The organism is Stenotrophomonas sp. Ker107b (assembly GCF_053847245.1).
This window is the reverse complement of the sequence record NZ_JBSPHX010000002.1, coordinates 874,350-931,347: the sequence shown is the minus strand read 5'-3', so window position 1 is coordinate 931,347 and position 56,998 is coordinate 874,350. Positions and strand designations below refer to the sequence as shown.

General features: G+C 66.1%; 51 protein-coding genes, 1 tRNA gene and 1 pseudogene (2 of these 53 only partly in view). 21 read left to right on the top strand and 32 right to left on the bottom strand.

Annotated features, from left to right (window positions below):
• Window positions 1–598, top strand: the 3' portion of a protein-coding gene (locus ACWV8V_RS13990) for a DUF481 domain-containing protein (protein WP_123730094.1). 179 nt of this gene lie to the left of the window's left edge; 598 of the gene's 777 nt are visible here — the last part of the coding sequence; its start codon lies off the left edge, out of view; its stop codon occupies window positions 596–598.
• A 111-nt stretch (window positions 599–709) separates the two neighbouring features.
• Here the strand turns inward: ACWV8V_RS13990 and hemC are convergent, their stop codons facing one another.
• From hemC to ACWV8V_RS13960, 6 genes are all read right to left on the bottom strand, one after another.
• Window positions 710–1,621 (bottom strand): hydroxymethylbilane synthase, encoded by a 912-nt coding sequence (gene hemC, locus ACWV8V_RS13985; protein ID WP_346467795.1) that lies wholly within the window; start codon window positions 1,619–1,621, stop codon window positions 710–712.
• A 55-nt stretch (window positions 1,622–1,676) separates the two neighbouring features.
• Entirely contained in the window at window positions 1,677–2,405 is a 729-nt protein-coding gene (locus tag ACWV8V_RS13980) for a LytR/AlgR family response regulator transcription factor (RefSeq protein ID WP_346467794.1), read from the bottom strand.
• Between the two features lie 10 nt (window positions 2,406–2,415).
• The gene (locus ACWV8V_RS13975) at window positions 2,416–3,462 is read right to left on the bottom strand and encodes a sensor histidine kinase (RefSeq protein ID WP_259258995.1); all 1,047 of its coding nucleotides are present in this window, start codon (window positions 3,460–3,462) and stop codon (window positions 2,416–2,418) included.
• A 4-nt stretch (window positions 3,463–3,466) separates the two neighbouring features.
• Complete coding sequence (locus ACWV8V_RS13970) at window positions 3,467–4,132, bottom strand: alpha/beta hydrolase (RefSeq protein ID WP_259259629.1); 666 nt, start codon at window positions 4,130–4,132, stop codon at window positions 3,467–3,469.
• A gap of 73 nt (window positions 4,133–4,205) precedes the next feature.
• Entirely contained in the window at window positions 4,206–6,113 is a 1,908-nt protein-coding gene (gene mdoH / locus ACWV8V_RS13965) for a glucans biosynthesis glucosyltransferase MdoH (protein ID WP_346467793.1), read from the bottom strand.
• Window positions 6,114–6,629: 516 nt separating this feature from the next.
• Window positions 6,630–6,809, bottom strand: a complete 180-nt coding sequence (locus ACWV8V_RS13960) for a hypothetical protein (RefSeq protein ID WP_346467792.1) — start codon at window positions 6,807–6,809, stop codon at window positions 6,630–6,632.
• A gap of 194 nt (window positions 6,810–7,003) precedes the next feature.
• Here ACWV8V_RS13960 and ACWV8V_RS13955 point away from each other — a divergent pair, with 194 nt between their 5' ends.
• Window positions 7,004–7,393, top strand: coding sequence for a DUF2628 domain-containing protein (locus ACWV8V_RS13955; RefSeq protein ID WP_455900016.1), 390 nt, complete (start codon window positions 7,004–7,006; stop codon window positions 7,391–7,393).
• 71 nt (window positions 7,394–7,464) lie between these two features.
• Here the strand turns inward: ACWV8V_RS13955 and ACWV8V_RS13950 are convergent, their stop codons facing one another.
• From ACWV8V_RS13950 to ACWV8V_RS13940, 3 genes are all read right to left on the bottom strand, one after another.
• Window positions 7,465–10,059 (bottom strand): methyl-accepting chemotaxis protein, encoded by a 2,595-nt coding sequence (locus ACWV8V_RS13950; protein WP_455900015.1) that lies wholly within the window; start codon window positions 10,057–10,059, stop codon window positions 7,465–7,467.
• Between the two features lie 251 nt (window positions 10,060–10,310).
• Window positions 10,311–11,777, bottom strand: coding sequence for a SulP family inorganic anion transporter (locus ACWV8V_RS13945; RefSeq protein WP_455900014.1), 1,467 nt, complete (start codon window positions 11,775–11,777; stop codon window positions 10,311–10,313).
• A gap of 176 nt (window positions 11,778–11,953) precedes the next feature.
• A complete protein-coding gene (locus tag ACWV8V_RS13940) occupies window positions 11,954–12,805 on the bottom strand; it encodes a helix-turn-helix domain-containing protein (protein WP_455900013.1) in 852 nt (283 codons plus the stop codon).
• A 154-nt stretch (window positions 12,806–12,959) separates the two neighbouring features.
• Here ACWV8V_RS13940 and ACWV8V_RS13935 point away from each other — a divergent pair, with 154 nt between their 5' ends.
• On the top strand, window positions 12,960–15,161 hold the full coding sequence (locus ACWV8V_RS13935) for a TonB-dependent receptor (protein ID WP_455900012.1): 2,202 nt from the start codon (window positions 12,960–12,962) through the stop codon (window positions 15,159–15,161).
• 33 nt (window positions 15,162–15,194) lie between these two features.
• Here the strand turns inward: ACWV8V_RS13935 and ACWV8V_RS13930 are convergent, their stop codons facing one another.
• Window positions 15,195–16,250, bottom strand: a complete 1,056-nt coding sequence (locus tag ACWV8V_RS13930) for a DUF5694 domain-containing protein (RefSeq protein WP_346467782.1) — start codon at window positions 16,248–16,250, stop codon at window positions 15,195–15,197.
• Window positions 16,251–16,626: 376 nt separating this feature from the next.
• Between ACWV8V_RS13930 and ACWV8V_RS13925 the strand changes: the two genes are divergently transcribed.
• Window positions 16,627–17,190 (top strand): hypothetical protein, encoded by a 564-nt coding sequence (locus tag ACWV8V_RS13925; protein WP_455900011.1) that lies wholly within the window; start codon window positions 16,627–16,629, stop codon window positions 17,188–17,190.
• Between the two features lie 28 nt (window positions 17,191–17,218).
• On the opposite strand, the gene ACWV8V_RS13920 is transcribed toward ACWV8V_RS13925, so the two are convergent.
• The gene (locus tag ACWV8V_RS13920; protein WP_455900010.1) at window positions 17,219–17,578 is read right to left on the bottom strand and encodes a hypothetical protein; all 360 of its coding nucleotides are present in this window, start codon (window positions 17,576–17,578) and stop codon (window positions 17,219–17,221) included.
• Between the two features lie 2 nt (window positions 17,579–17,580).
• On the bottom strand, window positions 17,581–17,763 hold the full coding sequence (locus ACWV8V_RS13915) for a hypothetical protein (protein ID WP_259258980.1): 183 nt from the start codon (window positions 17,761–17,763) through the stop codon (window positions 17,581–17,583).
• A 293-nt stretch (window positions 17,764–18,056) separates the two neighbouring features.
• On the opposite strand from ACWV8V_RS13915, the pseudogene ACWV8V_RS13910 reads away from it, so the two are divergent.
• Window positions 18,057–19,149, top strand: a pseudogene (locus ACWV8V_RS13910) (IS3 family transposase).
• Window positions 19,150–19,197: 48 nt separating this feature from the next.
• Here the strand turns inward: ACWV8V_RS13910 and ACWV8V_RS13905 are convergent.
• The 9 genes from ACWV8V_RS13905 to dtd form a co-directional block, all read right to left on the bottom strand.
• On the bottom strand, window positions 19,198–19,422 hold the full coding sequence (locus tag ACWV8V_RS13905) for a DUF4224 domain-containing protein (RefSeq protein WP_455900009.1): 225 nt from the start codon (window positions 19,420–19,422) through the stop codon (window positions 19,198–19,200).
• Between the two features lie 366 nt (window positions 19,423–19,788).
• On the bottom strand, window positions 19,789–20,223 hold the full coding sequence (locus ACWV8V_RS13900; RefSeq protein WP_455900008.1) for a type II toxin-antitoxin system HicB family antitoxin: 435 nt from the start codon (window positions 20,221–20,223) through the stop codon (window positions 19,789–19,791).
• A 149-nt stretch (window positions 20,224–20,372) separates the two neighbouring features.
• Window positions 20,373–20,882: a hypothetical protein gene (locus tag ACWV8V_RS13895; protein ID WP_455900007.1), complete on the bottom strand. Its 510-nt coding sequence runs from the start codon at window positions 20,880–20,882 to the stop codon at window positions 20,373–20,375.
• Window positions 20,883–21,169: 287 nt separating this feature from the next.
• A complete protein-coding gene (locus ACWV8V_RS13890; protein WP_455900006.1) occupies window positions 21,170–21,769 on the bottom strand; it encodes a hypothetical protein in 600 nt (199 codons plus the stop codon).
• A 1,091-nt stretch (window positions 21,770–22,860) separates the two neighbouring features.
• Complete coding sequence (locus ACWV8V_RS13885) at window positions 22,861–23,718, bottom strand: hypothetical protein (RefSeq protein WP_455900005.1); 858 nt, start codon at window positions 23,716–23,718, stop codon at window positions 22,861–22,863.
• A gap of 380 nt (window positions 23,719–24,098) precedes the next feature.
• Window positions 24,099–24,174, bottom strand: a tRNA-Ile gene (locus ACWV8V_RS13880).
• Between the two features lie 56 nt (window positions 24,175–24,230).
• On the bottom strand, window positions 24,231–25,631 hold the full coding sequence (yjjJ, locus tag ACWV8V_RS13875) for a type II toxin-antitoxin system HipA family toxin YjjJ (RefSeq protein ID WP_455900004.1): 1,401 nt from the start codon (window positions 25,629–25,631) through the stop codon (window positions 24,231–24,233).
• Between the two features lie 312 nt (window positions 25,632–25,943).
• Window positions 25,944–27,791, bottom strand: coding sequence for an RNA polymerase sigma factor RpoD (rpoD, locus tag ACWV8V_RS13870; RefSeq protein ID WP_121040252.1), 1,848 nt, complete (start codon window positions 27,789–27,791; stop codon window positions 25,944–25,946).
• A 90-nt stretch (window positions 27,792–27,881) separates the two neighbouring features.
• Window positions 27,882–28,322: a D-aminoacyl-tRNA deacylase gene (dtd, locus tag ACWV8V_RS13865; RefSeq protein WP_346467778.1), complete on the bottom strand. Its 441-nt coding sequence runs from the start codon at window positions 28,320–28,322 to the stop codon at window positions 27,882–27,884.
• 85 nt (window positions 28,323–28,407) lie between these two features.
• Between dtd and ACWV8V_RS13860 the strand changes: the two genes are divergently transcribed.
• The 4 genes from ACWV8V_RS13860 (at window position 28,408) to ACWV8V_RS13845 (ending at window position 32,652) form a co-directional block, all read left to right on the top strand.
• The gene (locus ACWV8V_RS13860; RefSeq protein WP_455900003.1) at window positions 28,408–29,325 is read left to right on the top strand and encodes a lauroyl acyltransferase; all 918 of its coding nucleotides are present in this window, start codon (window positions 28,408–28,410) and stop codon (window positions 29,323–29,325) included.
• 89 nt (window positions 29,326–29,414) lie between these two features.
• Window positions 29,415–30,527: a GTP cyclohydrolase II RibA gene (gene ribA / locus ACWV8V_RS13855; RefSeq protein ID WP_455900002.1), complete on the top strand. Its 1,113-nt coding sequence runs from the start codon at window positions 29,415–29,417 to the stop codon at window positions 30,525–30,527.
• Window positions 30,528–30,685: 158 nt separating this feature from the next.
• A complete protein-coding gene (locus ACWV8V_RS13850; protein WP_346467810.1) occupies window positions 30,686–31,138 on the top strand; it encodes a PH domain-containing protein in 453 nt (150 codons plus the stop codon).
• Window positions 31,135–32,652 (top strand): PH domain-containing protein, encoded by a 1,518-nt coding sequence (locus tag ACWV8V_RS13845; RefSeq protein ID WP_455900001.1) that lies wholly within the window; start codon window positions 31,135–31,137, stop codon window positions 32,650–32,652. The genes ACWV8V_RS13850 and ACWV8V_RS13845 overlap by 4 nt, the downstream gene beginning before the upstream one ends.
• Window positions 32,653–32,725: 73 nt before the next feature.
• Here ACWV8V_RS13845 and ACWV8V_RS13840 read toward each other — a convergent pair whose 3' ends face one another.
• A complete protein-coding gene (locus tag ACWV8V_RS13840) occupies window positions 32,726–33,784 on the bottom strand; it encodes a CDP-glycerol glycerophosphotransferase family protein (RefSeq protein WP_455900126.1) in 1,059 nt (352 codons plus the stop codon).
• On the opposite strand from ACWV8V_RS13840, the gene ACWV8V_RS13835 reads away from it, so the two are divergent.
• Window positions 33,783–34,601, top strand: coding sequence for a glycosyltransferase family 2 protein (locus ACWV8V_RS13835; protein ID WP_455900000.1), 819 nt, complete (start codon window positions 33,783–33,785; stop codon window positions 34,599–34,601). The two genes, ACWV8V_RS13840 and ACWV8V_RS13835, sit on opposite strands and share 2 nt — an antisense overlap.
• Here the strand turns inward: ACWV8V_RS13835 and ACWV8V_RS13830 are convergent.
• The 5 genes from ACWV8V_RS13830 to def form a co-directional block, all read right to left on the bottom strand.
• Window positions 34,586–35,887 (bottom strand): O-antigen ligase family protein, encoded by a 1,302-nt coding sequence (locus ACWV8V_RS13830; RefSeq protein ID WP_259258966.1) that lies wholly within the window; start codon window positions 35,885–35,887, stop codon window positions 34,586–34,588. The genes ACWV8V_RS13835 and ACWV8V_RS13830 overlap by 16 nt on opposite strands.
• A gap of 36 nt (window positions 35,888–35,923) precedes the next feature.
• Window positions 35,924–37,645: an ArnT family glycosyltransferase gene (locus ACWV8V_RS13825; RefSeq protein WP_455899999.1), complete on the bottom strand. Its 1,722-nt coding sequence runs from the start codon at window positions 37,643–37,645 to the stop codon at window positions 35,924–35,926.
• A 26-nt stretch (window positions 37,646–37,671) separates the two neighbouring features.
• On the bottom strand, window positions 37,672–39,015 hold the full coding sequence (gene rsmB, locus ACWV8V_RS13820; protein ID WP_259258963.1) for a 16S rRNA (cytosine(967)-C(5))-methyltransferase RsmB: 1,344 nt from the start codon (window positions 39,013–39,015) through the stop codon (window positions 37,672–37,674).
• 1 nt (window position 39,016) lies between these two features.
• The gene (gene fmt, locus ACWV8V_RS13815) at window positions 39,017–39,940 is read right to left on the bottom strand and encodes a methionyl-tRNA formyltransferase (protein ID WP_259258962.1); all 924 of its coding nucleotides are present in this window, start codon (window positions 39,938–39,940) and stop codon (window positions 39,017–39,019) included.
• 99 nt (window positions 39,941–40,039) lie between these two features.
• The gene (gene def, locus ACWV8V_RS13810) at window positions 40,040–40,552 is read right to left on the bottom strand and encodes a peptide deformylase (RefSeq protein ID WP_123730063.1); all 513 of its coding nucleotides are present in this window, start codon (window positions 40,550–40,552) and stop codon (window positions 40,040–40,042) included.
• Between the two features lie 126 nt (window positions 40,553–40,678).
• On the opposite strand from def, the gene ACWV8V_RS13805 reads away from it, so the two are divergent.
• The 9 genes from ACWV8V_RS13805 to ACWV8V_RS13765 all read left to right on the top strand — a co-directional run bounded on the left by ACWV8V_RS13805 (window position 40,679) and on the right by ACWV8V_RS13765 (window position 50,133).
• Window positions 40,679–41,809, top strand: coding sequence for a LysM peptidoglycan-binding domain-containing protein (locus tag ACWV8V_RS13805; protein WP_259258960.1), 1,131 nt, complete (start codon window positions 40,679–40,681; stop codon window positions 41,807–41,809).
• Between the two features lie 74 nt (window positions 41,810–41,883).
• Window positions 41,884–43,023, top strand: a complete 1,140-nt coding sequence (dprA, locus tag ACWV8V_RS13800; RefSeq protein WP_259258959.1) for a DNA-processing protein DprA — start codon at window positions 41,884–41,886, stop codon at window positions 43,021–43,023.
• Window positions 43,024–43,065: 42 nt separating this feature from the next.
• Entirely contained in the window at window positions 43,066–43,539 is a 474-nt protein-coding gene (locus ACWV8V_RS13795; protein ID WP_088433666.1) for a DUF494 family protein, read from the top strand.
• Window positions 43,540–43,577: 38 nt separating this feature from the next.
• Window positions 43,578–44,345, top strand: a complete 768-nt coding sequence (locus tag ACWV8V_RS13790; RefSeq protein ID WP_455899998.1) for a pilin — start codon at window positions 43,578–43,580, stop codon at window positions 44,343–44,345.
• A 45-nt stretch (window positions 44,346–44,390) separates the two neighbouring features.
• On the top strand, window positions 44,391–45,299 hold the full coding sequence (locus ACWV8V_RS13785) for an RDD family protein (RefSeq protein WP_259258955.1): 909 nt from the start codon (window positions 44,391–44,393) through the stop codon (window positions 45,297–45,299).
• 194 nt (window positions 45,300–45,493) lie between these two features.
• Window positions 45,494–47,986 (top strand): DNA topoisomerase I, encoded by a 2,493-nt coding sequence (locus ACWV8V_RS13780; protein ID WP_455899997.1) that lies wholly within the window; start codon window positions 45,494–45,496, stop codon window positions 47,984–47,986.
• 64 nt (window positions 47,987–48,050) lie between these two features.
• Window positions 48,051–48,611: a Sua5/YciO/YrdC/YwlC family protein gene (locus ACWV8V_RS13775; RefSeq protein WP_259258952.1), complete on the top strand. Its 561-nt coding sequence runs from the start codon at window positions 48,051–48,053 to the stop codon at window positions 48,609–48,611.
• 42 nt (window positions 48,612–48,653) lie between these two features.
• The gene (locus ACWV8V_RS13770) at window positions 48,654–49,457 is read left to right on the top strand and encodes a DUF4124 domain-containing protein (RefSeq protein ID WP_455899996.1); all 804 of its coding nucleotides are present in this window, start codon (window positions 48,654–48,656) and stop codon (window positions 49,455–49,457) included.
• A gap of 25 nt (window positions 49,458–49,482) precedes the next feature.
• Window positions 49,483–50,133, top strand: a complete 651-nt coding sequence (locus tag ACWV8V_RS13765) for a DUF4124 domain-containing protein (protein ID WP_455899995.1) — start codon at window positions 49,483–49,485, stop codon at window positions 50,131–50,133.
• Window positions 50,134–50,227: 94 nt separating this feature from the next.
• Here ACWV8V_RS13765 and ACWV8V_RS13760 read toward each other — a convergent pair whose 3' ends face one another.
• Window positions 50,228–51,004, bottom strand: coding sequence for an SDR family oxidoreductase (locus ACWV8V_RS13760; RefSeq protein ID WP_259258949.1), 777 nt, complete (start codon window positions 51,002–51,004; stop codon window positions 50,228–50,230).
• Between the two features lie 154 nt (window positions 51,005–51,158).
• Between ACWV8V_RS13760 and ACWV8V_RS13755 the strand changes: the two genes are divergently transcribed.
• Window positions 51,159–51,395: a hypothetical protein gene (locus ACWV8V_RS13755; protein WP_259258948.1), complete on the top strand. Its 237-nt coding sequence runs from the start codon at window positions 51,159–51,161 to the stop codon at window positions 51,393–51,395.
• 73 nt (window positions 51,396–51,468) lie between these two features.
• On the opposite strand, the gene sppA is transcribed toward ACWV8V_RS13755, so the two are convergent.
• The 4 genes from sppA to ACWV8V_RS13735 form a co-directional block, all read right to left on the bottom strand.
• Window positions 51,469–53,376 (bottom strand): signal peptide peptidase SppA, encoded by a 1,908-nt coding sequence (sppA, locus tag ACWV8V_RS13750; RefSeq protein ID WP_455899994.1) that lies wholly within the window; start codon window positions 53,374–53,376, stop codon window positions 51,469–51,471.
• A 75-nt stretch (window positions 53,377–53,451) separates the two neighbouring features.
• Window positions 53,452–54,816, bottom strand: a complete 1,365-nt coding sequence (locus ACWV8V_RS13745; RefSeq protein WP_259258946.1) for an MATE family efflux transporter — start codon at window positions 54,814–54,816, stop codon at window positions 53,452–53,454.
• 119 nt (window positions 54,817–54,935) lie between these two features.
• The gene (locus ACWV8V_RS13740; protein ID WP_455899993.1) at window positions 54,936–55,499 is read right to left on the bottom strand and encodes a DUF3106 domain-containing protein; all 564 of its coding nucleotides are present in this window, start codon (window positions 55,497–55,499) and stop codon (window positions 54,936–54,938) included.
• Window positions 55,492–56,496, bottom strand: a complete 1,005-nt coding sequence (locus tag ACWV8V_RS13735; RefSeq protein WP_455899992.1) for a hypothetical protein — start codon at window positions 56,494–56,496, stop codon at window positions 55,492–55,494. Before ACWV8V_RS13735 ends, ACWV8V_RS13740 begins: the two co-directional genes overlap by 8 nt.
• Window positions 56,497–56,933: 437 nt before the next feature.
• On the opposite strand from ACWV8V_RS13735, the gene ACWV8V_RS13730 reads away from it, so the two are divergent.
• Window positions 56,934–56,998: the 5' portion of a primosomal protein N' gene (locus tag ACWV8V_RS13730; RefSeq protein WP_455899991.1), read on the top strand. The gene runs 2,116 nt beyond the window's last position; the window shows 65 of its 2,181 coding nt (coding positions 1–65); its start codon is at window positions 56,934–56,936; its stop codon lies beyond the right edge, outside the window.

Below are 56,998 nucleotides of genomic sequence, written 5' to 3'. Positions count from 1 at the left end.
GCGCTACACCGACGATGACTGGGTGCACAGCATGGACCTGTTCGGCCTGCGCTCGCGCTCGGAATACACCGATACCGAAGACGACGGCACCACCATCCGCCGCCGCAACACCACCGCCAACCGCTACACCGGCAGTGCCGGCAGCGCGCTGCAGCTGGGCGAGCATCGCCAGATCACCGCCACGGTGCGTTACGAGCGCGACGATTTCGCCACCTACGACCGCCAGAGCTCGTTCGGTCTGGGTTACGGCACCCGGATCATCGACGGTGAGCGCTTCTACATGGACGCGCAGATCGGTCCCGGTGTGCGCCGCACCCACAACACCGAAGACGACGCGACCCGTACCGGCCTGATCGGCCGCGGCCTGTTCGATCTCAAGTACACGCTGACCCCGAACACCGATCTGGTGAACACGCTGCTGGTCGAGTCGGGCTCGTACAACACCTTCGCGCAGAACGATTTCGGCGTGTCGGTGAGCATGAACGAACATCTGGCGCTGAAGGCCGGCTGGCAGGCACGTCACAACAGCGACGTCGCTGAAGACAAGCGCAAGACCGACACGCTGACCACCATGAACGTGGTCTACAAGTTCAAGTAATCGCTGCGGGCGCCTGTGCGCCCGCCGTCGTGATGTAGTGCCGGCCGCTGGCCGGCTCATCGCGTACCTTGTGCAGCATGGACTGCCGGCCAGCGGCCGGCATTACGCGCCTCAGACCGCGAGCAGTTCCCCGGCACCGGCATCGAGCAGGCCGCGCGCCACGCGCTGGCCCAGCGTCTCCGGATCACTGGCCGGGCCACGCGCCTCCGCGCGCACGATGCGGCCATCGGCGACACCGCCGACCAGGCCCTGCAGGAACAGATTCTCGCCTTCCCATTGCGCAAAGCCGGCGACCGGCACGTGGCAACTGCCATGCAGCGCGCGGTTCATGGCGCGCTCGGCTTCCACGCACGCGCGCGTGTCGGCATCGTCGAGCGCGGCGAACAACGCCATCACACCGGCATCGTCGCCATTGCATTCCACCGTGACCGCGCCCTGCGCCGGTGCCGGCAACCACGCCGGTGCGGCCAGGCGCGCCACGATGCGATTGCCCAGGCCGAGGCGCTCCAGCCCGGCCACGGCCAGCACGATGGCGTCGTAGCCACCGTTGTCGAGCTTGGCCAGGCGTGTGTTGACGTTCCCGCGCAGGTCCGACAGTTCCAGATCCGGACGCAGCGCGCGCAGCTGGGCCTGGCGGCGCAGTGACGAGGTACCCACGCGTGCACCGATCGGCAGCGCGTCCAGCGAGGCATACAGATTGGAGATGAAGCCATCGGCAGGATCATGCCGGGGGAGCATCGCTGGCAGCGCGAACGGCGCATCCAGCTCCATCGGCACATCCTTGAGCGAATGCACGGCGCAATCCGCGTCACCGCGCAGCATCGCCAGCTCCAGTTCCTTGAGGAACAAGCCCTTGCCACCGATCGCCGCCAGCGAGCGGTCCAGCACCTCGTCGCCGCGCGTGCTCATCGGGATCAGCACCACCTCCAGCCCCGGATGCGCCTCACGCAGGCGATCGGCGACGTATTCGCTCTGCCACAGGGCAAGCGGGCTCTTTCGGGTGGCGATGCGCAGGGTCTTCATGGCGCCATTATCGACGCACAGGGGCGTATCGACCAATGGTCCGGCACACCCGCACTCAAAGGTGCTTGAGGTCCTGCTTCAGGCTGGCCACGCAGCGGCGGCTGACTTCCAGCGGCGCATGCCCATGGCGCAGCACCGCCTGGACCTGGCCTGCGCCATTTCGTCGCAGCTCGACCAGTTCATGCCGGGCGACCAGGCAATTGCGGTGGATGCGCACGAAGCGGTTGCCGAACTCCTCTTCCAGCGACTTCAGCGATTCTTCCAGCAGGTCCTCGCCGCGGGCATGGTGCACGACCACGTACTTTTCTTCGGCCTGCAGGTAGTGGATGTCCTCGACCGGGATCAGCCGCAGGCTGCCCCGCAGGCGTGCGCACAGCAGCGTGCGCGCCTGTTGGCTGGCGGCCGTCGGTGGACCGCTGCGGCCGGCGAGGAAGGTACGGGCCCGCTCCAGTGCGGCGGCCAGGCGCTCGGGGCGCACCGGCTTCATCAGGTAATCGATGGCCGCCGCCTCGAACGCGGACAGCGCATGGGCGTCGTAGGCGGTGCAGAACACCACGGCCGGACGCGGCTCGAAGGTCGCCAGGTGGCGGGCCGCCTCCAGTCCATCCAGGCCGGGCATCGCGATATCGAGCAGGACCAGGTCCGGTTGAAGTTCGGCGCAGGCGTGCAGGGCCTGTTCGCCGTTCTCGGCCTCGGCCACCACCTCGATGCCAGCCTGGTCAGCGAGCAGGGAGCGCAGGCGCTCGCGGGCCAGCGGTTCGTCGTCGGCGATCACCACCTTCAAGACAGTTTCCTCACTGGACCGGGACCGTGATTTCGCAAGCATAGTAGCCGTCGGCCCACGCCCCCGTCATCCGCGCGGCCGGGCCGAAGCGCCAGGCCAGGCGATGGGCGATGTTGCGCTGCGCGTGGCCGGCCCCCTGCAGCAGCGGCAACCCGCGCGTGGCCGGATCCGGTGCGGGATTGCGCACGCGGATGCGCAGATTCGTGCCGTCACTGGACAGTGCCAGCACGATCGTGCCGCCCGCGGGTACCCGCGAGATGCCATGCAGCACGGCATTTTCCACCAGCGGCTGCAGCACCAGCCGCGGCATCGGCAGTGACCAGGGCAGCGGTTCGTCGCGCAGCCAGATGACTTTCAGGCGGTCCCCCAGGCGCAGCGACTCGATCGAGAGGTAGCGCTCGGCCAGTTCGCACTCGGCCTGCAGCGTGGAATCGCCATCGCCGGCACCGAGCGCGGCGCGGAACAGGTCGGACAGATCGAGCACCGCGCGCTCGGCCACGTCCGGATCGCGGCGCAGCAGGCTGGCGATGAGGTTCATGCTGTTGAAGAGAAAGTGCGGGCGGATCCGTGCCTGCAGCGCGTCGGCCTGGGCCCGGGCGTTGGCCAGCATCTGCGCGCTGCCGCGGTCACTGACGTAGAAGTAGCGCAGCGCCAGCGCCGTGATCAAGGCCGTCATCGCCGCGCTGCCGAGGGTAAACCGCCAGAAGCCCACCGCCTGGGCGAAGCTGCTGCCACCGAGCACGCCATACAGCGCGTGCACGATCGCCGCACAGGCACCGGCGATCAGCCCGGTCATCACCACCACCAGCACCATGCCCGGCACTTCCGGCAGCCGCGAGAGCACCGCACGCAGACTGCACAGGCTGACCGTCACTGCCAGCGCCAGCCAGAGCGCGAAGCCGCTGGCGGACAGGAAGTCCGACAGCGTCCAGTGGCGGCTGCCGTCGGGTGCCAGCGCCACCACCACCACCACCAGCTCGGCCAACCCCAGCATCGCCGCCAGTCGCGGCAGGCGGCACAGCTCGGGCAACCAGGACTGCTGGCGCGGGTCGTTCATGGCGTCAGGCGGCGAAGCGCGCCTCGAGCCACTCGCCCAGCGCGTGCATTTCTTCCGCACATACCTGGTGGGCCATCGTATAGGTGTGCCACTCCACCGGCAGACCGAGATTTTCCAGGGTCTGCGCGGTGTCCCGGGCGATCGCCACCGGGATCACCGGATCCTGCGTGCCGTGGGCCATGAACACCGGCACGCTGATCGCATCGGCCACCCGGGCAGCCGCCGCCTTGGCCGGGTCCGGCAGATAGGTCGACAACGCGATCAACCCGGCCAACGGACGCGTACGACGCAGCAGTGCGCTGAGGATCACCGCCCCGCCCTGGGAGAAACCGGCCAGCAGGATCCGTTCGGCCGGAATGCCACGGGCGACCTCGCGCTCGATCAGCAGCTCCAGCTCCACGATGGACGCGTCCACACCGGCGCTGTCGGCGCGGGAGCGGAAGTCCGCGCTGACGATGTCGTACCAGGCGCGCATCGGCACACCGTTGTTGATCGTGATCGGCTGCACCGGGGCATGCGGGAACACGAAGCGGATCGCCGGCCAGTGCGGACGCACCAGTTCGGGCACGATCGGGGCGAAGTCATGGCCATCGGCACCCAGGCCATGCAGCCACAGCACCGACCACTGCGGGTCGGCGCCGGTTTCGTTTTCCACGGTATCCAGCATCAGGCGGCTCCAGTACGTTCAAGCCGCATTATGACCGCGCCCCACCGTAATGGGGGCAATGCCTGGAGCGCCATGATCAGCCGGCGGGGTGTGCCTCGGCAGCGGCGCGGCGCAGTTCGGCCGCGCGCACCAGCACCTTGGGCGGCGCCGATTCTTCGGGAATCTCCATCAACCCCAGCCGGTGCATCCAGACGCCGGCGGTACGCGAGGAGGTGAAGCCCACCACCGGAATCGCCAGCACCATGCCGATCACCACCGGGGCCATCCACGCGGCCAGCGAGGGCGAAACCGCGTAGGCCAGCGCGCCCATGAACAAGCCGAACACGCTCAAGCCACCATAACCGCGCGCCAATGCCGACCAGGACACACCGCCATCGTCGCGCTGCTGCGCATCCCAGCCCGAGTCCTTGCCGGCCAGCACTTCGGCCACACCACGGGACTGCACGTACATCACCACCGGGGCCATCAGTGCAGCGAGGATGGTCTCCAGCAGCATCGAGATGAAGGCGCGGATCGTGCCCCCGCAGCCACGGCGCTCGACCGGCTCCAGCAACATCGCCAGATAGCCCAGCACCTTGGGCGAGAGCAGCACCACCATGGTGATCGCGAACATGCGGATCACCTGCGTCTCATCCTGGTGGCGCCAGTAAACGCCCGGCGAGAGATGCAGCACTTCGTTGATGTCGATGCCGCCCTGGAACAGGGGAATGGCGATGCCGATCAGCATCAGCATCGCCCACATCGGCGCGGTGAAGTAATGCCCGATGCCGACCAGCATGTGCATGCGGCTGACCCAGTGCAGGCCCTTTGAGCCGACGATCTTGGCGTGCTGCAGATTGCCCTGGCACCAACGGCGATCGCGGACCAGCAGATCGGTGAGCGTCGGCGGGCCTTCCTCATAGCTGCCTTTGAGATACGGCACCATGTGGGTCGCCCAGCCGCCGCGGCGCATCAGCGCCGCCTCGACGAAGTCGTGGCTGAGCACGTGCCCGCCGAATGGCTCGTGGCCGGGCAGCGACGGCAGACCGGCCTGTTCGGCGAACGCCTGGGTGCGGATGATCGCGTTGTGCCCCCAGTAGTTGCTCTCCGCGCCATGCCACCAGGCTACGCCGCGGCCGATCACCGGGCCGTACACGCGCCCGCCGAACTGCTGCATGCGGGCAAACAGGGTGCGCCCACCGACCACCGCCGGCAGGGTCTGGATCAGCCCGACATCCGGGTTGTGTTCCATGCCCGCGACCAGCCGCACGATGGTGTCGCCGGTCATCAGGCTGTCCGCGTCCAGGATCAGCATCTGCGGGTAGGCGCCGCCGAAACGACGGACCCAATCGGCGATGTTGCCGGCCTTGCGCCCGCTGTTGTCGCCGCGGCGACGGTAGAAGATGCGGTCATGGCCGCCGACCGCATCGCACAGCGCGTGGAAGGCTTCTTCCTCGGCCTGCCCGATGTCGTCGCGGCGGGTGTCGCTGAGCACGTAGAAATCGAAGTTCTCGAGCTGGCCGGTCTCGGCGACCGACTCATAGATCGCCTGCAGGCCGGCCAAGAGCCGACGCGGGTCCTCGTTGTAGGTGGGCATCAGCAGCGCGGTGCGGGTGTGCACGGTCGGCAGCGGCGCGTCCGGATCGATTCCCAGCTTGTAACCACGATCGAACACGGCGGTCAGAAAGCCGGCCACCGCCCCGGCGAAGGACAGCGCAATCCACGCGAACAGGCCCACGAACAACACCAGCAGGCAGGCTTCGAGCACGCTGATGCCGTTGACGGCCAGCACCTTCCACATCATCCGGCTGGCGGCAGCGGTCATCGCGGCGGTGCCACCCAGGATGTAGAAACGGCGCAGGCCGATCATCCGCGGCGACGTGCGCTGCCGCCGGACCTGCAGTTCCCCTTCGCGGAGGGACTGCTCGGGCATCGGCAACGGCGACTCGGCCGGCAGCGTCGCCCGGCCGGCGTCCAGTCGGGCGTGGAGGGTCTGGGTACTCATGCGCGGTGTCCCTGTGCAGGGCGTGCCAGGCCGGAGATGCAAGATGCGGAAAGGGGCGTCCTGAGCCCGGCGCGCTCGATGGCGCGCATTCGTCCTGTCGGTGCGGGCCGATCACCGGCACGTCGCTGTTGTCTGTGACTCCCGAAACCCACGAACTCTCCAACCGACTTGAGACGAAAAATGCGGCTCAGTCTATGGCGCGAAATGTAAGGTGGGTGCGAAGGTTTCACCGGTGATTTCTCCGCATTCAGCTTTTGGATCGAGCCAAGTGTGCAGCCCCGCAGGACCACGGAGGCGCAGGCCCTGTGCCATGGACCTCTCCCCATTCATCTTACAGATGATCGTCATCGGCCACGACAGCCCAGAGAAGGGACGTCTCACGCCTGTCCCGGGCGCAGCAGCTGCCGGCGTTGCGCAGTTCGTCAGTCGGCCGTACATGACCGGGCCGCCCCGCAATCGAGGCAGCAGGTAGGGCAAGCAGGTCGCCGGGCCGAGGGCCTGGCGAGGTCCATCCACTCAGACGGTGGGCGCGGCGACGGCCAGGTCGGCATCAACCGGCAGGCGCGACAGCGCGCGCGCGCTCACCTGCGAGAACTGCAGCTGGGCGAGCAGATGCTGCGCCTGGGTGGCCACCGGACACGGCGCAATCTGCGGTCCTGCCTGGGGGCGCTCGGGGGTCATTACATCAGTGGACATGAAAGGGCATCTCGTTGACGTCGCATTGCCCGCGGGGCTTCCGGCCGCGCGGATTGCGCACCCTATCGGAAAACCGGGACGAATGTGTGACGGTCCGCGCAGTCCCTGACAGGCGGCATGAAGAGCGTCGAAAAATTGGCGCGGATCAAGAGCTTGCGGCTATCATGTAATCGTTTTCAACAAACGATTCGGATATGGATTCCAACACTGCTTCCCCCTACAGCCCCAAGTGGCAGTTCCGCTTCAACTTCTTCGAAGAGCACGGCGCCCCCAATTCGCCAACCTTCAAGGCCGCGTACAAGACGCTGCCGTTCGGCCAGAAGATCAAGGTCAACTTCAACTTCTTCGCCCTGTTCTTCAGCTGGATCTACCTGCTGATCCTGGGCATGTGGCGCAAGGCGCTGACCATCCTGGGCATCACCCTGGTGCTGATGGTCGTCGTGGCCTTCCTGCCGGACGTGGTCGGCCGTGCGATCGGTGTGGCCTGGTCGGTGCTGATCGCGTTGACCACCAACTATTCGTACTACCTTGAAAAGGTAAAGGGCGACACCAGCTGGAACCCCTTCGCGGGCATGCGCTGGTAAGTACTGCGCACGCCTGGATGAACAAGCCCGGTCATTGACCGGGCTTTTTTGTGGACGAGTGAGGGGGTGCCTCAGAACGTCTGCCACTCCTCACTCGCCACCGCCGCCACCGGTACGCGCGAGGCACCGCGCGCAGGCGCACTACGACGCACCGGTGCGGCCGGCGTGCCCGGATGGGCCTGCAGCCGGAAGATCGCCACCGCCGTGCCCAGCTGCTGCGCCTGCTCTTCCATCGCGCGCGCCGCCGCCGTGGCCTCCTCGACCAGTGCGGCATTCTGCTGCGTCGTTTCGTCCATCTGCGTGATGGTCTGGTTGACCTGCTCGATGCCGGCGGACTGCTCCTTCGACGCCGCCGAGATCTCGGCCATGATGTCGTTGACCCGGCGCACGCCGGTCACGATCTCTTCCATGGTGCGGCCGGCGGTGTGGACCAGCGCGGAGCCCGCGCTGACCTGGGTGACCGAATCGTCGATCAGCCCCTTGATCTCCTTCGCCGCGCCCGCCGAGCGCTGCGCCAGTGCGCGCACTTCCGTGGCGACCACCGCGAAACCGCGCCCCTGCTCGCCCGCGCGCGCCGCTTCCACCGCGGCGTTCAAGGCCAGGATGTTGGTCTGGAACGCGATGCCGTCGATCACCGAGATGATCTCGGCGATGCGCTTGGAGGACGCCTCGATCCCGGCCATGGTGGTCACCACCTTGCCGACCACCTCACCGCCCTTCGACGCCACATCGGCTGCGCCCGCGGCAAGCTGGTTCGCCTGCACGGCATGGTCCGCGTTCTGACGCACGGTGGAGGTCAGTTCCTCCATCGAAGCGGCGGTTTCTTCCAGGCTGGCAGCCTGTTGTTCGGTACGGCGCGACAGGTCGCTGTTGCCTGCGGCAATCTCACCGGCAGCGAGGTTGATGCTGCCGGTGGCCTGCTGGATGCGGCCGACGATGTCGGTCAGCTGCACCACGGTGGTGTTGGCATCATCACGCATCCGCGCGAACACGCCGTGGAAATCGCCCTGCATGCGCGCGGTGAGATCGCCGGCGGCGATCGCACGCAGCAGCGCGGAGATCTGCTGCAGGTTGTCATCGCTGACCTGCATCATGGTGTTGAGGTTTTCGACCATCGCGCGGAAGTCGTGATCGAAGCGCACCACGTCGCCGCGCTGGCTGAAATCGCCCATTGCCGCAGCGCCGGCGAGATCGCCGATCTGGGTATTGATCGCGCGCAGGTTGGCCTTGGTGGTATCCATCGCGGCAGTGAACGCGGCCTGCTCGCCGGGCAGGCGATCCATGTCCTGGCTGAGGTCACCGACCGCATAGCGCTGCATCACCTCGACCAGACGACGCGTGACCGCGATGTTGGCGCCGACCAGCTGGTTGGTGTCTTCCACCATCTTGCCGTACTCGCCCGGGAAGGTCTGCGCGTCCATGCGGTAGCTCAGCTCACCCGCCTCGTGTCGCTGGGCCATTTCACCCTGCGCGGCCATCACTGCGCGCAGCTGGCTGCGCATGCGCTGCATCGATTCAAGCAGCCGGCCGACCTCGTCATTGCGCGCGGGCGGCAGCGGCGTATCCAGACGTCCCTCGGCGACGTCGGCCGAGAGCCGGACCGCATCGGCCAGCGGGCGGATCGCCTGTCGGCGCAGCAACACGTACACGCTGCCACTGAGCACCAGTGCCGCGCCCAGGCCAACAGCCAGGATGATCCACAACAGCGCGCGCGCCTGCGCGGTGATCAGCGCATGCGGCACGATCACACCCAGCGCGAAGTGCTCCTGGCTGCCGCCGATGCGCAACGGAACATAGGTCTTCACATTGCCTGCCGCATCCGGCTCGAAGGCATCGAAGGGTTTGTCTGCCTTGACCGCTGCCAGCATCGCCGCGGTCAGGGCGTCATCGCGGCGCTTGCCGATTTCCTGCGGGTCCTGCGCGGCCAGCACGATGCCACCGGGCGAGATCAGTTCGACATGGCCTTCGCCCATCGGGCGCAATGCGGCCAGGTGCTTCTGCAATGCGGCCAGCGCGAAATCCACCGTCACCGCGCCAACGAACGTCCCCTCATCGATCACCGGGGTGGAGAGCGTGGTCATCAGCACCTTCTGCCCGCCGATTTCATAGGTGTACGGTTCGGCCACGGTCTGCCGCTTGAGCGCCTTCGGCTTGAGATACCAGTCGCCATCGCCGGGCACGTCATAGCCGGTGAGCGCATCCTGCATCGGCGCGCCGTCGTGCCAGGCCCAGTAGCTCATGAACCGGCCGGTGTCATCGTGTGCCTCGGCGCCGACGAACTCGGCATCCTTGCCATCGAAGGCGTCGGGTTCCCACAACGTGCCAAAGCCCACCCATTCCGGGTGCACCTGCACCTGCTGGTGGATCACCGCAGACACCGTCGCCCGCGACAGCGTGCCCGCAGCGCGCTGGACGAGCAGATTCTGTGCGAGCGCCTGGCTGGTGGCGAAGGCGTTGGACAGATCACCGCTCACCCGCAGGGCTTCGGCCTGGGCCTCGCTCTGCATGGTGTGGCGGGAGGCATCCACCAGCGACGCGCTGGCTTCCCGGTAGCTGATGGCGGCGGTGACACCGAAGCAGAGCATGGCGATCAACGCCGTACCCAGCATCAGTCGGTTGGCGATGCTGCCAGGGCGCTTGGACGCGGTGGGGCGGGACACGGGCATGGGGGCGGTTCCGGAAAAAGGGCATACCGGCGGACGCAGACATGCGCCGCCACGGAAACACGCAGTCCATTGCGGACCGGCACGCACGCGGTGCAATCACGGCGCGGCCAGCGGAGATCGGGTATCGATGCCACCGTCCCGCCCTGTGAAGATGCCGCCTGCCGGCACCGCGACGGTGCCCGCCCAGAGAGGGGACTCAGTTGGATAACGGCGATAGGCCCGCGATGTTTAGCACGGCTTTATGACCGTGTTCAGTGTCCGCCGGCAGAGGCATTGCCCCGCCCCAGCCGCTCCACCAGTGTCTGGCTGGCCGCGTTGAGTCCGACCACCTCCACCTGCGCTCCGCGTGCGCGCAGTTTGCCGGTCACCCGCTCCAGCGCGCCCACCGCGCTGAGGTCCCAGAAGTGCGCATCGGTCAGATCGATCACCACGCGCGCGGGCACCTGCAGCAGATCGAAGGCCGCCGCGAACTGCCCGGCCGAGGCGAAGAACACCTGCCCGCTGACTGTGTAGACACGGGTACCGTCGGCCGTGTCGGCTTGGGCGATGTCCAGCATCCGGCCCACCTTGCGGGCGAAGAACAGCGCCGACAGCAGCACCCCGGTCAGCACCCCCTTGGCCAGATCGTGCGTGGCCACGGTCACAACCACCGTGCCCAGCATCACCACCGAGGAGCTTTTCGGGTGCAGTCGGAACTCGGCGAACGAGCGCCAGTGGAAGGTGCCGATGCTGACCATGATCATCACCGCGACCAGTGCGGCCATCGGAATCTGCCGGACCCAGTCCGCACCGTAGACCACCAGCAGCAGCAACAGCACGCCCGCGACCAGGCAGGACAACCGGCCACGTCCGCCGGAGGACACGTTGATCACCGACTGCCCGATCATCGCGCAGCCACCCATGCCGCCGAACAGCCCGGCGGTGATGTTGGCCAGGCCCTGCCCGGCGCACTCGCGATTGCGCTGGCTGGGGGTGTCGGTCATGTCTTCCACGATCTGCGCGGTCATCATCGACTCGAGCAAACCGACGACCGCCAGCGTGGCCGACACGGGCAGCAGGATGCGCAGCGTCTCCCAGGTGAGCGGCACGTCCGGCAGCAGGAAGGTGGGCAGGCTGTCCGGCAGCGCGCCCATGTCGCCGACGGTGCGGATGTCCAGGCCCAGCCAGATCGACAGCCCGGTGAGCACTACGATCGCCACCAGCGGTGAGGGTACCGCCCGGGTCAGCAGCGGCAGCAGATAGATGATCGCCAGGCCGGCCGCGCACACGGCGTACACCGTCCATGGCATCCCGATCAGCTCGGGCAACTGCGCCAGGAAAATCAGGATGGCCAGTGCGTTGACGAAGCCGGTGATCACCGAGCGCGAAACGAAGCGCATGAGTGCACCGAGCTTGAGCGCGCCGGCGACGATCTGCAGCAGTCCGGCCAGGATCGTCGCAGCCAACAGGTACTGCAGGCCGTGGTCGCGGACCAGATCGACCATCACCAGCGCCATCGCGCCGGTGGCGGCGGAGATCATGCCCGGCCGGCCGCCGGCGATGGCGGTGACCACCGCGATACAGAACGAAGCGTACAAGCCGACCTTGGGGTCGACCCCGGCAATGATGGAAAAGGCGATCGCTTCGGGGATCAGCGCGAGGGCGACCACGGCGCCGGACAGCAGATCACCGCGGATGTTGCCGAGCCATTGCTGGCGCAGCGGATAGGACACAGACATGGACAGACTCCACGCACCGGCGATCCGCACGGCGCGTTGTGTGATGAAGACAAAGCACTCCCTGAGCCAGCGCAAGGGCCGGCGCGTCGTCAACGCGGTATCAGGGTGGCGTCATCACAAGGGTCCTGCCGGGGCAGCGGAAGCGGCGCGCAGGATAGCGCAGTCCTCCGATGGTCTCAAACACGGGCCGCCAGTTCACCTCGCGCGTTGCCTGCCCAGCGCGACGGTGCCTGCCCGGTCACCCTTCGGAACGCCGCGGCGAACTTGCCAGGGTTGGCATAGCCCATCGCCAAGGCGACCTCGGTGACGCTGTGGCCTGCCAGCAGCCTCGGCTTGGCGGCCTCCATCCGGCGCCAGGTGAGGTACGCGTAGGGCGTCATGCCGGTCGCCAGCCGGAAGCCACGACTGAAGCCACTGGCTTCCTGCCCGACTTCCTGCGCCATGCGGACAACGCCCAGGTCATCGCCGAGATGGGCATCGATCAGTTCCTGCACGCGCTTGACGTGCGCTGGCGACAACGCGCGTCGCGTCGGGGGCGACGCAACCGGAAGTCCCGCCAACCGCTTCAGCACCAGATCGACACCGTGCTCGAAGAACGCGGCTGAGCCTGCATGCGCTTCAGCGCAGTGCCATAGCGCCCCCATCACCGAGGCGATCACCGGGTCCCAATGCAGCGCCGATGCTGCGCGATGCAGCTGCTCCAAGCGCACGTCGTGCCCCTGCAGATGCCGCGCGTCGATGGCCAGGCCCAGCAGCGCCAGCGCTGGGCTGCGGAATTCGCCTGGGCAGTCCGGCAACACCACATTGAACGCGCCTGCGCGCCAGGGCTGCGCGATGCGTCCGAGCGCCGTGCGCTGATACAGGGCGCCACCGCCGGCAGTGAGCAGCCCGATGCGCAACGCACTGCCCTCACCCATCGCGCCCTGCGCCGCGACGAACGTATGGCGGAGCATCAGCACCGAGCCGTCGGCATTACCCACGCACGCGTCCAGCGGACCGCCGCTTTCGGCCGCCACGCGTGCAGCCACGGCAGTCGTTGGTGAGGAAAAGGCGCAGGTCATCGGGTGTCCCGTTCTGGAGCGGCCGCTCCGGAAATGGAGCAGCGGCACCTGATTGTTACACAATAACATTCGCGTTTCCTCCCCATCACCGTGGTGCGCGCCACCACCCCAGAGGTCTCTCGTGAACCACGCTGTACTTGCCGGCGCCGTGCTCGCCGCGCTTCAGTTGCTGCCCAGCGCGCCCGCCCGCGCCCAGTCAATCCCGCCCGCCAAGGCCACCGAGCTGGACGGCATCGTAGTGACCGGCAGCAAACGCGATACCCCATACCTCAAGAGCGACATGTCAGTCACCGTGCTCAACCGCGAAGCACTCAAAGAAGCGCACGTCACCGAGTTCCGCGACCTGGACAAGCTGGCCCCCAACGTGAAATTCAATGTGATGGGCCAGCTCAGCGACATGTTCATCTCCATCCGCGGCATCGAGTCCAACCCGTTTCTGGTCAACCGGGCCTCGGTCTATATCGATGGCATTCCGTTCCGCGAGCTGAGCAACGCGGTGTTGAACCATGTGGAGTCGGTGGAGATCCTGCGCGGGCCGCAGGGCACGCTCTACGGCGCCAACAGCGAATCCGGCCTGGTACTGGTGCGCACGCGTGCACCGTCTGCAACCACCGAGGGCGAGGTCAATGTCGGCGTCACCTCGTTCGGCAACGGCCACGGCAGCAGCGTGGATGGTTTCCTCGGCGGCGCGCTGGGCAACAGCGACCGGTTGTTCGGCTCGGTGGCCTTCATGGCCTCGGATGAAGACAGCCACCTCAAGAACCTCACGCCCTTCAACGGCGTCAAAGGCAAGGTCAAGGAAACCTATCTGCAGGGCAAGCTGCGCTGGGAGCCGACCGATACGCTGGCCATCAATGCGATCGCCTATCACCTCGGCACGCGTGCACCCGGGATGTTCGAGTACGAGTACCTGCCGCTGGATGTCGGCCTGTATAACCGTACCTACGGCGATCTCTACAACGGCGGCCGTCGTACCGGTGACTTCACTTACATCAACGATGCGCCCAAGCGCACCACCAAGAATGAAACCGTGGCCGGGACCAGCGCGCAATGGCAATTGTCCGGTGGCACGCTGGATGCGGCACTGTCCTACCGCCAAGAGGAAGACACCTCCGCCGGCTACGATTTCGACATGACTGCGACGCCGGCATTGGCAGGCCGCATCTACGACAAGCAGCACAGCTGGAACGGCGAACTGCGTTTCAGCTCCCCCAGCGATCAAGCGCTGACCTACATCGCCGGCATCTCCACCTACCGGCACCACAAGGACTCCATCCTCGGCACCTTGGTCGGCCCACCGTTACGTGGCCTGGGCAGTTATGACCTCGCCCCGCTGCAGGGCTCGGATGGCCAGGACTACAGCGTGTTCGGCACGGCCAGCTACACCCCGCCCCCACTGCCGAAACTGACCGCCAGTCTCGGGCTGCGCCATGAGCAGGCCAAACGTTCCACCCGCCAGCGCGAAGGCACGCTCGATCTGGGCCCGGGCGGGCTGGTGTTCTATCGCGATGCCGAACTCGCACACACGTTCACCGCCACGCTCCCGCGCGTCTCACTGCGCTACGACGCCAGCGACACGCTCTCGTTCTACGCCGCATCCGCCAAGGGCTACATTCCGGGCGGCTTCAATCTGGCGGCCGCGCAGAGCGATGTGGTCAACGACAAAGTGCTGCGCTACGAATCGGAAATGATGTGGAGCCACGAGCTCGGCTTCAAGATGAACGTGCTCAACGGGCGCGGGCATATCGGTGGCGCGGTGTTCCACATCACCTCGGACAACTGGCAGGAGATCCAGTTGGCGACCGATGCCAACGGCCGGCCGATCTCCTCGGACTATGTCGGCTCGGATGCGTCCATCCGCTCGCGCGGTGTGGAGCTGGAAGGCGCGCTGGAGGTCCTGCCGGGCCTGACGCTGACCGCCAACGCGGGCTACGTGGACGCCGAGTACCGCAAGCTGTTCGTCGGCGCCAATGAAAGCCTGGCCGGCAACGACGTCAAACTCACCCCGCAGTACACGGCCTACCTTGCCGCACGCTACCAGCATCGCTCCGGGCTGTTCGCGCGCGTGGAATCCTCGTTCAACGGGCGCATGGCCCTGGATGAGCGCAACCGTGCCTATCAACCGGCTGTCGCCGTCCTCGGCGTGCAGTTCGGCTATGAAACCGGGCCGTGGAGCACCCGGGTGTACGTCGACAACCTGACCAACAAGCGGCGCATCAACGGGTTGATCTTCGACAACCTGGCGTTCGGGCGCGACGGCAACTACTACGGCCCCATCGACCGGCCGCGCATCGTCGGTGCGGAGGTAGGCTATCGGTTCTGAGGCAGCGTGGAGGGTGCTGCGGGCGGTGCCCTCCTACTCCTTGAGAGCGTCCTGTGCATCCACGATATCCACCCCGGACATCTGCCCCAACCAACCGTCGAACCACGGCTTGTGCGAGGCGCCGACGATGGAGAGCACGCGGGAGCCGGGGTGGTCGCGCACGACCTCGAGAATGTTGGCGACCATGCGCAGATTGCGGATTTCCCAGCCCTGCACCCAGATCTGCGGGTACTGCTGCGGTGACACGGCGGCCAGTGTCGGGCGCACGTTGGACTCGGCGAGCACCTGCAGCGCCGCGGGATCGTTGACGCTGCGATACAACCCGAGCACGTCATTGGTGGCGATGAAGGCCGCTTCGCGTCCGGTCATGGCATCCAGCGCAGGTCCGTAGGTGCTCCACGCCTGCTGGAGCGCCGTACCGAACGCCTTGCGATCCGCGATCTGGTGGTTATCACCGGTGTGGTCATCGATGGCGTACACACGCTGCTGGCCGAGTCGCGCCGCGAGCACTGCGGCGATCTGATAGCTCTCGTTCTTGCGGGTGCCAAGCTGCTTGAGCAGTTCGACCAGGCTGTCGTCCAGCCCATCACCTGCCCGTCGCTCGGCCACGGGCAGCTGCAGCCATTGCACGTACGCAGACGCCCGTTCGCCAGCGGCAAGGAACAGCGCCGCGAGTTGGCGGCGTTGCGCGGCGGTGGGGGCAGCCGGCCACGCCGCCAACGTCGTGTTGACGTGCACGATCGCGGTCGGCACCTCCAGTCCCGTGGCCGCTTTCGCCATCTCCGTGCTGGCGCAGTAATCCTCGCCGTAGACCGCTGCATGACGCTTGGCCAGATCGCACTGCTCACCACTGATGGCTTCGATGGTGATGTAGCCGGGCTTGAACGCCGCCAGCCTGTCCAGCAGTGGATCCAGTGCCTTGGGATCGAAGGCCTCGTGCTCGCTCAGGTGGATGCTGCCCAGCACGAGGATCTGGGTGCGTGGGCCGACCATGTCTTTGTCGAGTGAGGCGAGGTCGACACCGGCGTACGCGACCGTGGGCAGCAGAAGCGTCAGACAGGCCGACAGCGTTGAGTAGCGTTGCGTCATCATCCAGAGCCTGAGCGGGGTGTTGCTGGATGTTCTAGCACTGCACCTGCGCGGGGGCACCTGCCCAATGGCAGGGTGACGAAAGGCGTCTGCCATTTCCAGGATATGGGCGTCACTACACAGTTTCCAACGCGTCCTGCTGCGAGGATAGTAGGATTGAACCGACCATCAGGAGGCACCACGCATGGGCAGTTTCAGCATCTACCACTGGCTCGTCATTTTCGCAGTGATGCTCATCCCCGTCGCCATTGCTGCGGTGATAGTCGTCGTCGTGCGGCGCTTGGGAAAGCGCTCGAATACCTGAATTCTTTCCGCCGCCCGGTGTCAGAATAGGCAGCTCTCCGCACGCTGCGGAGTGTGGCGGAAGAAAGCGAACATGGCAGAACGGACGACCTCAAACGAATGGATCAGGTGGGCGATGCTGCTCATCTTTGTTGCGATGCTGTTCGGTATTCCCAACAGCTCGCCGTGGTTTGGCCTGGTATTCGTGTACCTGATTGCTGCCGGCCTGTTCATCGTAGGCAGCATGCTGTGGACCGCACTGCGCAGCCAGCGGGCCGCGGCCGCACTGCGCCGCACGCCGCCCACGCGGGCCCTTCAGACGCGCGAGGTGAGAGCATTGGAGTGGTTCGGCCAACCCGAGCGCATCGCTTGGCGCATGCCCCGCGGGAACGCGATAGATCTTGCAGGGGCGGCACAGGCAGCGGGCCGTCGCCCGGTGGTGCGCACGCTTCGCGGACCGTATCGCGTGATGGTGCGTGGCCAGCACCATGAGCGTCATGACTTCATCGGCAAGGTCGAGGTGCTGATGCTGCCGGGGGCTGACCGATATGTTCGCGGGGAGAATGAAGCCGACGTACTGCTGTGCGGGAAGTTCGCGGTGGTGCTTGCGTTGAATGGCGCGTGGCGGATCGACCAGGCGCCTTCGCTGCTGCGATGACGCGCGTTCGCATCGCGATGTCGTTTACTCAGTAACGCTGCTTGATCGGCTCACTGGTTTGCAGGTAACCCGAAGCCACTGCCTTCTCGCAGTCGATGTAGCCTGCGTTGACCACCCGCCCCTGCGCATTGAAGGCGACGTAGTATGGCGAGCTGTTGCCCTGGTTTCGCAGGATGTAGTTGTGGCAGACGCCGTTGATGTTAGGCAGCACCATCGCATCAAGCGGCCGGCCCGCCGCGCTCAGGACCGCATCCCGGGTTGCACCGTGCTGTAGTGAACTCATCACGACCGGATTGCTGCGGTCGTACTGAAGAATGCTCGGCACGCAGCCGCAAAGCCCTGCGGAGACACCGCACGCCAGCCCGAGCGACCTGATCAAAGGGGCCACGCTCATTGCTTGCGCGCGCGTGCTGCGGCCGCGTTGGCATCCCGGATGCGCTGGTTGCGTGCCTGCTTGTCGTAGTCGTCTTTTGCCTGCATCACGCCACCGGCTGCCTGGATCCAGCTGCTGGTCGTACAACCGGTCACAAGCAATGTCGCGGCCAGGGCTGCCGGAATGATGAGAAACTTCATGAATCAACCTCTCTGAAAGCCAATCGACTCGTGGTCGATAAAATGCTGCGCAGCACCAGGGCACGTACGTGAAGCGATGCGCGAAACCACATCGCGACATCGGCGAGGCCGCTTTGGGCGCCGTCAAACGGGGCGGAACGATAGTTCACGTGCACTTAACAAGAACAAGATGTGCTGTGTTTTATTTTTGTATATTCTTATTTTATTGCTCGAGCGCAGACGTAAGCCCCCCCCGGCAGCCAGACACCCTATAAGTAGAACTTTCTGGCATCTTTAACCAGCCAGGAGGTTGCATGCGCACATCAAAATTCACCGAGACGCAGATCATCACGATCCTCAAGCAGGGCGATGCCGGGCTTGCGTTGAAGGATCTATGTCGACAGGCCGGTACAGCACGGCGACGTATTACCAGTGGAAGAGCGAGTACGGCGGGCTTGAGGCGTCCGAGCTTCGTCGAGTCAAAGACCTCGAAGCTGAGAACGCCAAGCTCAAATGCATGTATGCGGAAATGGCGCTGGACAACGCGGCGCTGGAGGACCTGATCGCAAAAAAACTGTAGCGCAGGGTCAGAAGCGTGAGGTGCACGCGCGCCCCCTGAGCCGGTCCTGCGGTTGCGTGGGTTTGTCTCGTGCGGCCTGGTATGCGCCGCCACTGGACTGGACCGTGCGCGATGCGGCGTTGATCTCGGCATTGGCCAGGCTGGTCGAGCAGCGGCCCAGTCGAGGTTTCTGGAAGTGCAGCGATCAACTACGCAAGAAGCGACCGGACTGGAATCCGAAGCGGATCCATCGGGTATACAAGGCGATGAAGCTCAACCTGAGAAGAGCGGCCAAGCGCCGTCTGCCAAAGCGCGAGCGGATGCCGCTGTATGTTCCCAGGCATCCAGATACCGTCTGGTCCATGGACTTCATGAGTGACTCGTTGGCCTGTGGCAAACGATTCCGAACGTTCAATGTGGTCGACGACTTCAACCGCGAGGTGCTGCATATTGAGGTGGATACATCACTCAACTCTGGTCGCTTGGTGCGCGTGTTCGAGCAGCTCAAACGTGATCACGGATTACCGCAGGTGCTACGGTCGGACAATGGCCCTGAGTTCCTGGGCGAAGCATTTACCCAGTGGGCCAAATTCAGCGGCGTGGCGCTGCGATACATCCGACCTGGCAAGCCCAACCAGAACGCCTTCATCGAACGCTTCAACCGCACGCTACGTGAGGAGGTGCTGGACCAGCACCTCTTCGCACGCCTTGAGGACGTACGTGAGGCAGCGCATTGGTGGATGATCGATTACAACGAGATTCGTCCACATGACTCGCTCAGCGGCATGAGCCCCGTCGAGTACCGTACCGCTCACGCCAGAAGCTCTACTTTAGAAATGTCTGCTTGACGGGGGAGCTTACGGTGTTATGGGTTTGAGATTTTGTTGCTTCGCAACTTAGCGGGGACGCGGACCGAGCGCGTTTGGCCACCACTTTTCCGTCTTGGCCGGCGGGGTATGCTCTACCGCGCCCACTGCCGCCCTGGGAACGACCGGCCAGCCATTGCAGTCTATGTAGTGACGGATCCCGTTCTGCCGGAGAAATGAAAGCTGGCGCGCCTTTTGGGGGCTGCGTGTCAGCGCCTTGATTTCATCTCGCGTTAGGCAGAGCTTTTCCGACATTAGCGAGCTTCCTTGTTGGAGCGCCAAGAGAGACGAGGCGTCAGATGACCAAGCGGCATCTCAGGTAGCGAAGCTCAAACGTCCGGGCTAGAAAAGCGAAAACCCCCAAAGCGGGGGACATTCTTTAGTGCCGGCGCACTAGGTCTGTGATATCGAACTCATGAATATCACCAAATCGCTCCCAGATTTTTATCACCATGTCTGGGAGAACTGGGTTCGTGATCAAAAGCACCTCGGGATCGCCGTCAGAATCTACCAATTCGTACCAGTCGGATCCCTCTGCCTCCACCTGCACACCATGCTGCCTCAACACCTGCAGGACATATGTTCTAGGTTGCGCGCCGTCCCATGGCCCTTTACGGATTCTCATGCTGCGTGGGCGATCTCAGCTTCTCGGAATGAAAGCGTCTTAAAGAACTTGGTGTCATCTGGAATGCCCAGCGCCACGACTGTCCCACAGGTCAAAACATCCTTGCTCTCACTGTCTAACCACAGCCCCCAAGCCTCAGCGGGAGTCTTCCCTTTGGTGAAAAGAGCATCCAGCGGACGATTCCGCTTGATGTAAGCCTCGATCGTACGCAGCAACCCATGAGCGAAGTTCTCTCGAACCTCTTCAACGGTCTGGCCGGTGGTTAAGTAATCGATCTCCAAGCCCTGAGCAACGTAGCCCCCTTCCTCCGAAGGAAGGATAAGCACGCGCAACTGAGCGTCGACGGCATGCTTGCCGTCACTGGATTCTTGATGACGAATCACTACTGAGTTTTCTCTTTTCGTAGTCATAGATTGGGTCTCGCTATCCATAGTCTTCGAGACAAAAAGGGCCGGTCCACTGACCGGCCGCAAGATCTTTGCGGCAAGGCGCCATAGGATCTTAGGTGGGATTCTAGTGTTACAAATTCAGCTAGCACAAGTGCCACACCAACATCAACGGACAGAACTGTGCACAACGTTCATTTCTGTGGATAACCTGAAGATAAGTTAACTTTAAATTTATCTTTCAATAACTTGTACCTGAACAACAGCGGCATTTCTCTCGTCAAAACATGAACGAGCTGCCAAATTCTCAGTAGTTCCGATACTGCGCCCTTGGGGTGATGCCCCTTGCAGGCCGTGTCGTTGTACGTAGGGTGGGTCGACCAGCCTCCCAGCACGATCTCGGTCCTCAACGGATGCACGGGCAACCCCGCTGCCTCGGCGGCCTCCACGTAGCGCGGCCAGAGCCGATCCATAGTCGGCCCGATCTCCACCGCCAAGCTCTCAATGGTGAAGTCCACCAGGAAGCTGGCCTGCAGGCACAGCACGTAGATCTTTAGGAAGAATTGGGCAGAGCCCCGGCGGGCCAGTACCAGGTTGTGCTGCGGGATCAGCAACAGCTTCGCGCCTGCCGAGTGCCGGCCCGTGTGGGCGTCCTCGGCCAGGGTATCGACGGCCACCAGAAGGCGGTCATTGTTGAGCAGCACGTTAAGAATGCTCTCGGGTAGCTAGCCTCCTGCAGGACGACGGTGCAGCTCGGGGGGCGTAGGCAAGACCTGACCCCGAACGCATAGCGAAGCCGTGTGAGTCGGCGGAGGTCAGCTACGCGCTCGTGTGGAATCTGCCAGGGTGCGGCTCGACGCCCTGCTGGTGGATGTCTCCCCGCACTGAGGCTGAATCTGTGGCCGTCCGCGTTAAGGCTGCGAGAAAAATCTGACGAGCTACAGCACAATGCAGCCCGGGTCACACCACATCTAGACGTAAGCTCTAGAGATTAGAGAACAGAGTCTAAAAGCTGCGGATACACCTGAAGTAACCAGACTGAAAAGACAGCAAGCGCGGCCAGAACACAGTTGGCCAACACCGCCCAGCCAATCTTCACCACTACTCCACAGGTAGTCTGGAGATGGTTTCGTCGATCGTTGACTGTGTGAAAGATGACTGCGCACCAGATTCCGCCGACGACGATCGCTACTAGGTTGATCGCTGTAGCCTTACTCCACGTCCAGGGCCACACACTCCCAAATACCACTGCTGCGACAGCAATCGTGTAGGTACGGACAGTAGTTAGGAACCAGTCAAGTACGGGCAAGTAGTACTCGTCAATGTCGAAGATGGCTGCAACAAACCATAACGCGCTTACTGCCAACGACAGGTACAACATCGCCCCCAGAAGGGGGATCGACGAGATTCCACTCACGACTGCTTCAACAGTTTTAGGGTTCCAGATGTATGGCCCCCACCACTGGAAAACTACTGACAGCACAAGCAATCCCCAAAGCTCGAACATCCAACCGCAGCGTAGGAACTCAGCCACCGACCTCGCGGCACGCGGAATAACGCCTTGCTTGCTTGAAAATTGCTTGGAGGACATGGCAGTACCCGCTGCGGTCACGTCTGGTATCGGCCTGCAGCAAGCGATCTTGAACACTGCCGTGCCGAGGCTGAAGAGCGACACACCCCGTATCAGGTACCACGGCCAATCCCTCGCCTAGACGCAAGATGGAGTGGTCGGAGAGTGCGCGGCAGGCTACTCAGTCGCTACCAGGCCGACGCCGACGAACTCGCCGACCGGCTCGGTTAGTCTCGCCAAGTCAGCACCTCGCCCGCCACCCAGCTTGCTGGCTTCATGGATACACGCTTGGGGAAGTCGGGCCTACACGCCACCGTCTCAAGTACGGTCCGGCGAGTGATGCCCAGCAGCTCCCCGACGGCCTCTGCGTTGATGGCCCGAAGCTCAAAGGGCACTTGGCTTTGGTCGGACATGCTCATGGTTCCCTGAAAAGTACTTGGTACTGAAACTAGCCATGAGGCTTCCCAACGATGTGAAAACGCAAAAAAAGGACTCGAACCCCTTGCGCTGCAAGCCTATCGCCGCTGCTTGGCGTAATCCAAGGTCTAGGTAGCCACCACGAGTGCGCACTTATGCGCCGGTCCTACAGCCTAGGATTAGGGATAGCGTCCAATCGTCTTTGTTTCCTGCATCTCCGTGCGTCTGGGCTTGGGAGGTCGATCCTGCGCCACCAGCCGCGCTACAGCCTCCTTCAGTGGCACGCCTTCCAGTGTCCGGGCGGCACACCACCGCTCGGCGTAGCGCTTAACCCTGGGCGATGCTAGCTGCTCGGACCTCCCTGTCTTCCCAAATCTTCCTGCAGGACAGGCGGACCCGGACGCCCTTGACATCTGGCGGCACAGAGGCGATCTCCAGGCCGTTCCGCCACAAACCCCAGCGCTCACCATCCTGCACCCAGCCCGTGGGGCGAGGTGCGGGCATGAAGCCGGTGAAGTTGCAGGGCGGGAGCATCGGCGCAGGATACGGGCCGGGGTCTCAGATTCCGCGACACCACTTGAGGAAGATGGACAACGTCAAAGATGTCCCGCTCTGGCGTGGGCTTGCCGAGCGTCGACTTCATCGGAAAACGCATGAAAGGTGGCCATCGGGAGCGATGGCCACCTTTCTGAAACCTAGAGCTGCTGAGTGCACTCCAAGATGCCCTCGTTGGGGCGCCAGTTGCAGACAATTGTCACGGTGCTCCCGCCGCCGCCGTCGATACCATTAAAGCGAGCGCCAATATCGAGCAACGCCCCAAGGAAATCGTCGACACTAGTTCCACCGCTGAAGGTCCAACTGCCAGCGTACTCCGGCGTATTGGCCGCAGGCAAAACCTGACCGTCAGCAAAGCGACCGCTACCAGGTACATAGTGATAGTCGCCGGTCACCGAAGATTTAGTAAACGTGGAGCGGCTCCCGTCATCGCCTTTAATGATCACCTTGACCTCAAATGCAGTCTGATCACCAAAGAGATTGTTCACCAGGTGGAAGACGCGTTCCATTGCAGTGTTGAATCCGTCACGCACGGTTATCCGACTCTCGATTCGGGTCTGGATAGCGGCGCGGATATTTACGTTGCTTTGGATATCGTACGCCGTAATGCTGGGATCGAGCCAAGGTGCCATGTCTCGAATTTCCTGAATGGGAATCTCGACACTCATCACCATTGGCGCACCGTAGACCTGCGCAACTGCCTGCAATTCCTGCATCGCCGCCCGCTCCTGAGGCGATGCCTCAACCTCAACTACGTTCATCTCCTCACCGAATTCAATGGGAGACTCACCCCACCCCGACACCTGATAGTGCCGGAGAATGCCTGCACTGACGTTGTAGATGGTGTGAGAGCCGTCGCCCGAATACATCGCGAGCTCTCGCATTTGATAAGCGTCACAACCATCACACGGCAACGTAACGGCCTCTACCGGGGCGGAATAAAGCGCCAATCCCGCGACTACGGCCAAAGCACTTACACATGATCGAACCAGGCTCATCCCATCACTCCTTGATCTAAAAAACTCTCGATTAAACTGCTCATGAATGTGAGCCAATCGTTTGTCTCATAGATGTCATGCGCTCGCAAGAACACATGTCACAGAAATCGAGCCGTTAGTAGAACTCGAAATGCCTGATTGAGATTGATGTAGGGAGCAGGAGTAGAGCTGTGTCACCATCCGTCGTGCCTTTTTGACTCGCACGCGTGAGATGCATGAGAGCGGGAGGCGCTGCACGTCGCATCACCAACTTAGATAGCACACGTTCTAAGCTTCTCAACTGCGTAGCTCGCCTAGATCGCGGATCAAAGCCTCGCCTTGCTGAAAGAAGGCAGCAACAAGTCGGCCTCCAGCTACGTGGACGTCGCCGGATGTCAATGTGGTGGGCCCACCAGGATTCGAACCTGGAACCAAAGGATTATGAGTCCTCTGCTCTAACCGTTGAGCTATAGGCCCTTGCGGCCGCACAGTGTAGTGGAGGCCTGTAGGCGCTTTCCACTGCAACCCTCATCTCAGCCGAAACGCTGCCCCATCGCCTGCACCCGACGCGCATTCTCCGCCGCCAGCTCACGCAGCCCGCCCGAGCGCAGCAGCGCCGAACCCGCCACGCGCTGCCAGTAGTCCACCGCCAGCGGCGCTGCCCAGTGCAGATGCGCGAGCTGGCCGCTGCGCTCCGGCGCGATGGAGGCGAGCGGCGTAGCCGCACGCAGCACCCCTGTGCGCGAGGGTGCCAGTGACATCGGCAACATGTCATACGCCGGCGCCAACGGCAGCGGACCGCGATCGACCAGGTGGAAACGCAGATTGCCCTGATGCATGTCGCTGTTGCCGATCAGCCGGCCGAACGCGTGCAGCCTGCCCATGGTGGCCTGCGCGTCGCGATCGACCCAGCCCTGCGTCAGCAGCGCGTCGGCGGCGGTCCCCCAGTCCACGGTCACGTCACCGGCGAAGGCCGAGGACAGCGCCATCAGCGAGACGAAGCCGCGCCGGCCCAGCACGTCGACGGTGCGGTCGAAGCGCTGCACCTCCAGGAACGTATGCGTGTCGGTCTGGAGTATCTCGGACACCGCTGCCTGCACGCCCGCGTCGCGCAAGCACTGCAGGGCGAGGTGCTCGCAGACCAGCAGGTCCGCCCAGCGTTCGGCGGCCTCGCCTGCGGTGGGCTGCGCGAACTTCACCAGCGCCGCGTAGCGCCCTCCCTCATGCTCCACCGTGGCAGTGAACTTCGGTTGCTCGCCACCGGGCGACGATCCGACGTCGTCGCCTTCCAGTGCCGCTGCGGCGCGCTCGGGATAACGACGTGCGCGCAGCCTGGCCAGGACGTGATCGCCAGGCGCGTCAAGCGCGCGCAAGGCCATCTGCACGGCATCGCCGCCCAGCAGGAGATCACCGATCTCAGTGCCACCGGCACGCACCAACGCCTGCAGGATGTCACCCGATTGCCATCGATTGAGGTCGTCGGGGACGCCCAGGTCACGCCCGCGACGATGCGCGAACGTACGCCCGAGAAAACCCTGTGGCCGCAGGTCGTCCAGGTACCACGGCAGCTCCGGGAAGTGGCCATCGACGGTCTCGTCTGGCGAACGGGTCAGATTGGGGCGTGCGGCGGTGGTCGCCACGTGGAAGGTCTCGCCCGTGAGTGCCACGACCGTGCCCAGTTCTTCAAGAGTGGCGTCCGGCCCCAGCCGGAACAGCGGCCACTCGCTGCCCGCGGCGGTCTGCTGGCGGACGGCATAGGCCGTGGCGCGGGTGCGGCCCAGTCGCACCACGCGGTCCCCGGCCTCGGCGACAAGACGACTCAACGTTGTCCGGGTAACCCCCAGGCGATCGACGAGATCGGCAGCTGAGACGACCTCGCCAGCAGGCAGGTTGTCGAACAGCGTCTGGAGCTGGACGGTACGGGGACGGGCCATGGCCTGAGTTTCGGGACGAGTTAAGTTACGAATCTATACGCCAATCTTCGGCGAACCGCAACCCAATTAAACATATAAATCATTGATTGAAATAACATCACCCCGGAGAACACCGAGAAAAAATCCGTACTTAAGTTACGAAACACACAACGAAATAACCAAATCAGCCTAGCGATCCCGACCCTTTCGAACACCCTTCCATCCGCTGCGCCGTCGCTGGGCTCGAGTGCACCACGCGCCGACACCCGCCCCAAAAAACAAACCCCGCTTGCGCGGGGTCTGTCGGGTTTCAACGCGATGCGTCGGTATCGATCAATCGATATCCAGGAAGCTGCGCAGCTGCTCGGACCGGCTCGGGTGACGCAGCTTGCGCAGCGCCTTCGCTTCGATCTGGCGGATACGCTCGCGGGTGACGTCGAACTGCTTGCCGACTTCCTCGAGGGTGTGGTCGGTATTCATGTCGATGCCGAAGCGCATGCGCAGCACCTTGGCTTCCCTCGGGGTGAGGCCGGCCAGCACGTCGCGCACGGTTTCAGACAAGTTGATGTTGGTGGTGTTCTCGATCGGGGACTCCACGTTGGTGTCCTCGATGAAGTCGCCCAGATGGGAATCCTCGTCGTCGCCGATCGGGGTTTCCATCGAGATCGGCTCCTTGGCGATCTTCATCACCTTGCGGATCTTGTCTTCCGGCATGTCCATTTCCTTGGCCAGCTCCTCCGGCGTAGCCTCGCGGCCATACTGCTGGAGCATCTGACGGGAAATGCGGTTCAACTTGTTGATCGTTTCGATCATGTGCACCGGAATACGGATGGTGCGCGCCTGATCGGCGATCGAACGGGTGATGGCCTGGCGGATCCACCAGGTCGCATATGTGGAGAACTTGTAACCACGGCGGTATTCGAACTTGTCCACGGCCTTCATCAGGCCGATGTTGCCTTCCTGGATCAGATCGAGGAACTGCAGGCCGCGGTTGGTGTACTTCTTGGCGATCGAGATGACCAGGCGCAGGTTCGCTTCGACCATTTCCTTCTTGGCCTTGCGCGCGCGCGCTTCACCGTAGGCCATGGCGCGGCTGATTTCCTTCAGCTCGTCCAGTTCCAGCCAGGTGGTCTTCTCGATGTCGATCGTCGCCTGCTGTTCGGCGATGATCTGATCCTTCACGTCACGCAGGGCCGAGGACCACTTCTGCTTGCGCTTCAGTGCGTCTTCCACCCACTCCAGGTTGGTCTGGTTGCCTTCCCACGAGCGGATGAAGTCCTTGCGCGGCATGCGCGCGGTCACGGTGGCCAGGTTCAGCACGCGGCGTTCGTGGGACTTGATCGAGGCCATGACGTCGCGCAGCTGCTTGACCAGCACATCGGTCAGCGGCAACGGCAGCTTCAGGGTCACGAACACGGCGGCCATGTCGTCGCGCAGCTTGGCCAGCGGCTTGCGGTCGCCCTTGGCAGCGGCCTTCTTGAACGCGGTGTACGCATCGCTCAGGGCCTGCATGCGGCGTGCGACTTCTTCCGGATCCGGACCGGTCGGGCCGGCCTCTTCCTCGACGTCGTCGCCGTCATCTTCTTCATCGGCGTCGTCGTCAGCGTCGTCGCTGGTGTCTTCGGCCACGGCCGGGGCCGGGACTTCTTCGACCAGGTCGTTGAAGCCGACGATCACTTCGGCCAGGCGCTTCTTGCCTTCCTTGTGCGCGTCGTAGTCGGCCAGCAGCGATTCCACCGACACCGGGAAGGTGCCGAGTGCAGCCTGGACCTGGCCCAGACCTTCTTCGATGCGCTTGGCGATGGCGATTTCGCCTTCGCGGGTCAGCAGCTCGACGGTACCCATTTCGCGCATGTACATGCGCACCGGGTCGGTGGTGCGGCCACCTTCGGTGTCGAGCGCGCTCAGCGCGGCGGCGGCTTCTTCGGCCGCGGTGTCATCGACTTCGCGGTTGCCGGTGTTGCCATCGTTGAGCAACAGGGTTTCTGCATCGGGCGCAACTTCATGGACATCAATGCCCATGCCGTTGATCATGCCGATGATATCTTCGATCTGCTCCGGGTCGACGATGTCGTCGGGCAGATGGTCATTGACTTCGGCGTAGGTCAGGTAGCCCTGTTCCAGGCCCTTGCTGATCAGAAGCTTGATGTCGTTTTGCTGGGCAGGACGTTCGTTGGCCATGTAGTGCTCGCGCCACCGGCTGGGAGAGGGAATAGAACCTAGCATTATACCAGCCCGGCGCCCCGCGTTCCCGGGCGGTGGTCCCGGGGGCTAGGGTCTGAGCAGGAAGGTCACGGGACCATCGTTGACCAGGCTGACAACCATATGGGCACCAAACTGGCCGGTTTCCACCCCCGGGGCGTGTTTTTGTCTGCAGATATCGACCAGCCGGTTGAATCCGCGTTCAGCCTCCGCCGGCGGCGCGGCGGTACTGAAGCCCGGCCGCATCCCACTGGATGTGTCGGCCGCCAGGGTGAATTGGCTGACCAGCAGCAATCCGCCACCGGTATCACGCAGGGACCGGTTCATCTTTCCGGCCTCATCGCCAAACACACGGTAACCAAGCAGGCGATCGGCCATCCGCTCGATCTGGGCCTCGGTGTCGCCCGGCTCCATGCCCACCAGGGCCAGCAGACCGGAGCCGATCTGGCCGATGACCGCCCCCTCGACACGGACGCTGGCTTCGCTGACGCGCTGGATCAGAACAAGCATGGACACGGCTCCGCAACTGAAGGCGGCCTACCTTAACGTGCCCGCGCGCCGACAGGCAGGCCGCCAGCGGCTAGACTTTGCGGTGATGAAACCGCACACCACTGCCCGCCTGGCCTACCGCGCCGCTGCCCTGTTCACCCGTCTGCCCTGCTCCTGGCTGCGTGCCTTCGCCAACGGGCTGGCCTGGCTGTGGATACGTCTCAATGCCCGTGAGAGCCGCGTCACCCGGCGCAACCTCGAGCTGGCCTACCCCGAGCTGAGCGACGCCGAACGTGCGGTGCTGCATCGGAACGTGCTGCGCTCCACCGCGCTGCAGGCCATCGAGACCCTGCGCCTGTGGACCCAGCCGCGCGATCGCAACCTGGCCCGGCTCACCGAGCGCCACGGCGAGGCGCTGTACGACGCGGCCCTGGCCGCCGGCAAGGGCGTGATCGTGGCGGCACCGCATTACGGCAACTGGGAGCTGCTCAACCAGTGGCTGGCCTCGCGCGGGCCGATCGCGATCGTCTACAAGGCGCCGGATGAAGCGGTGGGCGATGCCTTCCTGCAGCTGGTCCGCGGCGGCGACAACGTGCAGCAGGTGCGCGCCGAGGGCCCGGCCGTGCGCCAGTTGTTCAAGGTGCTCAAGGACGGCGGTGCCACCGGCATCCTGCCCGACCAGCAGCCCAAGGCCGGCGACGGGGTGTTCGCGCCGTTCTTCGGGGTGGAGGCGCTGACCATGACCCTGGTCAACCGGCTGGCCGAGCGCACCGGCGCGACCGTGCTGTACGGCTGGTGCGAGCGGATCGGCCCGGGCATGGCGTTCGCCCTGCACATCGAGGCCACCCCGCCTGCCGTGGCCGATCCGGACCCGCGCACCGCGGCCACCGCCCTCAATGCCGGGATCGAACGCATCGCCCGACGCGATCCGGCGCAGTATCAGTGGACCTACAAGCGCTATACGCTGCGCCCACCGCAGAGCGGCGAGGACGATCCCTATGCCACCGAGGACCATCCGCACTGACTGCGACGCTGCGTCGCGCCCTTGGTGCGATTGAATCGCCGCGATCCGTCCCCACTGTGGAAACCACGATGTCCCCCACGGCCCCTGACATGTCCTCTGCTTCTTCCCTGTTCGGCGACCCGGCCGCGATCCGCTGCGAGCGTGCGGTGGCCGAACTGCGTGCCGGCCGCCCGGTGGTGATCGACAATGGCCAGGGCCAGCGCCTGGCCTTCATCGCGCTGGACAGCAGCACCCGCACCAGCTTCACCGCCTTTGCCGCGGCCGCGGAAGACCGGCACTACCTGTTCCTCACCGCCACCCGCGCCCGCGTGCTCGGGGTGAGTGCCGACCGTGGCGCGCGCGTGCCGCTGGCCGGCATCGATTTCGATGCCCTGCCTTCGCTCAGCTACCTGCGCGACCCCGGTGCGATGCCCCCGGGCTGGACCGGTGGCGAAGCGCTGGACGACGGCGCGGTGGAAATCGCCCGCCTCGGCCTGCTGTTGCCGGCGATGGTCGGCGTGCTGCTGGCCGCCGATGACCGCCGCTTCGACGACTGCGCGCAGGTCTCGCTGTGCGATCTCAGCCAGGGCGCCGAACAGGCCGCGCATGCGTATGAGCTGGTGGCCCGCTCGCCGGTGCCGCTGCGCGAGGTCGGCATGACCGAATTCGCGGTGTTCCGCGGCGGCGTGGCCCAGCGTGACCAGGTCGCCATCATCGTGGGCACCCCGGATCTGTCCGCCGTGGTGCCGGTGCGCGTGCACTCCTCCTGCCTGACCGGTGATCTGTTCGGCTCGCTCAAGTGCGACTGCGGCGACCAGCTGCGGCGCGGCCTGCGCAAGCTCAAGGACCTCGGCGGCGGCGTGCTGCTGTACCTGGACCAGGAAGGCCGCGGCACCGGCATCGCCGCGAAGATGCGCGCCTACGGTTACCAGCACGATGGCCTGGACACGATCGACGCCGATGCCCAGCTCGGCTTCGGTGCCGATGAGCGCCGCTACGGCAGTGCCGTGGCGATGCTGCAGGGCCTGGGCGTGAGCCGCGTGCAGCTGCTCAGCAACAACCCGACCAAGGCCCAGCGCCTGCGCAATGCCGGCATCGACGTGGTGGACTGCATACCGGTCACCGGCGACATCACCGCCGAGAACGAACAGTACCTGCGCACCAAGGCCGAACGCGCCGGCCACCTGCTCGATGTCGACGCACTGATCCAGGCCGCGCAATAGCCCACGGCAACCTGCTACCGTCTGCGCCACGGGCGGTTGCACCTGTACGCATGCGCCCGGTCCGTTTTCCAGCCGAGCGCCTTGCCTTGTCCGAACTTCTCGACACTCCCGTGCCGCCGCCCTTGCCGCTGTTGCCGGCCGCCCCCGACTGGCAGGCGATGCCCCTGCGTTCGGCCTCGCTGGCCGCGTTCGGTGGTGCGATCGCCGGCGCACTCCTGCTGGGTGGCGTGCTCGGCGCGCTCTGGGTGGTATTCGATCTGCCGGGACGCTGGTGGGGCGCAACCGGCATGGTCGTGCTCGGCGCGCTGATCGGTGCGGCCCTCGCATTCCGCCGCCAGCGCCGCACGTATTGGCGGCTGGATGCGCAAGGCCTCGGCCTGCGCCGTGATCTGCTCTGGCAGAACGAAACCCGTGTACCGACCTCGCGCGTGCAGCATCTGGATCTGCGCCGCGGGCCGATCGAACGCAGCGCCGGCTTGAGCACGCTGGTCGTGCATACCGCCGGCAGCCGCTTCAGTGCGGTCACGCTCAGTGGGCTGGACAGCGCCGATGCCGAGCACCTGCGCGACACTCTGGCGCACCAGCTGGACCAGGACGACGACGCACTGTGAGTACCCCGCCGCCGCTTGATGCCGCGCCGGAGCAGCGGCTGCATCCCTGGTCATGGCTGTTCGTGCTGCTGATGCAGTTGCGCCAGGGCTTGGTACCGCTGATCGCGCTGGTGGTGTTCGGCCAGCGCGGCGACCGCGATGAGCTGTGGCTGTCACTCGGCCCGGTGATCGCCGTGGTGGCACTGGTCGCGTACTCGGTGCTGCAGTACCTCACCTATCGCTACCGGATCGGCACGACCGCGATCACGGTGCGCAGTGGTGTTTTCGCGCGCAATCGCCGCGAGATTCCCTTCGCGCGCATCCACAACGTGGTGGTCCACCAGAACCCGCTGCACCGCCTGTTCGGCGTCGCCGAGCTGAAGCTGGAATCGGCCGGCGGCCATCGCCCCGAAGCGGAAATGCGGGTGCTTAAACTCGATCAGGCGCTGGCACTGGAGCGCCTGGTACGCCAGCGTGGCCAGGCAGTGCCGGCCACGGCCGAGGGCGACGCCGCTGCGCCCGAACCGGCCGAGGATGTGCTGCTCGCCTTGAGCCCGGGCGAGGTGGTCCGTATCGGCCTGCTCTCCAACCGCGGCTGGGTCGTGGTGGTGGCAGTGCTGGGTGCGATGGTGCAGTTGTTCCCGCGTGGCAGCGTCTCCGATGTGATCGAGGCCGGCGGCCGGCAGGCCTTCGGGTATGCCAGCCACCTGCACCCCGGGATGTGGCTGTGGACTATTGCCGCGGTGGTCGCCGTGGTGGGCTTCTGGGTCATGCTGCGGGTGTTGTCGGTGGTGCTCGCGCTGCTGCGTTACTACGGCTTCCGGCTCAGTGAGCACGAGCGCCGGCTGACCGTGGCCAGTGGGCTTCTGACCCGCATGCGCACCAGCGTGGCGCGGCGCCGCATCCAGGCCTGGACGTTGCGCGAGAGCGCGCTGCAGCGCTGGTTCCAGCGCCGGCAACTGCGTATCGATATTGCTGCCGGCAACCCCGGCGAAGGCGAGCGGCGTGACCTGCGTGAGCTGGCGCCGCTGGCGACGCCGGCCGTCTGCGATGGGCTGGTCCAGCATCTGCTGCCGCACCTGCAGTGGCCGCCGGCGCGCTGGCAGCCGGTGCAGATGCGCGGCTGGTGGCGGCTGTGCCTGGGCGCGCTGTGCCTCGTTCCGCTGCTGACGGCGGCGGCGATCTGGTACGGCGGGCCGTGGGGGGCGCTGGTGCTGCTATGGCTGCCGTGGTCGGCGTTCCGCGCGCACCGGCAGATGGCGCGCATCGGCTATCACCTGGATGACGGCTACGTGGCCGTGCGTGGCGGCTGGTGGCAGCGCTGGTGGCGCTTTGCCGAACTGGACAAGCTGCAGGCGCTGCGCCTGACCCGTTCGCCGCTGGACCGTCGGCTGGGCACGGCCAGCGTGTGGCTGGATACCGCCGGCGCAGGCATGGGCACGCCGCTGGCGCTGCACTACCTGCCGGAAGCGCAGGCGCGTGCGGTATACGACCAGTTGGGCCGCGCGTTGGCGAAGCGTCGCCTGCGCTGGTAGGAGCGCATCCACACATGGCGTGGATCTACCTGGTGAAATGCATCCACGCATGGCGTGGATCCACCGGGTGACACTACCGCTTCGCTGGCCCCCAATACCCGAGCTCCTTGCGGATCTGCAGGCCGCGCGTCCACGCACCGAACGGTTTGCGCTTGAGCGTGCCGAGTTCACCGGACAGGAAATCCTCGGTGGCAGCGATCACCCGCTCGGAGGAGTACCCATCGCGGAACGGATGGATGGTATCGGCGTAGCGCCGGATTTCGGCCATCAACGCCGGGGCGGGATTCAACGCCTGGGCCAGCATCGCCGGCAACTGGGTGGCATCGTCGAAATCAATCATGTGCGGCTGCGGAACCCGGTTGCGGAAGGTCACCACCGGTTTGTGCTGCACGATGAACTCGGAGACGATCGAGGACGTATCCGAGACCAGCACATCGGCGGCGCGCTGCGCGGCCATCACCTGTTCCGGCTCGATGAAGCGCGCATGCGGGCCGGCCAGCGCGCGGTAACGGTCGAACAGCTCCGGGGCGCACTTGGGGTGCAGGGTCAGCAGCCAGTAGTGCTCGCCACGGGCGATATCGGCCGCGATCTGCTCGTACAGGTGCGGCGCGGCGCTCAGCCGCTCGGTGAAGGTCGAGCCGAACAGGATCACCGGGCGGCCCTGTGCCGGCACGCGCAGTCCCGCGCTCAGGCCACCGTCATCGCGGAACAGCGGATCGAGCTTGGGCCAGCCGGTCTCGGCGACGGCGAAGTGGCCCTCGCGCGCGGCCAGCTCGCGGAACGGGGTGGTCGTGGCCGGGCCCTGCGTGCAGTACAGATCGAACAGGCCGCGCACCCGGAAGTGGCCGCGGGCACTGTCGCGCTTCTGCACGTTGAAGCCGTGGAAGACCTGCACCTTGGCCCCGGCAATGAACGGCGGCACCCAGTTGGCGGCGCTGAACACCGCGCGCGGGCGCAGTGCCAGCGCGTCTTTCAGGCCCACATTGGGCACGCCAGGCAGCGACGCGCCGGCGGCGCCATCGGCGAACCAGGCCGACACCGATTGACCGGATGCGTGCAACGCCTGCGCCAGAGGGGCGAGAATGGGCAGCGCATAACGCTCCGTCGCAAACAGCAGGTACTCGGCCATCATGTCCTCCTCGACCGCTCCCACTGAACGGCCTCGCATTTCGGCCTGCATTATCGCGTTCAATGAAGCCGACCGCATCGGCGACTGTCTGGCCTCGCTGGCCTTCTGCGACGAGATCATCGTGGTGGACTCGCACTCCACCGATGCCACGGTGGCGATCGCGACAGCCGCCGGGGCGCGGGTGCTGCAACGCCCGTTCGATGGTTTCCGCAGCCAGAAGGCGTTCTGCGTCGAGCAGGCCGCGCATGACTGGGTGCTGTGCCTGGACGCCGACGAGCGCATCAGCGACACCCTGCGCGAGGCGATCCTGTCCGCCCAGGCCAACGGTTTGGCCGGCCACCACGGCTACCGGTTCGCACGGCTTTCCGAGTACTTCGGCAAGTTCCTGAAGCATGGCAACGCCTACCCGGACCGGGTCCTGCGCCTGTTCGACCGCCGCCATGGCGGCTGGCGCGGCAAGCGTGAGATCCATGAGGCGGCCAGCGTCGATGGTGCGGTGGGTACCCTGCCCGGCGATCTGATCCATTACCCCTACCGTTCGCTGGAGCAGCAGCTGCTCAAGACCCAGCGCTACGCACGGATGATGGCCGAGCACGAGTTCGCGCGGGGCAAGCGCGCCACCCTGCCCAAGCTGATCCTGGCCCCGGCATGGCGGTTCTGGCGCGGACTGTTGCTGCGCGGCGGCTTCCGCGATGGTTGGCACGGGCTGGTCTATGCCTATGTGCGCGCCAACTACGTGCGCCAGAAGACCATCATGCTGTGGATGCTGCAGAACGGGCAGCCGGTCACCGACCCGCCGCGGGATCAGCCCGGCGCCTGAGCTTTGGCCTGTGCCAATGCCAGCCGGCGCGTATGGCCCTGGACGATCGACAGTCCGGCCAGCAGCCCGACGATGGTGACGTAGAAGCTGGCCGTGATCTGGTGCGCGAACATCGACTGGGTGATCCCGCACAGCACGTAGGTCACCACCACCATGATCCCGGCAGCGGCCGGGCCACGGAAGGCCTGCTCGCCGCTGCGCCGGTGCAGGCCGGTGAATACCCACAGCGGCACACCATAGATGGCCAGCAGCAACAGCAGGCCCGGCACGCCCTGCGTCGCCGCCCACTCGGCCAGGTCATTGTGCGCGTGGCCCAGATGGCAGCGCTGTTCGGCCGGATCATCCCGGCAAACCGGCAGTCGCTGCATGGCGCTGTCGAAATGGCCGATGCCCACGCCGGTCAGCGGATGATCGAGGAAGGTCTCATAGGCCACCTGCAATCGCTCCACGCGCGCGCCGGCCGAGGAGTCGCTGTCTCCGCGCTCCATCCGCACCACGTCGTGCTTGAGCTCGGTCAGGCGGACCTGCTCGCGCAGACTCGGGATGGTCAGGATCAAGGTACCGGCGATCGCCACCAGGGCCAGCAGCACACCCAGCCGCGCAGGCCCGGTACGCCAACGAAGGCTCATCGCCATCACCACCAGCAGCGCCAGCAACGCCAGCCAGACACCCCGGCTACCGCTGAGCACGATGGTGACGCAGCCGGCGACCATGCCCACGATCACCCATGTCCAACGTTTGTGTGGCCGGCAGAACACCAGCAGCACCATCAGCACCAGCACGATGTCGGCCAGTACGATCGCATTGGTGGTCAGTTCAGCGCGGGCAGCCCCGCCTGCCACCTGGAGGATCGACAGCACCATCGTGCCGATCAAACCGGCCAGCGCCCCCGTCCACAGCCAGCGCATGTCGGGCCGCAATGCACACACCCACAACGCGATCCAGGGAATGACCACAAAACGGGAACGTACATCAATGTCGCGCAGCCCTTGGTCAAACAGGTGTATGGAGATAAGCGCGAAACCGACCGTCGCCATCACCATCCACGACAGCACGACCACCGGCCGCCCGGCCAGGCCACGCGCGCGCCACAGGACGTCCGGCGCCAGCAGCGTGCTCAACAGCAAGAGGATGCCGTAGGGCAGCAGGTTCTGCGGCAGCGTCAACACCAGCGCCGGCATGCAGAACAGGCCCACGGTGGCGATCCAATGAGCCACCCCGGCGCGCCCCTGCAGCGGCGGCAGGGAGGCAGGCGCGGACGGCCTGGATGCGGGGGAGAACGTCATTGCCAACCTCGATTGCCACACGCAGCATTGCAGAAATCACTCATCGCCATCGATCCGGTGCAGCGCGCGCTCGCGTGCCTGTTCCTCGGCACTGGCCACGCAGGGGCCATGGATATCGCCCGGCCTTACCAACCACCAACGGCGGCGGTTGGCGACCCCGGCCAGCTCGGCACTGGTGCGGTCCACGCAGGCCAGCAGTGCATCTTCCTGCACCAGCAGCCAGCGCCGCTGCGGCTGCGCCGCCTGCCAGGCGACGCCATCAGCGAGCTGCCGGTCCCAGCGCCGGTTGAACCCGAAGGTTGCCGCGTTACGGTCGGCCATCAACAGATTCTGTTCTTTCCAGGCCACCAGGCCCAGCTCGGCATCGGCGCCGATGCGCTCGCCGACCTGGTGCATCAGGCCACGCGCGGAGCTGGAGTCATTGAACAAGGGGTAGCCGATCAGCCCGAACGCCACCCAGGCCATGGTCAGGGTGGCCACCACCGCCAGATGGAAGCGCCGCACGCCGGCCACGCACAAGGTGAGCACGGCCCAGCAGCCCAACGCGACCGCGACCCAGCCCAGGCCCGAGGTCACCGCGGTATCGATGCCACGGTCGAGGATGAGTTTGCGCTCGAAGCCCGGCTGACCCATCAGCATCGAGATGCCGATGCCGAGCAGGCCGGCGGCCAGCAGCGCCACGAAGCCGCCCAGCAGCCACTGGAACGCACGCTTGCGCAGCAGCCCCGGCAACAGCGGCGCCAAGGCCAGGCAGAACATGGGCAGCGCCGGCAGGATATAGACGTCGCGCTTGCCGTTGGGGATCGAGAAGAACAGCACGATCAGCAGCCACCACACCAACGGCAGCAGGTAGCGCGCATCGCGCCGCTGCAGCCGCCGGCGCCAGGCCGGGATCGCCCAGGGAATCGCCAGGAAGGCGGGGATCCACATCGACGGCATCGTGCCCAGGAAGTACCACCACGGCTGGTGGTGATCCCAGGATTGCGCATACCGCTTGGCGGTTTGCCGGAACAGGATGTCATCCAGATAGGCGCGGTACTCGACCGAACCACTGCCCAGCGCCGTCACCACCATCGGCACCAGCCACAGCGCGATTGCCAGCACGAACGCCAGCGGCCCGGCCCAGAACCGCCAGTCGCGGATGTGCAGCTTGACCCGCGGCCAGCCCAGCAGCGATGCCACCGCGGCCGGCACGATCATCAGCAGCGCGATCACCCCCACGCCCTTGGTGATCACCCCCAGGCCGGCAGCGAACCAGCCCAGCCACCACCATCGCCACGCCGGCCCACCGAGCAGGTGCCGCAGCAGGCCGTAGTTGGCCAAGGTGATGAAGAACACCACCAGGGGATCGATCTGGGCTTTCTTGGACTGGAAAGTGAAGTGCAGCGCGAACAGCAGCGCCCACGCCGCGTACAACCCGACCCGCCGCGTCCACAGGCGGCGGCCGAGGTCATAGACGCAGGCCAGCGTCCCCAGCGCGGCAAGCAACGAGGGCAACAGGAACGCCACCCGCCAATCGCCGATCAGCGTGTACAAGGTCGCCTGCGACCACATCAGCATGGGCGGCTTATCCGAATACAGCTCGGTGCCACGATGCGGGAACAGCCAGTCGCCGCTCTCCACCATCTGCTTGGCGACCAGCGCAAAGCGTGGCTCATCGGACGGCCACGGATCACGCATGCCCAGGCCAGCCCCCAGAACGAGCAGGGCCATCAGGGCAAGCAGCCAGAACTCTCGGGATGCGCGGTTTTTTAGCATGGGGCGGAATTCTAGCCGGGTTCGGATCAGCCCTTCTTTAACAGACGCGCATAGAAGAAGCCGTCAGCACCGTTCTCACCCGGCAGGCGCTGGCGCCCGGCCCAGGAATCATGGCCATACGCCTCGCCCAGCGGCAGGAAGCCCGCATCACGGGTGCGCTGAAGGAAGGCTTCGACCTGGAACTGGTTTTCATCGCGCAGGATCGAACATGTCGCATACAGCAGGGTTCCGCCCGGGGTGAGCATCGTCCAGCAGGCATCCAGCAGGCGTGCCTGCAGGGCCATCAGCGCCTCGATGTCGGTCGCGCGGCGATGCGCCAGTACATCCGGCTGGCGGCGGATGATGCCGGTGGCCGAACAGGGGGCATCGAGCAGGATGGTGTCGAACAATTGCCCGTCCCACCAGCTGGCCGGATCGGTCGCGTCACCCGCGAGCACCTTCGCATTCTGGCCCACGCCGGTACGCACGAACGTTTCGCTGATGCGCTTGAGCCGGCGCGCGTCGATATCCAACGCCAGCAGCTGCAGGGTGGGATCGCGCTCCAGCAGATGCGCGGCCTTGCCGCCCGGCGCGGCGCAGGCATCAAGCACCCGCGAACCCGGGCGCGGCGCCAGCGCATCGGCCACCTGCTGGGCCGACAGATCCTGTACCGACAGCGCGCCATCGGCGAAGCCCGGCAGCGCGGACACGGCCACCGGCACCGGCAGACAGATCGCGTCGGCACCTACGGTCGAAGCTTCGGCAGCGATGCCTGCCGTCTCCAGCTGCTGCAGCATCGCATCGCGGCTGCTGTGCTGGCGGTTGACCCGCAGCCACAGCGGCGCGGCCTGCAGGCTGGCACTGAACACAGCCTCGGCCTCCTCCGGCCAATCCTGTTCGATCTTCTCGGCCATCCACAGCGGGAACGCATCGCGCGCCGGCAGCGGCGGAATGCCTTCGCGCTGGGCGCGGCGCAGCAGTGCGTTGACCATGCCGGCCTGGCGATCACGGCCCATCGCACGCGCAGCGTCGACCGTGGCCGAGAGCGCGGCATGCGCCGGCAGCTCCAGCGCGTCCAGCTGGGCGAAGCCGACCAGCAGCAACGCGCGCAGTTCGTCTTCGCGCACACTCAGTGGCCGCGGCATCCATTGCGCCAGTGCAGCGTCATAGGCGGCGCGGCGACGCAGCACGGCAAAGCACAGCGCCTCCAGCAGCGCGCGGTCGCGGCTGTCGTCCAGGGTCGGCAGTGCGGTGGCCAGTTCGGCCTTGAGCGAACGGCCGCGGCCGATCACCTGGGCCAGCACGCGCGCGGCCAGCACGCGGGTCGGCACGCCGGGGGCGGTATGGGCGGTGTAGGGGCCTGCAGGCTTGCCAGAACGCGCGTTGGTCATCTCAGGCACCCACGCCAAGATCACGACGGGCATTGAGGTAGTCGGCGGCCGTGATCGCCTTGCCGCCCTCACGCTGCAGCACGCGCAGGCGCAGTGCACCTTGGCCGCAGGCGATGTCGATGCCCTCGCGCGAGGCGGCCAGCAGCGTGCCCGGGGCCTTGCCCTGGTTGTCCTCCAGCGCGATCGCACCATGGATGCGGACGCGCTCGCCGGCCAATGTCGCCTCGGCGATCGGCCACGGGTTGAAGGCGCGCACGGTCCGGGCCAGCGCCTGGGCATCGCCGGACCAGTCCAGGCGGGCTTCGGCCTTGTCCAGCTTGTGGGCGTAGGTGACGCCCGCCTCGGGCTGCGGCTGCGCGATCGGCTTGATGCCGGCACGCAGCAGGCCCAGGCCATCGGACAGCACCTGCTCACCCAACGCGGCCAGGCGGTCGTGCAGCTGACCGCCGGTGTCGTTGGCGCCGATCGCGATGTGCTGCTTGAGCAGCACCGGGCCGGTGTCCAGCCCCGCTTCCATCTGCATCAGGCACACACCGGTCTCGGTATCCCCGGCCTGGATCGCACGCTGGATCGGCGCGGCACCGCGCCAGCGCGGCAACAGCGAGGCATGCACGTTCCAGCAGCCGTGGGTTGGAATGGTCAGCACCGCCTTGGGCAGGATCAGCCCATAGGCCACCACCACCATCAGATCCGGCTGCAGGTCGCGCAGCTGCTGCTGGGCTTCGGGGGTCTTGAGGCTTTCCGGCTGGAACACCGGGATGCCGCGTGCGATCGCGTCCAGCTTGACCGGCGATGGCGCCAGGCCACGGCCACGCCCTGCGGGACGATCAGGCTGCGTGTACACCGCGACCACTTCATGGTGGCGGGCTGCGGCACGCAGCGAGGACACGGCGAACGCCGGCGTACCGGCAAAGACAATCTTCATGGCGACCCCACTAACAGAACGTAAAACGGCGCCGATGTCCGGCGCCGCGCGACAGCACACGTCGCGCGGTCAACCCGCGCGGCGGTCGCTGCAATCACCTCAGGCAACGTGCTTGCGCAGCTTGGCCAGCTTCTTGCGCACCATCTCGCGCTTGAGCGGCGAGAGGTAGTCAATGAACAGCTTGCCGTCCAGGTGGTCCATCTCGTGCTGCACGCACACGGCGAGCACGCCGTCGGTGGTCAGTTCCTGGGCCACGCCGTGGCGGTCCAGGTAGCGCACGGTGATCTGGTTGGCGCGGGTGACGTCGGCAAAGATGCCCGGCACCGACAGGCAGCCTTCCTGATAGACCTGGCCCCCTTCGTTGGCGACGATCTCCGGGTTGATGAACACCATCGGGGTGTCCTTCTCCTCACTGACGTCGATCACCATGAAACGCTTGTGCACGTCGACCTGGCTGGCGGCCAGGCCGATGCCGGGGGCGTCGTACATGGTCTGGAACATGTCATCGATCAGGGTCTGGAACGCCGGCGTGGTCACGTCGGCGGCATCCATCAACGCGGCCTTGGTGCGCAGGCGCGGATCGGGAAATTCGAGAATGGGCAGGAGAGCCATGGCAAATACCGGTAGGGGGCGCCGGTCGAAGCGGCGTACAGGGCGATTCTATCGCCAACGCTTGCCCCGCGCCCCGGTTTCTGGACTATAGTGCGCGAACCTGTTGGGGAATCAGGCACCACATCTATGTTTGAACGAACTCGTACGGTCGTCGCCGTAGCGATGCTGACCGTCGCTACCTATGCTACCGCCGTGGAAATGAATGGCGGGCACCCGGATACCTATGTCGTGCGCAAAGGGGACACGCTGTGGGACATCTCGGCGCGGTTCCTGCAGAAACCCTGGCTGTGGCCGGAAATCTGGCAGGCCAACCCGCAGGTCAAAAATCCACACCTGATCTACCCGGGTGACGTGCTCAGCCTGGCCTATCTGGACCGCGTCGTGGCCCAGCCCGGCCCGCGCCAGGAGGCCCCGATCAGCGGCGTCCCGCTGGAGCAGGTCGAGCCCTTCCTGAAGCAGCTGAGCGTGGTCGACGAGGTCAAGTCGCTGCCCTACGTGGTCAATCTGGAAGACAACCGCCTGCGCGCCACTACCGGCCAGACCGCCTATGTACGGGGCCTGGAGAATGCGCAGGTCGGCCAGCGTTTCGCCGTGGTCCGCCCGACCGTGCAGTACGCCCTGCCCAAGCCGACCGAAGACCTGAACGCCCGTGGCGACACCACGCCCGGCAGCGGCAACCTCTGGAAGACCTTCATCGTGCCGAGCAAGCGCAACCAGACGCTGGGCTACGAGCTGGCCCAGATCAACGTCGGCACGGTGACCCGCGTCCAGAGCGGCAACGTCGAGGTGACCTCGCTGGTGCTGCAGGGCCAGGTCGATGGCCGTGAAGTCCGCGCCGGCGACCGTCTGGTCCCGGTCGAGGCCCGGCCCTATGACCTGCAGTTCGTGCCGCACGTGCCCGCCGCGCAGACCGCCGATCTGGATGTCCGCGTGCTGGCCGTGGCCGACACCTTCACCTCGGGTGGCCCGCGCGACGTGATCGCGATCTCCGCTGGGAGCGTCAACGGCGTGGACAACGGCACGGTGTTCTCGCTGTGGCGCCAGGGCCGTCATGTGGCGCACCGCATGGACTACCCGAACTCGTCGCGGATGGACGATTCGCTGACCAGCGGTGCCGGCCGGGTCACCCTGCCCGACGAGTACGCCGCCCATGCGATGGTGTTCCGCACCTTCGAGAACGTCAGCTACGCGCTGGTGATGGAAGGGGTGAAGCCGGTCAAGGTCGGCTATTCGGCACTGCATCCCGATACCAGGTAGGCGCGGCAGAGTCCTACCCCGCCATCCGACGGCGCCCTAGGGCGCCGTCGTCGTTTGCGCCCCAGGCTGTCGGGATGCCGATTCCCTGCCCAGCCTCGTCCACCGCCCTGCTCACCCTGGTCCTGGCCGGCGGTGCCCTGCCACCCCGTCTGCGCCTGCTCCGGGCATTTCCGGATGCGGCGGCCGCGCTGCGGGCGGGCCCCAGCGCATGGCGCGCTGCCGGCTGCACCCCCGCGCAACGCGCGCGGCTGGCGTTGCCGGACGAACACTATCTGGCGCATGGCCTGGCGTGGCTGGCCGAGGATCACCATCACCTGCTGGGCCTGACCGACCCCGACTACCCGGCGCTGCTGGCCCAGATCGAGGAACCGCCCCTGGCGCTGTTCGTGGATGGGGAGCCGGCCCGGCTCTGGCATCCCGCCGTGGCCGTGGTCGGCAGCCGCTCGCCCAGCCCCAGCGGCCGCGAGCACGCGCACACATTTGCGATGGCCCTCGCCCGCGACGGCTGGTCGGTGGTGAGCGGGCTGGCCACCGGGGTGGACGCGCAGGCCCATGACGGCGCACTTCAGGTGCCCGGCGGGATGACCGTCGCCGTGGTCGCCACCGGCCTGGAGCAGACCTATCCGCGCCAACATGCCGCCCTGCATGGCCGCATCGCGGCGAGCGGGGCGGTGGTCAGCGAGTATCCGCCGGGCATGCCGGCCATCCAGGCGCACTTCCCCGCGCGCAACCGGATCATCGCCGGGCTCAGCCTGGGCACCCTGGTGGTCGAGGCCGCCCAGCGCTCCGGCGCCCTGATCACCGCCCGCTGCGCCGCCGAGGCCGGCCGCGAGGTATTCGCCCTGCCCGGCTCGATCCGCAACGCGCGTGCCCGAGGCTGCCACCGCCTGATCCGCCAGGGGGCGGCGCTGGTGGAAGAACCGGCCGAGGTGACCGCCGGCCTGACCGCACTGGCCCAGACCCTGGCCGGGGCCTTGCGAACCCGGCTCGATGCCCCCACTGAACAGGCACGACCGGCGCTCAAGAGCGCCCCCTCCTACACCGACCCGGACTACCAGTGCTTGTGGAAAGCCCTGGATGACGACCCAACGGGTATGGATTCATTGATCCAGCGCAGCGGATTGACGGCGGCCCAGCTGTCGGCCATGCTGCTGGTCATGGAACTGGATGGAAAGGTAATGGCCGCCTATGGTCGCTACTGTCGAAAACCCTAGTTTCTTCACCTCCACAGCGTCGTTGACGCAGGCCGAGGGGCAATGAAAGAGAGCATTCTGGATGTCCTGCTGTACCTGTTCGAACACTATTTCAGCGAAGACGCGGACCTCATCCGCGACCGCGACTCCCTCCAGAACGGCCTGATCCAGGCCGGCTTCAGCCCCACCGAGATCAACAAAGCCTTCGATTGGCTGGACGCGCTCGCCGAGCAGCGCCCGGCCGTGGTGCTGGGCCGCGTCAATGGCCCGGTGCGGATTTTCCATGGGCCCGAGCTGGACAAGCTCGACGTGGAAGGCCGTGGCTTTTTGATGTTCCTGGAGCAGCACGGCATCCTCGATGCCAGCCAGCGCGAGCTGGTGCTGGACCGTGCGATGGCGCTGGACCAGGACGAACTGGACCTGGACGACCTCAAATGGGTCGTGCTGATGGTGCTGTTCAACCAGCCCGGGGCCGAAGCCGCGTACGCCTGGATGGAAACCCAGATGTTCGTGGACGAACCGGAACCGCTCCACTGACCTTACACTGAGCGCCTTGCGCATTCAGGAGCGGGCCGGTGGACCAGTGGTTCTTTGCAGAAGGAAACAGTCAGCAGCGCGGTCCGCTGCCTGCTGACGAGTTGATCGCGCTCTACCGTTCCAGCCGCATCGCGCTGGATACGCTGGTCTGGCGCGACGGCATGGCGCAGTGGCAGCCGCTGGAAACCGTGGCCGCCGAGATCGGCCTGGACATCGCTCCCGCTGCCGAGGCGGTGGAAGTGATCGCGCCCGGCCCGACCCTGCCACCCGCACTCCCGGCTGCGCCTGCTGCGCCTGCGGCGCCGGCCGCGCCTGCCGATCCCGCCCCGCCCATCACGCCCACCGCCGCCCCACCACCCCGCCAGGGTCTGAGTGGCTGCGCGATCGTGGGTATCGTCGCGGCCGTGGTCGCGGTGCTGGTGCTGATCATCGGCGGCGCACTGGCGGTGCTGGCCGTGCCGGCCTACCGCGATTATGTCGCCCGCGCCAAAGCCACCGAGGCGATTGCCGCACTGGAACCGATCAAGGCGGCCGTGGCCGAATTCGCCAGCGAACATGGCCGCTGCCCGGTCAACGATGACGAGGGCTTCCAGCCGGCCGAAAGCTACGCTGACGATGCGGTCGGCGCCGTGCGGATCGGTCGTTTCGACAATGGCCACTGCGGCGTGGAAGCCGAACTGACCGTGCCCGGCAGCACCTCGCTGGACGGCAAGCTGCTGTGGCTGGATTACGACGGTGAGCAGCAGCACTGGGAATGCAGTGGCGAACCGGATGACAAGTACCTGCCGCAGCACTGCCGCGGCTGATAACGGACACACGTCCATGGATGCACCCAACAGGGGATTGAAGCAATGACTGAGTGGTATTTCGCCGATGGCCAGGAACGCCAGGGACCGCTGAGCGCAGAGGAGATGCGCCAGCGCTTCCAGCGCGGTGACATCACCCTGACCACGCTGGTGTGGCGGGAAGGGTTCGCGCAGTGGGCACCGCTGTCCGAGGCCGTCGATGAGCTGCAGCTGCAGAATCTGGCCAGCGCGGCCAGTACGGTCGGCAGTGGCATCGACCTGCGCGGCGATTACACCGCCATCGACAACGGCACCGCACCGCTGCCGGGCACCGGCGGTGGTACCTACTCGCCTTACACCGCGCCTGCCGCGGCCACCGGCTATGCCAACACCGCCGTGGTCAGTGGCCAGGACGTGGTCTATGCCGGCTTCTGGAAGCGTTACGCCGCCTACTTCATCGACTACATCCTGCTGACGGTGGTCACCCTGCCGCTGAGCATGATCATCAACGTCATGGGCGTCAGCTCCGGCAGTGAAGGCATGCAGGTCGCGCTGACGCTGGTGGTGATGCTGCTCAGCATGGTGATCAGCATCGGCTATTACGCCGGCTTCCACGCCTCGCGCGGTGGCGCCACGCTGGGCAAGATGGCCGTCGGCATCAAGGTCGTGCGCGGCACCGGCGAGCGGATCAGCTTCCTGCGTGCCTTCTGCCGCTACCTGGCGACCATCGTCAGCAGCCTGATCCTGATGATCGGTTTCATCATGGCTGCCTTCACCGAGCGCAAGCAGGCGCTGCACGACATGATGTGCGACACCCTGGTGGTGGACAAGTGGGCCTTCACTGACCATCCCGAGCTGCAGCAGCGGGGCCTGGGTACGGTCACCATCGTGATCCTGGTGATTGCCGCACTGGCCGTGGTGGCCCTGTTCGGCGTGATGATCGCGATGATCGGCGTGATCGCCTCGATGTCCTGATCTGAGCAATCCTCACACCCGGCCGCTTGACACAAGCGGCCCCGGCGTGATTCCACTAATAGGCAGAAAGCTGAACGCCCGGCCCACCCCCGGGCGTTCGGTTTATGTATATCGCCCGCGCCGCTTCACTAATGCGGCCATTTGCTCCACCCTAGCGGCCCTCCCCGGGGCCCTGCCCATAGAATCCTGACGCCATGCCCAAGCACCTGCTCATCGTCGAATCGCCCGCCAAGGCCAAGACGATCAACAAATACCTCGGCAAGGACTTCACTGTCCTGGCCTCGTATGGGCATGTGCGTGACCTGGTGCCCAAGGAAGGCGCGGTCGACCCCGACAACAACTTCGCGATGCGGTACGACCTCATCGAGAAGAACGAAAAGCACGTCGATGCCATCGTCAAGGCCGCCAAGGGCGCCGACGACATCTTCCTGGCGACCGATCCGGATCGCGAGGGTGAAGCGATCAGCTGGCACATCGCCGAAATCCTGCGCGAACGCGGGCTGGTCAAGGACAAGCCCATGCAGCGCGTGGTCTTCACCGAGATCACCCCGCGCGCCATCAAGGAAGCGATGGGCCACCCGCGCGAGATCGCCGGTGACCTGGTCGATGCCCAGCAGGCGCGCCGCGCGCTGGATTACCTGGTCGGCTTCAACCTGTCCCCGGTGCTGTGGCGCAAAGTGCAGCGCGGCCTGTCCGCCGGCCGTGTGCAGAGCCCGGCACTGCGCATGATCGTCGAGCGCGAAGAAGAGATCGAAGCCTTCATCGCCCGCGAGTACTGGAGCATCGATGCGCTGTGCGCGCATCCCTCGCAGCACTTCAATGCGCGCCTGATCAAGCTGGACGGGCAGAAGTTCGAACAGTTCACCGTGACCGACGGCGATACCGCCGAGGCCGCGCGCATGCGCATCCAGCAGGCCGCCCAAGGCGCCCTGCACGTCACCGACGTGGTCAGCAAGGAGCGCAAGCGCCGCCCGGCGCCGCCGTTCACCACCTCCACGCTGCAGCAGGAAGCCTCGCGCAAGCTCGGTTTCACCACGCGCAAGACCATGCAGGTCGCGCAGAAGCTGTATGAAGGCATGGCGATCGGTGAGGAAGAAGGCACCGTCGGCCTGATCTCCTACATGCGTACCGACTCGGTGAACCTCTCGCAGGACGCACTGGCCGAAATCCGCGATGTGATCGCACGCGATTACGGCATCGGCTCGCTGCCGGACCAGCCGAACACCTACCAGACCAAATCCAAGAACGCCCAGGAAGCGCACGAAGCCGTGCGTCCGACCTCGGCGCTGCGCACCCCGGCCCAGGTGGCGCGCTTCCTCACCGACGACGAGCGCAAGCTGTACGAGCTGATCTGGAAGCGCGCTGTCGCCTGCCAGATGATCCCGGCCACGCTCAACACCGTCAGCGTGGACCTGTCGGCCGGCAGCGAGCACGTGTTCCGCGCCAGCGGCACCACCGTGGTCGTGCCCGGCTTCCTGGCCGTGTACGAGGAAGGCAAGGACAACAAGAGTGCCGACGACGACGATGAAGGCCGCAAGCTGCCGGCGATGAAGCCCGGCGACCGCGTGCCGCTCGAGCGCATCCTGGCCGAACAGCACTTCACCCAGCCGCCGCCGCGCTTCACCGAAGCGGCGCTGGTCAAGGCGCTCGAGGAGTACGGCATCGGCCGCCCCTCGACCTATGCCTCGATCATCCAGACCCTGCTGTTCCGCAAGTACGTGGAGATGGAAGGCCGCAGCTTCCGCCCGTCCGACGTCGGCCGTGCGGTGTCCAAGTTCCTGTCCAGCCACTTCACCCAGTACGTGGATTACGACTTTACCGCCAAGCTCGAAGACGAGCTCGATGCCGTGTCGCGGGGTGAGGAAGACTGGATCCCGCTGATGGCGCGGTTCTGGGAACCGTTCCACAAGCTGGTCGGCGAAAAGAACGAATCGGTCGACCGCGCCGAAGCCAGTGGCGCGCGCGAGCTCGGCACCGATCCCAAGACCGGCAAGCCGGTCAGCGTGCGCCTGGGCCGTTTCGGGCCGTACGCGGCGATCGGCAGCACCGCCGAGGACGCCGAGGACAAGCCCAAGTTCGCCTCGCTGCGCCCCGGCCAGTCGATGCACACCATCTCCCTGGAAGACGCGCTGGAACTGTTCCTGATGCCGCGTGCGCTCGGCCAGGACAAAGATGAGGACGTCAGCGTCGGTATCGGTCGCTTCGGTCCGTTCGCCAAGCGTGGCAGCACCTATGCCTCGCTGAAGAAGGAAGACGACCCGTACACCATCGACCTGGCCCGCGCCGTGTTCCTGATCGAAGAGAAGGAAGAGATCGCGCGCAACCGGATCATCAAGGAATTCGAGGGCAGCGAGATCCAGGTGCTGAACGGTCGCTTCGGCCCGTACATCAGCGACGGCAAGATGAACGGCAAGATTCCGAAGGATCGCGAGCCCGCTTCGCTGACCCTGGCCGAAGTGCAGACGCTGATGGAAGAAACCGGCAAGCCGGTGCGCAAGGGCTTCGGCAAGAAAGCCGCCAAGAAGGTCGTCGCCAAGAAGGCACCGGCCAAGAAAGCCGCCGCTGGCGAAGCGACCAAGAAGACCGCCACCAAGAAGGCCGCGGTGAAGAAGGTTGCCAAGAAGGCGACCAAGAAGGTGGCCAAGAAAGCCGTGAAGAAGGCCGTCAAGAAGGTCGCTGCCAGCTGAGCCTGGTTGACCCCTCCCGCCACGGCGGGAGGATAATGCGGGCCATGCACCCGGGTCGCCTGTCATGAACGAACTCACTGTGGACACTGCCCTGCCTGCGCTGCGCGCCGGCGGGGTGATCGCCTATCCCACCGAAGCGGTCTGGGGGTTGGGCTGCGACCCCGCGCACGAGGCCGCGGTGATGAAGCTGCTGCAGCTCAAGCAGCGCCCGGTCGAGAAGGGGGTGATCCTGGTCGCCGCCGATCCGGCCCAGCTGGATGGCTGGGTGCGGATGGAGGCCCTGCCGTTGGATCGCCAAGGCGCGGTGCTGGCCAGCTGGCCCGGTGCCAATACCTGGATCCTGCCCGCCGGCGAACGTGCGCCACGCTGGATCACCGGCGAACACAGCGGCATCGCGGTGCGCATCAGCGCGCACCCCCTGGTCGCCGCGCTGTGCCGCGCTTGGGGCGGCCCGCTGGTCTCCACCAGTGCCAACCTCGCCGGCGAGCCGCCGGCACGCACACGCGCCGAACTGGACCCGCGCCTGCTGGCGTTGCTCGATGGCCTGATCGATGGCCAGACCGGTGGCCTGGCACAGCCCACGCCGATCCGCGATGCGCTCAGCGGCCAGGTGCTGCGCAGCTGAACCGGCTTTGCGTGGCGGCGGGCAAACCCGCACACTGGGCGCATGACCCCGCGCCCTGCCCTGTGGTTGTCCCTGCTCGCACTGCTGAGCCCTGTCATGCCTGCCGCGGCGCAGAGCGACAACGTGCGTGTCTATCGCTGCGTCAGCAGCAACGGCGCCGTCTCGCTGCAGGACGCACCGTGCCGTGAAGGCCGGCAGGAAGTGCGCGAGCTCCAGCGCCCGCGCGATCCCGCTCCGCGCGTGGTACGCAGCGACCGCGCGCCCGACCCGGCGCCTACACCGCGAGCACCCGAGCGCGAAGTGCGCTACGTGCACGTGCAGCCGCCGCAGCCGATGTACGAGTGCACCACCAGCGAGGGTGATACCTACGTCAGCGACAGCAACGAAGGCAATCCGCGCTGGGTGCCGATCTGGACGAATGCCTATCTGCCCTATCGGCCCGGCCCGCGGCCGCCCTCGGGTGGCTATCCACCGTCGCGTCCGCTGCCGCCGATCATGCCGATGGGCAGCGGTTCGGTGCGCAGCAGTGGCGGCTCGCTCTCCGTCAGCGGCGGCGGTTCACGGGTCGGCGGCAGCATCAACATCGGCGGTGGCAGCTCGCAGTGGGAAGGCGGTGGCTATCCGTATCCCGGCGTGGGCCACAGCGTGGTGGTACCGGCCGGCAACGTGCTGGTCCGCGACGAATGCCATGCGCTGCCCGCACAGGAAGTCTGTTCGCGGTTGAAGGATCGGCGCTGGGACCTGATCCGCCGCTACAACAGTGCGCTGCAGGGCGAGCGCGATGCGCTGACCCGCGAGCAGCGCGGGATCGACGCGCGCCTGGACCAGGACTGCGGCGGGCACTGATGGTGCTGCGCTTTACACTGATGCGATGAAGCACTGCCTGCTGCTCACCCTGCTGCTATCGCTGCCGGCCGCCGCCGACGAAGCGGTGTTCTTCCGCTGCACCGATGCAGGTGGCAACCTGACCATCCAGAGCGTGGCCTGTCCGGCCGGCAGCGAACAACGCATTCAACGGATCAGTGCGCCGGTGCGTGCCCCGGCCGTGGTCGACGGTCCCCCGGCCGCCCCCACCACCGAACACACCATGCCGCCGCTGCCACAGGCCGGTGACGAGGACAGCGGCCTGCTCGACAGTGCATCGCTGCGCCCGCAGACACCGGCGGCGGAACATGACGAGACCGCCCCGCCCAAGCCGCCGCTGCCGGAGATCTATCAGTGCATCGCCGCCGATGGCGGCCGCTACCTGCACGAACGCGAGCCCGCCCCGTCACGCTGCGAATCGCTGGCCCTCACCGGCCTGGGGGGCAGCCATGCGCCGAGCAACGCGGCAAGCTGCGAAGTGGTGCGCGATGCCTGCGAGCCGGTAGCCGAAGCACAGCGCTGCAGCAGCTGGCAGCAGCGTTTCCGCGATGCACGGGGCCGCGAGCGTTTCGCCACGCCGGACAATCAGGCCGCCGCGACCGCCGAGCGCGCGCGTCTTGAAGCGGTGTTGGCCGAGAGCGATTGCCCCGTGCCATGACCGGGGTTACCCCGCGTCGTGACTGGATTCTCCGTGCGCCATCACCGCGTTCTGCCGCGCACCCTGTGACCGGTCGTGACGGCTGCTGGCCGTCTCAGAACCCGTAACGCAGGAACCCGCCATCCACCGCGATGCACTCGCCGGTGACGTAGCTGGAGGCCGGCAGGCACAGGAAGCCGACCGCCGCCGCCACCTCTTCCGGCTCGCCGATGCGGCGCATCGGGGTACGCTCGATCACCTGCTCGTAGTAGTCCGGGTCAGACAATGGGCCAGACGTGCGCCGGGTGCGGATGTACCACGGCGCCACGGCGTTGACGCGGATTCCGTCCTCGGCCCACTCCACGGCCAGGTTGCGGGTCATCTGGTGCATCGCGGCCTTGGTCATGCCGTATACCGCGCCGCTGCGCACATGGGTCAGGCCGGACACGCTGCCGACGTTGACGATCGCCGAGGCCGCGTGCCGCGCCAGCAACGGGTGCGCATAGCGCGACAGCTCGAACGCCGAAAACAGGTTGGTCTCGAAGATCCCGCGCCACTCGTCTTCGGTGTATTCGGTGGCCGGCTTGCTGATGTTGCCACCGGCGTTGTTGACCAGGATGTGCAGCCCATCGCTGTGGTCTTCCACCCAGTCCAGGATTTCGCGGCGGTCCTCATCATCGGAAACGTCGGCAGCCAGGCCATGGATCTCGCGGTCCGGGAAGGCATCGGCCAGTTCATCGCGGGCCATCTCCAGCGCATCGGCATCGCGGCCGACGATCAACAGGTCCGCACCGAAGCCCAGCAGCTCGCGCGCGATCGCCAAGCCGATGCCGGCACTGGCGCCGGTGATCAATGCGGTCTGTCCATCCAGTCGCCAACGTTGCGCGCTCACGTGCTTCTCCTGCGGTGATCCATGGGATGCGGCACCCACGGTGCGGCCCGGATAGGATAACGCGCGATGGCCGGCACGCCGGGCGCCATCACGCGCGAGGCGCGAGGCGGTGGGACACTGATGCTCCGCTACCGGCTCAATGAGGGAGGTTGCCATGACAATCCGTATTGCCCTGCCGCTGCTCGCGATGATCGCGCTGAGCGCCTGCAACCGCCCGGTGCCCCCGGCACCGGATACACCGCCGGAACCGCAGGCAACCGAACTGCGCGATGCGATCCAGACACCGATCAACCGCGCCAAGGCGGTCAGCGATACCCTGCAGCAGTCCGCCGATGCCCGCGCTGCCGACGCCGACCGCGTCAGCGGTGACACGCCACCGCCCAGCCCCTGACCCCATCGCCCGGATGGCAGAACGCCCGGCACAAGCCGGGCGTTCGGGTGTCACACAGTACCGCTGAGGCCGCTTACAGACCGCAGAAGCAGTACACCAGCGTCTTGACCGGCGCGGCGTTGTTGCGCGGGTCGCGTGCGGCGTCTTCGACGAAGCGCAGCTGGGTGTCCAGCTCCGGCATCGAACGGGCCAGCATCAGGCGGGCCATGCCCGATTCGCCCAGCATCCAGGCACCGGCATGACTGCCGGCGAAGCCGCTGAGGAACTGCGCGAACGGGGTCGCGCCCTTCTCGATGTAGCGCACGCGGAACTTGTCATCCGCGCCCAGCTTGGCGCGGCTGGCGGCGTCGGCCACGGCGGCCTTCAGGCCACCGAAGTCATCGACCAGGCCACGTTCCTTGGCCTGCGCACCGCTCCACACGCGACCGCGGGCGACTTCATCGACCGCTTCCACCGGCTTGTTGCGCGCGGCGGCGACCTTGCCGGTGAAATCGGCGTAACCCTTGTTGATCACCGACTGGATGACCTGGCCCACGGCCGGGTCCATCGGGCGGGTGATGTCGAACGCACCGGCGAAGCGGGTGGTGCCCACGCCATCGGTATGCACGCCGATCTTGTCCAGCGAGCGGGCCACGTTCGGGATCATGCCGAAGATGCCGATCGAACCGGTGATGGTGGACGGGTCGGCGTAGATGCGATCGGCATTCATGCTGATCCAGTAACCGCCCGAGGCGGCCAGATCGCCCATCGAGACCACGACCGGCTTACCGGCTTCCTTCAGCGCGACCACTTCGCGGCGGATCTGCTCGGAGGCGAACACCTCACCGCCCGGCGAGCTCACGCGCAGCACCACCGCCTTCACGTCCTTGTCGTCACGTGCTTCGCGCAGCAGCGCCGAGGTCGACTCGCCACCGATCCGGCCGGCCGGCAGATCGCCGCCGGAGATTTCACCGGCCGCCACGATCACCGCCACCTGCGGACGCGAATCGACCGGCGAACGACGGCCGTCGAGCACGCTCAGGTAGGCATCCAGATCGACGTTGCGGTAACCACCGTCTGCGTCATCATCGGCGACACCCCGCTCGGTCAGCAGGGTATCCACTTCCTCGCGCGTCTTCAGGCCGTCCACCAGCTTCTGCTGCAGGGCGAACTTGGCCAGGTCGCCACCGGCGGCGGCGATGCCTTCGGGCATGGTGTCGATGCCGGCGGCCAGCTGTGCCGGATCCAACTTGCGTGCCTTGGCGATGTCAGCCAGGTAGCGCTGCCACACATCGTTCATCCAGAACAGATCGGCTTCCTTGGCCTGCGGCGAAGCGGCATCGAGCACATACGGCTCGGCGGCCGACTTGTACTCACCCACCTTGAACAGGTGCACGTCCACGCCCAGCTTGTCCTGCAGGCCGGTGCGGAAGTACTGGCGGTAGCGGCCCAGGCCCTCGAGCACCACGCCGCCCATCGGGTCGAGATAGACCTCGTTGGCCTGCGAGGCGAGCAGGTACTGCGACTGGCTCATGTTCTCGCTGAAGGCCACGACCTGCTTGCCGGCAGCGCGCAGCTCCTGCAGCGCAACCGTCACTTCGCGCATCGAGGCGAAGCCGCTCGGCTGCAGCTTGTCCAGCTCCAGCACCACGCGCTCGATCTTCTTGTCGGTCTTGGCCGCCTCCAGCGCGCGGATCAGATCGCGCAGCTGGATCTCTTCGGCGCTCTTGTCGCCCACGGCCTTGCCCAGCGCGCGGCTGACCGGATCAGCACTGAACTGTTCGACCAGCCGGCCTTCCGGTGCGATCACCAGGGTCGTGCGGTCCTGCAGCGACGTCTTCGAGGTCGCGCTCTTGCCCATCGCGACGATGAACACGATCAGGATCAGGAACAGCAGCCCGAAAAACACCAGGTTGAGGATGAGCCGGCGGGTAAAGTTCATCACATCCCACAGCCCGATGAAGAAGCTGGCGACGGGATTGCGACGCGCGGGTTGATTCATGGGGGTAACTCCAAAGTGGCTTCTTGCCGTGGTGCCAGAATAGCCGGTGCCGGGCGCGTCGGCATCGGACACAAGTCAGGGTGTCGAAGGGAGGCCGGCCCGGGCGCTGCTCACGCGCAGGCGCCAGGCCATCAGGATGGCGGCAGCGGTCAGGCCCAGGATCAGCCCCAGCCACATGCCCTGCGGCCCCATGCCCAGGCCCAGGCCCAGCCCGGCGCCGAGCGGCATGCCCAGGCCCCAGTACGAGAACATGGCGATGAACATCGGCACGCGGGTGTCTTTCAGCCCGCGCAGCGCGCCGGCCGAGAGCACCTGGACGCCATCCGGGAACTGGAATGCGGCCGCATACAACAGCAGGGTCGAGGCCAGGGCAGCCACGCCCAGATCGTTCGTGTAGACCCCGACGATGGCGTCATGGCCAAGCAGCAGCACCAGCGCCGACAGCGTCTGGGTGCCCAGGATGATCAGCAGCCCGGCGATCGCCGCGCGGCGCACGCCCAGCCCGTTGCCGCTGCCGACCGCATGGCCGACCCGCACCGTGGTCGCTTCGGCCACACCCATCGGGATCATGAAGCACAGCTGGGCCACGTTGATGGCGATCTGGTGCGACGCCGCTTCAGTCGCGCCCAGGCGCCCGATCAGCAGCGCGGTGACGATGAACAATCCACCTTCCATCAGCACGGTGATACCGATCGGCAGGCCGGTCCGCAGCAGCTCCCAGATCGCGCTCCAGCGCGGCGCCTCGAAGTGCGCGAACAGCTGCAGATGGGCGAAGCGCTTGGTCTTCCAGAGATAGCCGGCAAAGCACAGGGCCTGCAGCCACATCATGATCGCCGAGGCCATGCCCAGGCCTTCGGCGCCCAGCTCGGGGAAGCCGAGCTTGCCGTAGCAGAGCACATAGCCCAGCGGCGCCAGCACCAGCAGGCCGCCAAAGCCGAGCAGCATGGTCGGTAGCGTCCAGTGCATGCCCTCACTCAGGTAGCGCATGCAGAAGTACAGCGTCAGCGCCGGGCCGCCCCAGCGCACCGCATGCAGGAACGCGGTCGCCCCGGGCACGATGTCCGGCGCGATGCCGAACGCCGGCAGCAGCGGCGGCACCACCGTGAGGAAGGTGAACATGATCAGGCCCAGGCCCAGCGCCAGCCACAACGCCTGGCGGAACAGCGGGCCGATCTCGCGCTCGCGGCCAGCACCGTGCAGCTGAGAGACCGAGGCGGTCAGCGAGATCAGGGTGCCGATCGGGATCAGCATGGGCAGCCACAGCAGCGCCGTGCCGATGGTGACGGCGGCGAGCGTGTGGGTGCCGTGGTGACCGGCGATCACGTTGTCGACGAAGGAGATCAGGCCGGTGGAGACATGGCCCAGAACCAGCGGCAGCGCGAGCAGACCGGTGGCGCGCACTTCCCGGGAGAGGCGCGGCGTAGAGGAAGCGGTAGACATGGACGTCACAGACGGCAACTACGGTCGCGCGCGGAAGGCACAGGCACCGGGTTGCGGCCCGACATCTTACGCGCGCGGCCGGGGAAAAGCCGCGCTTTCAGGTAAACGGGGCGATGCCGTCAGTGGCCGACGTGCTCGCGCAGCCAGGTGTCGCGCGCAGCCGGGGCCACGCCCAGGAACTCGGCACGTACGCGATCGCGGTCCTGCGGCGGAGTGCGCTGGGCGACCAGGGTCAGCTGGGTGAGCTGGGAGGGCGTGAGCTGGCGCAGCACCGCCAGCGCGGTCGGGCGCTGCTCGGCCGGCAGGTAACCGAACAGGCCCTGCAGCTTGGTGAATTCATGCCCGAGCTGAGGACCCAGCAACCAGCCATCGCGGAAGCGTTGATCCTGCTCGGCGAAGCGCTGGCGCAAGGCCTGCTGCTGGGCTGGCGGCAGTGCTGCCACGCGTGCCGCTGCTGCACGGACGCGGGCGCGCTCGCTCTCGCTCATGGCCTGCCAGGCGGCATAGCGGCTGCGCAGCTCGCGCAGCTGGGCCGGATCCAGCGCCGCGGGGGTGGCCGGGATGGCCGGCGCCGTGGCGCTGGGCGGGGCCGGCACCGCCAGCGGCACCTCGACCCGGTTGGGGGCGGCGATGGCCGCACTGGAGAGCCCGAGGGCGATCAGCAGGAAGGCGGCCTTACTCATCGGCGGCAGCCGTCTCCAGGCCGGCGGTAGCGGGTTCAGGGCGGCTCGGCTGGGCTTGGGATTCGTCCACGGGCACGGGACCGCCTGCGGCGAACCAGGCGTACAGATCGGCATCGCGAGCGGTCGGCAGATCCGGATCGGCCAGCATCGCCGCGTCCGTAGCTGCGTAGGGCGAGGCGGTCGGGGCCACGGTTGGCAGGTCGTCGGCAGGCAGGTCTTCCACGGTGACCTGGGCGTCATCGGCGACCGCCCCCTCGGGGATCTCCGCTGCGGGCTCACCGGCCTGGCGGGCGTGCTTCCACCATGCCGCCCCGCCAAGCAGCACGCCCACCGTCACCGCGACGATCAGCACGCCCTTCCAGGGGAAACGACGGCCACGCTGGCGCTTGACCGGGCGGCGCTGAGTGGACGCATCGGACTTGACCGGGGTGCGCCAGGAGGGGGCATCGGGCTGCTGGCTGGCCGGCGCGGCCACCGGCTGCTGCAGGCGCTGCAGGCGGGTGGCCGGCAGATCACGGATGCGCAGTTGGACCTGTTCGGCCAGCGCGCGCCAGCCAGCGGCATCGGGGTTGCCATGGGCATCGCGCGGGCAGGCATCGGCCAGTGCGTGCTGGTAGTCGGCCATCGGCAGATCCAGGATCTGTGCGGCCGCGGCTTCATCCAGCCCGCCACCGATCCGCAGCAGGAACGCCAGTCGCGCCGGCGCGGCCAGCCCGGCCAGGTGCTCCAGCGACGCGGGCCAGGTGCCTCCGGCCGGCTCGCGCAACGGCGCACGGTGTACCAGCAGCGACCAGAACCGCTCCGGCCACTGGGCCATGGGCAGATCGCTGGCGATCCCGGCGAAGGCACGCATGACGGCGACCAGCGCCTGTTCGGCGACGGTCGGGTCGCCGCACTGCAGCTCGGCCACGACCAGGGCGCGGCGTTCAACGCCACGGAGAAACGCCGACAGCGCGCCGGCTGCGGTAGAAGAAACGGGGGCGGGCGCAGCCGTCATAGCAACTCCATCATTGTGTGGAAATGATAGCGATTGCGTCACTCCAGCGGCGCGCGGATGTTCATTTCCAGTGAGCGGCCACGGTCCGCAAAGCCTTCCGGCGCAAAAGGTTGTGCACAGCACCACGTAAAACCGGGGTAGAACCACACGTGAGCCCCGCGTCAAGGCTGTTTCAACTTTGTTTCACAGCTATCTTGTTGTTTTTATTGATCATTGTTGCGTGGCTATTTTTTGACCAACCTGAGCAGAACGTCGGAAGTTCCTGACGCAAGGCGGTCACATACGCAGTGGCGCACAGACTTATCCACAGAAGATGTGGATAAGCCTGAATCTCCAATCAAGTCGGATATTTAGGTGAGATTTATGATTCGGCGCGCACCCGGTTGAGACGGTGAATGGGCGTGATCCGGTCCGCCCCTGCCCGCTACACTGGCCCGATGACCTCCTCGTCTTCGACCCTGCGCGTCGCCCTGCCGGTGCCGCTGCCGCACTTGTTCGACTA

Excerpts from the sequence above, each read along its gene's own strand:
- hemC (WP_346467795.1), bottom strand. The coding sequence starts at position 1,621 with ATGAAGACCCTGCGCATCGCCACCCGAAAGAGCCCGCTTGCCCTGTGG.
- ACWV8V_RS13975 (WP_259258995.1), bottom strand. The coding sequence starts at position 3,462 with ATGAACGACCCGCGCCAGCAGTCCTGGTTGCCCGAGCTGTGCCGCCTG.
- mdoH (WP_346467793.1), bottom strand. The coding sequence starts at position 6,113 with ATGAGTACCCAGACCCTCCACGCCCGACTGGACGCCGGCCGGGCGACG.
- ACWV8V_RS13960 (WP_346467792.1), bottom strand. The coding sequence starts at position 6,809 with ATGTCCACTGATGTAATGACCCCCGAGCGCCCCCAGGCAGGACCGCAG.
- ACWV8V_RS13955 (WP_455900016.1), top strand. The coding sequence starts at position 7,004 with ATGGATTCCAACACTGCTTCCCCCTACAGCCCCAAGTGGCAGTTCCGC.
- ACWV8V_RS13950 (WP_455900015.1), bottom strand. The coding sequence starts at position 10,059 with ATGCCCGTGTCCCGCCCCACCGCGTCCAAGCGCCCTGGCAGCATCGCC.
- ACWV8V_RS13945 (WP_455900014.1), bottom strand. The coding sequence starts at position 11,777 with ATGTCTGTGTCCTATCCGCTGCGCCAGCAATGGCTCGGCAACATCCGC.
- ACWV8V_RS13930 (WP_346467782.1), bottom strand. The coding sequence starts at position 16,250 with ATGACGCAACGCTACTCAACGCTGTCGGCCTGTCTGACGCTTCTGCTG.
- ACWV8V_RS13925 (WP_455900011.1), top strand. The coding sequence starts at position 16,627 with ATGGCAGAACGGACGACCTCAAACGAATGGATCAGGTGGGCGATGCTG.
- ACWV8V_RS13915 (WP_259258980.1), bottom strand. The coding sequence starts at position 17,763 with ATGAAGTTTCTCATCATTCCGGCAGCCCTGGCCGCGACATTGCTTGTG.
- ACWV8V_RS13905 (WP_455900009.1), bottom strand. The coding sequence starts at position 19,422 with ATGTCGGAAAAGCTCTGCCTAACGCGAGATGAAATCAAGGCGCTGACA.
- ACWV8V_RS13900 (WP_455900008.1), bottom strand. The coding sequence starts at position 20,223 with ATGGATAGCGAGACCCAATCTATGACTACGAAAAGAGAAAACTCAGTA.
- ACWV8V_RS13890 (WP_455900006.1), bottom strand. The coding sequence starts at position 21,769 with ATGTCCTCCAAGCAATTTTCAAGCAAGCAAGGCGTTATTCCGCGTGCC.
- ACWV8V_RS13885 (WP_455900005.1), bottom strand. The coding sequence starts at position 23,718 with ATGAGCCTGGTTCGATCATGTGTAAGTGCTTTGGCCGTAGTCGCGGGA.
- yjjJ (WP_455900004.1), bottom strand. The coding sequence starts at position 25,631 with ATGGCCCGTCCCCGTACCGTCCAGCTCCAGACGCTGTTCGACAACCTG.
- rpoD (WP_121040252.1), bottom strand. The coding sequence starts at position 27,791 with ATGGCCAACGAACGTCCTGCCCAGCAAAACGACATCAAGCTTCTGATC.
- dtd (WP_346467778.1), bottom strand. The coding sequence starts at position 28,322 with ATGCTTGTTCTGATCCAGCGCGTCAGCGAAGCCAGCGTCCGTGTCGAG.
- ACWV8V_RS13860 (WP_455900003.1), top strand. The coding sequence starts at position 28,408 with ATGAAACCGCACACCACTGCCCGCCTGGCCTACCGCGCCGCTGCCCTG.
- ribA (WP_455900002.1), top strand. The coding sequence starts at position 29,415 with ATGTCCTCTGCTTCTTCCCTGTTCGGCGACCCGGCCGCGATCCGCTGC.
- ACWV8V_RS13850 (WP_346467810.1), top strand. The coding sequence starts at position 30,686 with ATGCCCCTGCGTTCGGCCTCGCTGGCCGCGTTCGGTGGTGCGATCGCC.
- ACWV8V_RS13835 (WP_455900000.1), top strand. The coding sequence starts at position 33,783 with ATGTCCTCCTCGACCGCTCCCACTGAACGGCCTCGCATTTCGGCCTGC.
- ACWV8V_RS13840 (WP_455900126.1), bottom strand. The coding sequence starts at position 33,784 with ATGATGGCCGAGTACCTGCTGTTTGCGACGGAGCGTTATGCGCTGCCC.
- ACWV8V_RS13830 (WP_259258966.1), bottom strand. The coding sequence starts at position 35,887 with ATGACGTTCTCCCCCGCATCCAGGCCGTCCGCGCCTGCCTCCCTGCCG.
- ACWV8V_RS13825 (WP_455899999.1), bottom strand. The coding sequence starts at position 37,645 with ATGCTAAAAAACCGCGCATCCCGAGAGTTCTGGCTGCTTGCCCTGATG.
- rsmB (WP_259258963.1), bottom strand. The coding sequence starts at position 39,015 with ATGACCAACGCGCGTTCTGGCAAGCCTGCAGGCCCCTACACCGCCCAT.
- fmt (WP_259258962.1), bottom strand. The coding sequence starts at position 39,940 with ATGAAGATTGTCTTTGCCGGTACGCCGGCGTTCGCCGTGTCCTCGCTG.
- def (WP_123730063.1), bottom strand. The coding sequence starts at position 40,552 with ATGGCTCTCCTGCCCATTCTCGAATTTCCCGATCCGCGCCTGCGCACC.
- ACWV8V_RS13805 (WP_259258960.1), top strand. The coding sequence starts at position 40,679 with ATGTTTGAACGAACTCGTACGGTCGTCGCCGTAGCGATGCTGACCGTC.
- dprA (WP_259258959.1), top strand. The coding sequence starts at position 41,884 with ATGCCGATTCCCTGCCCAGCCTCGTCCACCGCCCTGCTCACCCTGGTC.
- ACWV8V_RS13795 (WP_088433666.1), top strand. The coding sequence starts at position 43,066 with ATGAAAGAGAGCATTCTGGATGTCCTGCTGTACCTGTTCGAACACTAT.
- ACWV8V_RS13785 (WP_259258955.1), top strand. The coding sequence starts at position 44,391 with ATGACTGAGTGGTATTTCGCCGATGGCCAGGAACGCCAGGGACCGCTG.
- ACWV8V_RS13780 (WP_455899997.1), top strand. The coding sequence starts at position 45,494 with ATGCCCAAGCACCTGCTCATCGTCGAATCGCCCGCCAAGGCCAAGACG.
- ACWV8V_RS13775 (WP_259258952.1), top strand. The coding sequence starts at position 48,051 with ATGAACGAACTCACTGTGGACACTGCCCTGCCTGCGCTGCGCGCCGGC.
- ACWV8V_RS13770 (WP_455899996.1), top strand. The coding sequence starts at position 48,654 with ATGACCCCGCGCCCTGCCCTGTGGTTGTCCCTGCTCGCACTGCTGAGC.
- ACWV8V_RS13765 (WP_455899995.1), top strand. The coding sequence starts at position 49,483 with ATGAAGCACTGCCTGCTGCTCACCCTGCTGCTATCGCTGCCGGCCGCC.
- ACWV8V_RS13755 (WP_259258948.1), top strand. The coding sequence starts at position 51,159 with ATGACAATCCGTATTGCCCTGCCGCTGCTCGCGATGATCGCGCTGAGC.
- sppA (WP_455899994.1), bottom strand. The coding sequence starts at position 53,376 with ATGAATCAACCCGCGCGTCGCAATCCCGTCGCCAGCTTCTTCATCGGG.
- ACWV8V_RS13745 (WP_259258946.1), bottom strand. The coding sequence starts at position 54,816 with ATGTCTACCGCTTCCTCTACGCCGCGCCTCTCCCGGGAAGTGCGCGCC.
- ACWV8V_RS13740 (WP_455899993.1), bottom strand. The coding sequence starts at position 55,499 with ATGAGTAAGGCCGCCTTCCTGCTGATCGCCCTCGGGCTCTCCAGTGCG.
- ACWV8V_RS13735 (WP_455899992.1), bottom strand. The coding sequence starts at position 56,496 with ATGACGGCTGCGCCCGCCCCCGTTTCTTCTACCGCAGCCGGCGCGCTG.